This window comes from Streptomyces sp. NPDC101160 (assembly GCF_044768205.1).
GTDB lineage: Bacteria > Actinomycetota > Actinomycetes > Streptomycetales > Streptomycetaceae > Streptomyces.
In genome coordinates, this window is sequence record NZ_JBIWPJ010000003.1 from 200746 (window position 1) to 257670 (window position 56925).

The following is a 56925-nucleotide window of genomic DNA, read 5'->3' on the forward strand; positions in this document are numbered from 1 at the left end:
CGTTTTGTAGCGCTTTTTGGGGTTATAGGCCTTGTTGGGGGGGGGGGGGGGGGGGCCGGGGGGGGGGGGGGGGGGGGCCCCGGGGCCCCCCCCCCCCCCCGCCCCCCACGGCCGCGCATCGGTCAGAGACCCGCGACGCCGAGGCCGGCGTTCACGTGCACACCGGCGACGTTCTGGACCAGGCCCGGGACGCCGTTCACGAGCCCCTCGGCGGCGGCGACGGTCTGCAGGCCGCCGACGGTGCCGAGGACGGTGTTGACGTCGCCGGTCACGGCGCCGACGAGGCCGCCGTTGACGCTGATGAGACCGCCGGAGACGGCGTCGAGCTCGGCGTCGTCGATCACACGGGTCTCGATGTCGTTACGCATGGAAGCGCACCTTTCACTCAGTGGGGGGAATCCGAATTACCGCGGCGCCGCAGATCAAAGCATGCGAACGGGTGCCCGAGCCAATTCCGTTGACGCTTCTTCAGCGTTCTTCGTGCACCTCGCGGGACCTGCTGTGGGGCATGTTTCACGGAACGGCGACAGCTTCTCCGCAGGAAGGGGTAACAGAATTCGTCCGGCCCCCGCACCCGCCGGACGAACCAGGGCGAAAACCGACAACGGGCGCCCGGCCGTGTGTCGGATCGGGAGACGATGGCGGAGGCGCGGTTCAAGTCACGTACACAATGTGCAGGTTCCCGGCAGGCGGTGAGCCTTCGCTCACAACCAGCCGGCCCGCTGCGCCTGCAGCGCCAGCTGGAAGCGGTTGGCCGCGCCGAGCCGCGCCATCAGGATCTGCAGCCGGCGGAACAGCGTCCGCCTGCTGACGCCGAGTTCGCGTGCGATGACCTCGTCGCTCGCGCCGCCCGCGAGCAGCCGGAGCAGTCGCCGGTCGGTGGGCTCGAGGCCGCCCGGGCGCGCCGCGTGGCCGTGCAGCGGCAGGGCGGCGTTCCAGGACTGCTCGAAGAGCGCCACGAGCGCGGAGAGCAGCCCGCACGGCTGCACCACCAGCATCGTGTTGACGACGTCCGCCTCCCGGATCGACAGCGACACCAGAGCGAACGCCTCGTCGATGATCAGCAGCTTCACCGGCACCGACGGCAGCACCCGGGCCTGCTCGCCCGCCTCCAGGCACGGCTCGATGACGTCCTTCAGATGCCCGGGGTGTTCGAGGGCCTCCCGCGCGTACACGACCCGCTGCCGCACCCCGCGCGCCAGCGTGGCCAGCGCGTCCTCCGTGGCCCCGGGCACGGGGACGTACGGCGGCGACTCGAACTGCCGGATCTGCTCGCGCGCGCTCGCCCACGCGCGCCGCATCCGCGGCCCTATCGCCTCCCCGGTGACGACCTCCACCAGGTCGTCGTTGTACGCGGCGAGCCGGTGCCGGCGGAACGACTCGAAGGCACCGCCGACCGCGATCCGCGACTCCTCCAGCTCCGCCGCCCGGTGCCGGGCGAGCACCTCCAGGCCCGCCGCGGGCGGCACCGGCGCCACCAGCTCGCCGTCGCCGCCCGCGCTGCTGGCCAGGCCGGCGTCGACCAGCTCCCCGTACGCGGCGGCCAGCTCCGCCCCGGACAGACCGGCGGCCGAACCGATCGCGCCGAGCGGCGCGGGGGCCAGGTCGAGCAGCGTGAGATAGACCCGGCCCGCGGCCTCCCCGACACCCAGGAGCCGCAGCGCCTCCCGGAGCTTCGCATGCGTCATACCCGCATTATCCCGGCCCCCGGGCGGGCTCGGATGGCCGATCAGTGCCACTGGCACTCCTTGGCCCCGGGCGCCCCCGCCCGGTACTACCGTCCAGGCAGCCGCCGGGCCCCCGGCGGCACCCACACCCACCGGACGAATGGGGAACGACGTGGCCAAGGGCCGGAAGAACGGGCTGTACAGCGGGATCTCCGAGGAACTGTCCGCGCTGATGCGCACCGGCTGGGCGGACACCGAGCGGCACGACCTCACCGCCGACGAGCAGGCCCCCTACGCGGCCGCCCGCCGCGAGGCGCTCTCCGCCCGCTTCCCGGGCGAGCGCCTGGTGATCCCCTCGGGCAACCTCAAGACCCGCTCCAACGACGACCCCTACCCGTTCCGGCCGCACTCGGCCTATGTGCACATGACCGGCGACCTCGCCCGCGACGGCGCGCTCGTCCTGGAGCCCCGCGCCGACGGCGGCCACGACGCGTACTGCTACCAGCTGCCGCGCGACGGCCGCGACACCGACGAGTTCTGGCTCGGCTACACCGCCGAGCTGTGGATGGGCCGCCGCCGCTCCCTCGCCGAGTCCGAGAAGGTCCTCGGCCTGCCCTGCCGCGACGTCCGCACCGCCGCCGCCGACCTGGCCGCCGTCACCGGCGTCCCCACCCGCGTCGTCCGCGGCGTGGACCCGGTCCTGGAGGCCGCCCTCACCACCGACGAGGAGCGCGACGACGAGCTCGAGGAGGCCCTGAGCGAGCTCCGGCTCGTCAAGGACGCCTGGGAGATCGGCGAGATGCGCAAGGCCGTCGACGCCACCGTGCGCGGCTTCACCGACGCCGTCGCCGAGCTGTCGCGCGCCGTCGCCACCTCCGAGCGCTGGATCGAGGGCACCTTCTTCCGCCGCGCCCGGGTGGAGGGCAACCACGTCGGCTACGGCACGATCTGCGCGGCCGGCCCGCACGCCACGATCATGCACTGGACCGACAACGACGGCCCGGTCCGCCCCGGCGAGCTGCTCCTCTTCGACGCCGGCGTCGAGGGCCGCACCCTCTACACCGCCGACGTCACCCGCACCCTCCCCATCAGCGGCACCTTCACGCCCGTGCAGCGCCAGGTCTACGACGCGGTGTACGAGGCCCAGGAGGCCGGCATGGCCTGTGTGAAGCCGGGCGCCGCCTACCGCGACTTCCACGAGGCCGCCCAGCGCGTCCTCACCGAGAAGCTCGTCGAGTGGGGCTTCATCGAGGGCCCCGCCGAGCGCGCCTACGAGCTCGGCCTGCAGCGCCGCTTCACCATGGCCGGCACCGGCCACATGCTCGGCCTCGACGTCCACGACTGCGCCGAGGCCCGCAACGAGGAGTACGTCGACGGGCCGCTGGTGCCCGGCATGGTGCTCACCGTGGAGCCCGGCCTCTACTTCCAGGCCGACGACCTGACCGTGCCCGAGGAGTGGCGCGGCATCGGCGTCCGCATCGAGGACGACCTGCTCGTCACCGAGGACGGCCACGAGAACCTGTCGGCGGCCCTGCCCCGCACCTCCGACGAGGTCGAGGCGTGGATGGCCCGCGTCGCGGGCTGATCCCCGGCCTCCCGAGGCTTCGCGGCGCCGCGCTCCCGCCGGGCGCGGCGCCGCGAATGGAAGGCGCCACGGGTTGGGGCTAATGTCGATACAGAGGCCATGAGTGCGCCGACGCTCCCGCGGCCCGCGGTTTCCGCAGCCCCGCGGTGGAGGAATCGAGGGCGCGCGGAAGGAGCCTGCCATGACCCGTACATTGCGAGCGGCGATCGCCCTCGCGGGAACGGCCGCGCTGTCCCTCGGCGCGGTGTCCGGAATCGCCGCGGCCCAGCCGGCGACGAGTCCGGCCAAGGCCGACCAGGTGAAGATCGGCCTGCTGCTCCCGGAGAGCAAGACGACGCGGTACGAGAAGTTCGACAAGCCCTACATCGAGCAGAAGATCCAGCAGCTGGCGCCCGGCGCCACGGTCGACTACTACAACGCGGCCGAGAGCGCGACGACCCAGCAACAGCAGGTCAACACCGCGCTCGCCAAGGGCGACAAGGTGCTCATCCTGGACGCCGTGGACTCCAAGTCCATCCAGTCCTCCGTGGACAAGGCGCACGCCGCCGGCGTGAAGGTCGTCTCCTACGACCGTCTCGCCCAGGGACCGGTGGACTCCTACGTCTCCTACGACAACCACAAGGTCGGGGAGCTGCAGGGCAAGGCGCTGCTCGACGCGCTCGGCTCCAAGGCCAAGTCCGGCGTGATCGTGATGCACAACGGCTCGCCGACCGACCCGAACGCGGCCGAGTTCAAGGCCGGCGCGCACTCGGTCCTCGACGGCAAGGTGACGATCGGCAAGGAGTACGACACCCCCAACTGGGACCCGAACAACGCCAACCAGCAGATGTCCGGTGCCATCGCGGCTCTCGGCAAGGACAAGATCATCGGTGTCTACTCCGCCAACGACGGCCTGGCCGCCGGCATCTCCACCGCCCTCCAGGCGGCGGGACTGCACGTGCCGCTGACCGGACAGGACGCCCAGCTCGACGCCATCCAGCGGATCCTGATCGGCACTCAGACCATCACGGTGATGAAGCCGTACAAGCCCGAGGCCGACATCGCCGCCACGATGGCCGTCGACTTCGCCCAGGGCAAGCCGCTCCCGAAGGACCTCGCCCCCCTCACCGTCACCAACGGCAGCGGCGACAAGGTCCCGGCCAACCTGCTGACTCCGATCGTGGTCCACAAGAACAACATCGGGGACACCGTCGTCAAGGGCGGCCTTTACACCGTCGACGAGATCTGCACGCCCGCGTACGAGAAGGCGTGCAAGCAGGCCGGTCTGGAGTAACCGCCCGGGAACGGGCCTGGCAGGGTCGGAGGCGGTCGCTGTGCCGGAAGCACCTGTGCTGTCACTGCGGGGGATCTCCAAACGGTTCGGCGCCGTCCAGGCCCTGTCGGGCTTCGACCTGGACGTGCATGCCGGCGAGGTCGTCGCGCTCGTCGGTGACAACGGCGCCGGGAAGTCGACCGCCATCAAGGCGATCGCCGGGGTGAACCCGCCCGACGAGGGCGCCATCGAATGGCAGGGCCGGCGGGTCTCGATCAACCGGCCCCACGACGCCCAGCACCTCGGCATCGCGACCGTCTACCAGGACCTCGCGCTCTGCGACAACCTCGACGTCGTCGGCAACCTCTTCCTCGGGCGGGAACTGCGCCGCTTCGGAGTGCTCGACGAGGTCCGCATGGAGCAGCGCTCCCGAGAGCTGCTCCACACCCTGTCCATCCGTATCCCCAGCGTCCGCATCCCAGTGGCGTCGCTGTCCGGCGGCCAGCGGCAGACGGTGGCGATCGCCCGCTCGCTCATCGGCGATCCCAAGGTGGTCCTGCTCGACGAGCCCACCGCCGCCCTCGGCGTCGAACAGACCGCCGAGGTCCTCGACCTCGTCGAGCGACTCCGCGAGCAGGGCCTGGGGACCATCCTCATCAGCCACAACATGGTGGACGTGATGGCCGTCGCCGACCGGATCGCCGTCCTGCGGCTGGGCCGCAACAACGGCTTCTTCGACAAACGCTCCACCACCACCGAAGAGATCATCTCCGCCATCACCGGGGCCACCGAGAGCGCCGTGACCCGGCGTCAGGCCCGCATACGCGAGGAGCGGGAGGCGCGCGGGGAGGAGTTGCCATGAGCCGCGACCCGAACGCGGGCGGGAGCGACCGCCCCCGGGGCACCACGTCCCCCGCGCCCGACGCCGTACCCGCCGTCGACAGCCGGCTGATCGTCCGGGAGGAAGGCGTCCGCGGCTACGTCAACGAGTTCCGGCGCAAGATGCGCAGCGGCGAACTGGGCTCGCTGCCCGTCGTCGTCGCGCTGATCATCATCTGGACGGTGTTCGGCAGCCTCAACAGCACCTTCCTGTCCGCGCAGAACCTCTCCGACCTGAGCCAGCAGATCGTCGGCACCGGGATGATCGCCGTCGGCATCGTCTTCGTGCTGCTGCTCGGCGAGATCGACCTCTCGGTCGGCTCGGTGAGCGGACTGTGCGCCGCCGTCTTCGCCGTGCTCAACGTGCTCAACGGCATGAACCAGTGGCTGGCGCTGCTCGTCGCGATCGCGGGCGGCGCGGCCGTCGGCCTCATCCACGGCTTCTTCTTCGCCAAGGTCGGTGTGCCCGCCTTCGTCGTCACCCTGGCCGGCAACCTGTTCTGGAACGGCCTCATGCTCCAGGTGCTCGGAGCCAACGGCACCGTCAACATCCCCTCCGACAGCATCGTCGCCAAGCTCTACTCGACCATCTTCCACAGTGCTGCCACCGCCTACATCGTCGCGGGCGTCGGCGTCGGCCTCTTCCTGCTCGCCTCGCTCCTGGACGCCAAGCGCCGGCAGGCGGCCCGGGTGCCCTTCCGGCCGGTCGGCGAGATCGTGCTGCGCACGGTCGTCATCGCGGCCATCGCGTTCGTCACCGCGTACATCCTCAACCAGTACCAGGGGCTGCCGCTCGCCCTGCTGATCTTCCTGATCCTGCTCGTGGTCCTCGACTTCGTGCTGCGCCGCACCGGCTACGGCAGGCAGATCTTCGCGGTCGGCGGCAACATCGAGGGCGCCCGCCGGGCCGGCATCAGCGTGCCCTTCGTCCGGATGAGCGTCTTCACCATCGCCGGCACCATGGCCGCGATCGGCGGCATCTTCCTGGCCGGTCAGATCCAGTCCGCGAGCCAGACCTCCGGCGGCGGCAACCTGCTGATGAACGTCATCGCCGCGGCCGTCATCGGCGGCACGAGCCTCTTCGGCGGCCGCGGCTCGGTGTGGTCCGCGCTGCTCGGCGCGCTGGTGATCGGCTCCATCCAGTCCGGCATGAACATCATGGGCGTCAGCAACGCCGTCCAGTTCATGATCACCGGAGCGGTGCTGCTGGCCGCGGTGGTCGTCGACTCGCTGTCGCGGCGCAGCCAGAAGGCGGCCGGACGCGCCTGAGCAGACGCGCCCGACCGGAAGCGCCCGACCGGAAGCGCCCGACCGGACGCGCCCGAGCAGCACTCGGGCGCGTCCGGACTCGTGTCTTCCTACGGGTTGTTGAAGTGGACCTCGGGGTGGAGCGGGCTCGGCCCGGTCAGCAGCGGCTGCGGCCGGCCGCGCAGCCGCTCGTCGAAGAAGGCCGCGAGATAGGCGCGGGTCACCGCGAGCGCCCGGTCGGCCGGGATGGTGGCGCCCTCGTCCGGCACGTCGAGGCCGCGCAGCAGCACCGGGGCGTCGGTGAAGGTGAAGTGGTTGGCGCCGGACACCGTCAGCCAGCGCTTGTAGCCGTCGAGCGCCTTCCAGGTGGTGTCCCAGCTGGTGTCGACGCCGCCCGGCCGGTGCATCTCGTCGTCCGTGCCCAGGAACATGAACGCCCGCCCGCCGAGACCGCCGGCCGGAAGGGTGTCCCAGAAGGAGCCGTCCATGTTCACGCCGGCGTCGATCCGCCGGTCCGCGATCATGGCGGTGGCGGCGGCCGCGCCGCCGATCGAGTGCCCGGCCATGCCGATCCGGGTCGGGTCGATGCTCCGCGCGTACGGCCAGGTGGCGACGGCCCGCGGCCCGGTCAGCCGGTCCAGGAGGAAGCGCACGTCCGCCGCCCGCACGGCCGTGACGTCGGCGCCCTTGATCTTCCCTTCGTGCATCTGCGTACAGGCCACGCAGGTCAGGGCCGGCCCGCCCGGCACGGACATGCCCGAGTTCTCGTAGGCGTGGTCGACGGACGCGACGACGTAGCCGCGCGAGGCGAGGTCGGTGGCGAGGCCCGTGAGCAGGAACCGGGGCACCCCGAAGCCGGGCGAGAGCACCACGAGCGGATGCCGCCCGGGCGCGGGCCGCACGTCCTTCGCGCTGTACGTGTTCAGGCCGGCCAGCGCGCGGACGTCGGCCGGATCGGTCTTCTCCAGGCCCGCCAGGACCAGCCGGGCCTCCTCCTCCGTCGCGTACGGCACGGGCGCCCCGCCCTGCGCCGTGCGGGCCGCCGGATAGTGGACGGTCACCATGAGCTCCCGCGCGTCCGCCGTGGGCACGTACGGGTCGCGCCGGGAGCGGTCGACGAGATGGAGGACGGATGCGCCCACGCCGTACGTGCCGGTGGGAGCGGGCAGTTGGAGTGCGGCGGCCGGGCCGGCCTGACGGGAGAGGGCGACGGCCGGAGCGGGAGTGGCCGCGGCGGCGGGCAGGGCGGTCGCCGGTAACGCGACCGCGCAGGCGAGAAGGGCGGCCGCGGCCGCCCGGGTGAACTTGGACATGCCCAGGACGCTACGGCGCCCCGCCCGCGCCCCGCGTCCGACCACGGTCGGAGCCGAAGCCCGCTGCGTCGCCCCCCGGTCGGACGAGTTCCTCCCTCTCCCGGGCGGTGTCGCACCACCCTGCGGGTGAAGATCACCGCCGCGCCGTGTCGGACCGGCCGCCAGTCGGTTCACGTGGTGGATTTCGACAGATTTCCACGATTTCCCAGGATTTCGACAGAGTGAGGAGGTCCGATGGCGGGCCGAGCGTTGATCGTCGTCGATGTGCAGAAGGAGTTCTGCGAGGGCGGCGACCTGCCGGTGAAGGGCGCCACGGAACTGGCGCGGGCCCTCGCGGACTTGGTCCGGGAGCAGGCGGGCGGGACGTATCGGCGGGTGGTGGCCACCCGGGACCACCACATCGATCCCGGCGACCACTTCTCCGCCGAGCCCGACTTCGAGGACTCGTTCCCTCCGCACTGTCTGGCCGGCAGCGAGGGCGCCGAGTTCCACCCCGACTTCGAGGAGGTCGTCGCCTCGGGCGCGGTCGACGAGGTGTTCTTCAAGGGCGCCTACTCCGCGTCGAAGAGCGGCTTCGAGGGGGAGACCGGCGGCGGCGTCGGGCTCGCCGAGTGGCTGCGGGGGCGGGACGTCGACGCGGTGGACGTCGTCGGGATCGGCACCGACCACTGCGTGAAGGCGACGGCCCTGGGCGGCGTGCGGGCGGGCTTCGAGGTGCGGGTGCTGCTCGACCACACGGTGGGCGTCACCGCGGAGACCACGGAGCGGGCCATGGCGGAGCTGAAGGAGGAGGGCGTCGAACTGATCGGCACCCCCGTCGTCCTGGTCTGATCCGGAGCGGGGGCCTTCTCGGGCGCCTGCGGATGCGGCCCGTGGGCGGTTCCGGGATGCTGTACGGGACGAGGGGGGTCACCCGAGGAGGGCAGCGATGTCCGTGATGGACAAGCTCAAGCAGATGCTCAAGGGGCACGAGGACAAGGCGGGCCAGGGCATCGACAAGGCCGGCGACGCCTTCGACGCGAAGACGCAGAGCAAGTACAGCGGCCAGGTCGACACCGCACAGGACAAGCTCAAGGAGCAGCTGGGCGCCGACCAGAGGCCCCCGGAGGACCCGCCGCGCCAGTAGTCGCCCCGAGGCGTGCGCCCCTGCCCCTTTCGACGGGGCGGGGGCGCACGCTCTTCGTCCTTCGTCAGGCGAGGAACTCGCCGTCGCGGGCGACGACCACGCCGCCGTGCACGACCAGGTCGCGCTGCGGCATGTCCACCACGACCTGGGGCAGGTTCTCGCCCCGTACGAGGACGAAGTCGGCCGGCGCCCCGGGCGTCAGGTCCGCGTGCGGCAGGTGCATGACGTCGGCACCGCCGTGCGCGGCGACGCGATAGCAGTCGGTCAGCTCCTCGTCGAGACGGATGTCCGTCACCCAGCCCAGGATGTGGGCGCGGTGCAGCATGTCCCCGTTGCCGAACGGGCTCCACGAGTCGCGCACGCCGTCCGAGCCGAGCCCGACCCGCACGCCGTGCTCGCGCAGCCGGGCGATCGGCAGCACGAGGGAGTCGGACGGCGCCACGGTGGTGAGCGCGATGTCCTGGGCGGCGAGATCGGCCGCGATCGCGTCGAGGTCCCGGTCCGACAGGGCCGGCAGACAGAAGACATGGCTGACGGTCACCTTGCCGGCGAGGCCGAGCGCCCGGGTGCGGTCGATGATGCCGCGCATCGCCTGGACGCCCTTGTCGCCGCGGTCGTGGAGATGGATGTCCACGCCGACGCCCTGCCGGTCCGCGATCCCGAAGACGATGTCGAGCTGCTCGTCGAGCGCGTGGTCGAAGCCGATCGGGTCGATGCCGCCGATCATGTCGACGGCGCCGCTGCGCGCGCCCTCCTCGAGGAGCTTCGCCGTGCCGGGGGTGCGCACCACACCGTGCTGCGGGAACGCAACGATCTGCACGTCGAGCGCGTGCCGCAGCCGCTCCCGCGCCTCCGCCAGGCCCTCGACACCGGCGAGCCCGTAGGCCGGGGCCACATCCGCGTGGGCGCGCATGCCACGGGTGCCGCGGCTGACGGCGTGCGACATCAGGCCGTACGCGCGCTCCGCGACCGGCCGGGTCTGGGCGTGGAACAGCTCCACGTCCTGGGCCACGTAGTCGGCGATGGAGCTCGCCGGGCGCCGCGAGACCCAGGAGCCGCCCCAGGTGGTCTTGTCGGGGTGGATGTGCGCGTCCACCAGGGACGGCAGGGCGATCCGGCCGCCGCCGTCGACGACCTTCGCCCCGTGCGGAGCGGGCCCGTCCGTGATCCTCCCGTCGACGACGACCAGATCGACGGGCCTGGCGGCGCCGAACGGGCGGACGTCGCGGAAGACGACGGTACGGGTGTGCCGGTCGGCCTTGCCGGGCGCGGGGACGGGGGCGGGGGCGGCGGCGGCCGGCGCGGCCGCGGTCATCGCCGCCGCCGAACCGGCCAGCGCGGCGGCACCGGCCAGCATCGTGCGGCGGGAGAGCGCGCCTGAGGGGGCTGAGGACGACTGCATGGGGACTCCTACGCGGCGAAGGGAAAGGCGAGGGCGAGAGTGGGTGAACGTGGGGGAGAGGCAGAGAGTTCGAGCGCGGGGGAGCCGGGGTCAGAGCGCGATGCCGGCCCGCACCACGCGCACCGGGCGCGTCAGCACGGAGACGTCGGCCAGCGGGTCGCCGTCCAGGAGGACCGCGTCGCCCGCGAAGCCGCGCGCCAGCCGGCCGGCCGTGCGCTCCAGGCCGAGCAGCCGGGCGGCGCCGGTCGTCGCGGTACGGATCGCGTCCAGCGCCGGCAGGCCCGCGGAGCGCATCAGCTCCACCTCGCGGCCGATCGGGTCGACGATCCCTCCGGAGGAGTCGGTGCCGGCGGCGAGCGGGACGCCGAGCTCGTACGCGGCGCGCACCGCCCGCTTCAGGACGGGCAGGAAGGTGCGGCCGCGCTCGGCCAGGACCGGGTCCGGGGCCTCGGCGAGACCGGCGATCGCGGTGAGGGTCGGGGTGAAGTACGTGCCGCGGCGGCGCATCTCGTGCAGTGTGCGCTCGCCGACGAAGGCGCCGTGCTCCAGGGAGCGGATGCCCGCCGTGACGGCGTCGTGGCAGCCCTTCTCGCTGTAGCTGTGGCAGAGCACGCCCTTGCCGCGCCGGCGGGCCGCGGCGACGATCTCGGCGAGCTGCTCGTACGAGTACACCTGGACGAGCGGGTCCTGCTCCGGCAGCCCGGCGCGCTCGTTGACCCGGGTCTTGATGACGTCGGCGCCCCTGGCCAGGTTCACCTCGACGACCCGGCGCAGCGCCTCGGCCGAGCGCACGCCCTCGGCGAGCCGGGCGAGCGGGGTGAGGTCGGGGTCGGCGAGCACGGTGTCGCCGAGGTCCGGGGTGACGAAGACGCCCGCGGCGCGCAGCCGCGGTGCCAGTTCGGGGCTGTGCCGGGCCAGCTCGCGGACGGCGATGTCCTGGTAGAAGGAGGTCGAGCCGCTGCGCGCGCTGGTCGCGCCCTGGCGGACGGCGGTGCGGGCCTCGGCGGCCGTGGAGAGATGGATGTGCGCGTCCGTCAGACCCGGCAGGATCCAGCGGCCGTGGGCGTCGAGGACCTCGACGCCGTCCGGCACGGCGACGCTGCCGAGCCGGCCGGCGGCGCGCACGCTCCCGCCCTCGATGACGACGACCGCGTCCTCGGTCACCTCGCCGGTCGCCGGGTCGAGCAGGGTGCCGCCCCGGATGACGAGGTCGCCGCTCCGGGCCCGGCCCGGGGCGTGCGCGGCGGCCTCGCGCCGGTCCGGGGCCGCCGCGGCGGCCGTTCCGGTCACGGCCGCGGTCCCGGCGAGCGCGGCCGCGCCGGCGAGGACGCCGCGGCGGGTCAGGCTGGGGGAGGGCGGCGGGGTGGCGTCGACGCACATGGGAGCTCCTTGGGGAGAGGAACCGATGGTTCCCCGTTTTGTATACCAGGGGTGAGCGGCCGAACAAGGGTCATCGTCCGGGAACCGGAAATGTGCGGGAAATCGGGCGCCGCAGCTCAGGGCCCCTTCCGGGCTCGTCGCTCTTGGTATACAAATGCTCCGAGGGTTGGACGCGGCTCAGCTCTGGTCGTCGTCCGGGCCGAAGAGCGTGCGCAGCGCGACCGCCCTGCTGTCGCGCACGTGCAGCAGCGTGCCGGCCGCAGCCGCCTCCGCGTCGCCGGCCGCGATGTGCCGGTGCATCTCGGCGTGCTGAGCCCGCATGTGCTGGGGCTCCGCGCGGAGCCCGAACAGCAGCCGCAGCTGCCAGCTCAGCTGCTCCATCGTGCGCGCGAGAAGCGGGTTGCCCGCCATGGCGACGACCTGGTCGTGGAACGCCGTGTGCGCGGCCACCTCGCGCGATCCCTCGTCCGCCGCCGCGGCCGACTCCGCCTGCTTCAGCGCCGCCTCCAGCGCGGCCAGCCCGGCCGTGTCCCCGGCCGCGGCCGCCCGCGCCGCGAGCCGCGAGGCCTGGACCGCGAGCGGCTCCCACACCTCGTACAGATACTCCACGTCGGCACGCTCCAGGCGGCGCACCCGCACCCCGCTGTGCGGGAGCAGTTCGAGCAGTCCCTCCGCGACCAGCGCGCGCAGCGCCTCGCGCACCGGGACGCGGGACATGTTCAGCTCCTCGGCGACCTCGCGCTCGACGAGCCGGGCCCCCTGCGCGTACCGCCGGTCGACGATCCGCTGCAGCACCTCCTCGCGCGCCCGCGCGCTGAGCGAGGCCGGACCGGTGGCCGTCGCCGGAGCCGGTACCGGCGCCTGTGCCGAGGTCCGTGGCTGCGCCTCCTCGGCGGCCGCCGCGGCCGCGGCCGCCGGATCCGCACCGGCCCTCTTCTTCTGCGCCACTCGTCCGACCTCTTCCCGTCCCTCGCCGCCCGTGCCGGGCCCGAGAATACGTCGCCCTCGCGACGCCCGCGCACCGGCGGCCGAGAGCGTGCCCGCGGTTCGCCGTGCCGTCACTGCATGTCGGAGATCATCGGATTAGGGTGGTTTGATGCGACCTGTTCCTCGCTGGGCTCTGATCTCGTCAGGGGCCGCCCCCGTGATCACGGTCGGCGGCTGGACGGCGGCGGGTGCGTTGGAAGGGCCCGCCTACAACCCCGTCACCCAGACGATCAGCGTGCTCACGGCGTACGGTGCCCACGGTTTCTGGGTCATGACCAGCGCCCTCTTCGGCCTCGGACTCTGTCATGTGGTCACCGCCTGGGGGCTGCGCGCCGCGCGGCCCGCCGGCCGGCTCGCCCTCGCGGGCGGCGGCGCGGTCGCGCTGGTGATCGCGCTGCTCCCGCCCCCGCTCAGCGGAGGCTCCCTCCGGCACGGCTCCGCCGCCGCCGTCGGCTTCGCCCTCCTCGCGGTCTGGCCGATACTGGCCGCCGCCGGCAACAGCGCCGCGCCCTGGGGCCTGCGCCCCGTCCCGTCCGTCGCCGTCACCACGGTGATGACCATCGGCGCGGGCTGGTTCCTCCTGGAGACGGTCCGCCACGGCGCGGCCGGCGTCGCCGAACGCGCCGTGGTCTGCCTCCAGTCCGTGTGGCCGCTGGTCGTGGTCGCCTCCTGCCTGCTCTACCGGCAACGGGGCGAGGGGCAGCGGGACGAGCGGCAAGGGGGCGAGCGGCAAGGGGGCGAGGGACAGCCGGACGAGGGGCAGCGTGCCGACGGGCGGTGGGACGAGCGGCAACGGGACGACGGGCAGTGGGGCGAGGGGCAGCCGGACGAGGGGCGGTGGGGCGAGCGGCAACGGGACGACGGGCAGTGGGGCGAGGAGCAGCGGGCCGACGGGCGGTGGGACGAGCGGCAACGGGGCGACGGACAGTGGGGCGACGGACAGCCGGACGAGGGGCGGTGGGGCGAGGGACAGCGGCACGAGGGGCAGCGGGGCGCGGGGCAGCGGGACGAGCAGGACGGGCCTCCTACAGCGAGTCCGCCCGGACCCAGGTGACCGGCGCGGTGCTCGCCACCGCGGTCACGGCCCCGCGCCGCGGGTCCGTCCGCTCCAGGAGGCGGGTGCCGCCCTCGTGCCGTCCGGCCTTGAACAGGGCCTCGTGGCGCACCCACAGCCGGACCAGCGCGAGGCCGGGGCCCGGTGCGCCGGCGGCCGCGTTGACGGCTGGTTCGGGCAGCAGCCGCCGGAGCACCGGGAGCGGTCCGGGGCGGCGGGTGCGGGGCTCGGTGTCGATGCCGACGGCGCCGGGGCCCGCGGCAGCCGCGGCCAGACCGTCGGCATGGCTGAGGCTGACGCCGAGGTCCGGGCGCCCGGGGAGGTACGGGCGGCCGTGGCCGTCCCGGCCGCACGCGGCGCAGTGCTGGGCGAGCGCCACCGCTCCGGGCGCCCGCCCGGTGACGCGGGCGACGCACAGCCGGAGCAGCAGACGGGCCGCGAGGACGTCGGCGCGGCGCCCGGGCAGCCGGATCCGGGCCAGGCGCCCGCGCTCCCAGGGGGCGAGCAGGGCCTCGGTGAGCTCCGGCCTCGCCAGCACCTCGTCGGTGGTCGCCACCGCCGCCACTCCGGCCGCTCCGGCGGCGTCCGCTCCGGTCACCCGGCGGTGCTGAGGAAGCGTTCCTGTACGCGGCTGAGCGTGCGGAAGTCGTCGATCGTGACCTCCTCCAGGTCGATGGAGCTGCCGGAGAGCTCCTCAAGGAGGTCGATGAACTCCAGGAAGTCCATGGAGTCGATGAGCCGGGCCTCGATGAGGTCCTCGTCGGCGTCGATCGGCCCGTCGAGGCCGGGGTTCTTCTCGTGGAGCCAGGCGGCGACACGGTCCATGGGGCGGTTCCCCTCCTTGTGGTGCGTGGAACAGTTCGGTACGTGAGACGCGTCAGGTCGCGGGCGTCGTCGTGGTCATGGTCGTCGCGGTCGCGGTCGCGGTCGCGGCGCGCAGCTGGTCGAGCGCCTGCTCGGGGCCGCCGTGGGCGAGGACCATCGCGTGCACCCAGCGTTCGAGGCCGAAGGCGACGCAGGCGCTGTACGCGGGGCCGTGGGAGCCCGCGCGGATGTCGAGCCGCTCGCCGAAGAAGTTGCGGTGCCGGTTGACGGAGGCGATGGCCGTGCCGTCGGGCGCGCTGAACTCGTGCTTGACCGGGTCGAGCGCCATCAGCCGGGCCCGCGAGCCGCCCCGGTCGTAGAACGGGTCGTCGGCCGCCGCCCGGGTGAGCGCGAGACCGAGCCGCCCGGCCGCCTCCTCGATGAACTCGGCGCCGCGCGCGAGGTGTTCGAGCGCGCCCTGCTTCGTGCCGAGGTACAGGACCTCGCGCATGTGGAAACCCCACAACCGGCGCATCCCGTCGTAATGGGTCTCGTTGCGGAAGCAGCGGCCGCTCGCGGAGAGCCGCAGTCCGTCCTCGCCGACGTCCCGGCCCTCCAGGGAGAGCAGCAGTCCGTAGCAGGTGGCGGAGGGCAGCAGATGCCCGGTCGGCTCCAGCGGCAGGCCGGCGGGCGGCGCGCCGGCCGCGAGACCGTCGAGCGCCTCCGGGGTGAACCGGCCGGCCGACACGCCGAGATGCGGGAAGTTGCGGAAGTAGTCGAGGCGGGCCAGCCCGGCCACGGAGAGCAGCGGCGGGCCGATCACCTCGGGCGCGGCGAGCCGTGCCGCGAGGCCGGTGAGCAGCTCGTCGAGACCGCGCAGCAGCGCCGTACGGACCGGGTCGAGGGTGATCAGGCCCGCACCGGGGCTCTTCAGGCCGCCGTCGGGCAGGGCCGTGCTGCCGGATGTGCTCAAGGAATCCGTCCCCTCTCGGCATGCGCCGCGGTGGCGCGCCTCCCTGCGTTCGTGGGGACAGTAGGCCAGCTGCTCACGCATTGTCTAGACCAATCTGATGAACTCTGCCCGTCCCGTAACTGGCGCCGGGTGAAGGTGCCTTGGCGGCTCGACGTGGACGCGCCGCATATCGGGGGGTCACTTGACAGCATGTATGGTCTACACCAATTCTGGCGGTCACCAGTGCGTCACCCGCTTGGAGGGACCCGATGACGACGCCCGCAGCCGGCCCGCGCCCGCGCCCCCGCCCGTACCTCCACCGCGCCGCATCGGAACGCCCGTACTTCAGCGCGGACGGCGAGTCCTACCTGGCCCAGAGCACCCTGCGCGAGCTCACCAAGTCGCGGCCGCTGCGCGTGCTCTCGGAGGAGGACTTCGCCCACTGGCAGACGTACGGCTATGTCATCGTCCGCGAGGCGATCCCCGCCGCCGCGGCACGCGAACTCCTGGACTTCACCTGGGAGTTCCAGGGGCTCGACCCGGTCCGGCCGGAGGGCTGGTACGCGGACCGCCCGTTCCGCAACCAGCTCGACCGGCAGCTGCACGTCTACGGCTTCGTCGAGGCGTACCACCACCAGCTGCTCTGGGACAGCCGCCAGACGCAGCGCGTCTACGACGCGTTCGTCGACGTGTGGGACTGTGAGGAGCTGTGGGTGACCCTCGACCGGCTCAACCTCAACCCGCCCAACGTGCACAACCGCGACCGCGCCCTGATCGAACCCACCGAGCGCGGCTTCGACATCGAGCTGCACTGGGACATCGACACCACCCTCGGCGTGCCGCCGCAGCGCGTGCAGGGCATCATCGCACTCAACGACACCCGGCCGGAGACCGGCGGCTTCCAGTGCTGCCCCGAACTCTTCCGCACCTTCGACGAGTGGAAGACCGGCCAGCCGGGCGACCGCGACCCGCTCCGGCCCGACCTGGACCGGCGGGAGCTGCCTGTCGTCCGGCCCGAGCTGCACCCCGGCGACCTGCTCATCTGGAACGGCCTCCTCGCCCACGGCGTCGCCCGGAACGTCTCCGAGAGCGGCGTGCGGGCCGTGCAGTACCTGTCCATGATGCCCGCACTCGAAGAACACGAGCGGCTGCGCCGCTCCCGCGTCGAGTCCTGGCGCCATCTGCGCACCCCGCGCTGGAACCGCACCCTGGTCGGCGACCCGGTCCTGCACGAGTCCAAGCGGTACGCCACCGCCGAACTCGCCGACCTCGGCGCCCGGTTGCTCGGGCTCGCCTCCTGGACCGAGGAGCCCGGGTGCGCCGCGTCTGCCTGACCCTCCCCACCGACCGCGCCTGTACGGAGACGATCACCGCCGTCGCCGAGGAGGCGGCGTACGGCGCCCGGCACTTCGGCGTCGAGGTGCACCTGCTGATCCTGGACTCCTCCGACGCACCCGCGCGCACCCGGCACCGGGCGGCCGTGGCTGCCCTGCACCCGGCCCCCGGCGTGGTCGTCCACCATCTCGACGAGGCGGAACAGCGACGCTTCCTGCGCGAGGTCACCGACGGCGCCGGGGTCCACGAGCCGGAGCGGATCCTCGACCTCATGCTGCCGTCGGCGGTGTCCTACGGCGCCTGCACCAACCGCGCCTTCCTCCTCGCCGAGGCCCTCGGCTGCTCGTCCGTGCACCGCCGTGACTCCGACAGCCGCTACCAGCAGACGGACGGCCGGCCCGTCTTCCCGATCCACCACGAACTCACCGCCCTCGGCCGGCCCGCCGAGGACGTCGCCGGCCTCGTCACCCGCAGCCGGCTCGACCCCGCGTCCGCGCACCGCCCGGTGGCCCTGGTCGGCGGCTCCTTCGTCGGCGAGATGTCCGTGGACGTCGACGAGATCCGGCGCCTCGACCCCACGGTCTACCGCGAGGTCATCGGCCTGTCCGTACCCCACCGCTATCCGGAGATCTGGCGCCGCAACCTGATCGACGAGGCCTTCCGCGGCGCCGGCACCGCCCCGTTCACCGCCGACCGCACCACCCTCACCCACGTCAGCCCCACCCGCGTCGACATGTGCAACATCGCCCTCGACCGCGAGGTCTACGGACGCGTGCCGCTGCCGCCCGCCACCGACACCATCGGCAGCGACTACTTCCTCCTGCACCTCGTCCACGACGCCCGGCTGCCCGGTGTCCTGCACAACCGGCACATCGTCAACTACCACACCGAAGAACGCCGTTCGGACGAGGGATTCCTCGCCTACCAGTGGCGGTTCGCCAAGTACCTGCTGTCCACCGCCCCCTTCGACGACGTGTACGCACGCCTGACGGAGGCCGGCGACCGGCTCCTCGACGAGCGCGGCCACGTCCGGGCCGCCGACGTCGCCACGTACGTACGGGCCGCCGCCGACCTCGACCCGGCGGCGGGCGACGCCGGGCGGCTCGACGTCCTCGACCGCTGCTACCGGACACTCGGCGGCCGGTACGCCGACGCCGCCGACCTGTTCGCCGCGCAGCGCGCCCGGCTCCTCGCCGAAGCGCGCGCCGACATGACGGACTTCGCCCGGCTCGTCGACGCCTGGGCCGCCCTGACCGCGCACGCCCGCCGCACCCCGCCGAAGGCCCCCCGCCCGGAGACGGTCACGCTCGGCCACGGCGGAGGCGAGGAGCGGCGCGGCCACGACCAGGGCGGGGGCGAGGAGCGGCGCGGTCCGCTCACCATGGGCCAGGCCAACATGATCCGCTGCATGCTCCGCGACGAACCCAGCCAGATCAACATCCACGACGTATGGCCCGTCCCCGCCGGCACGAGCACCGAGGACGCGCTCGACGCCCTGCGCACCCTCGTCGACCGCCACGAGGCGCTGCGCACCACCTTCCCGCACGCCCCCGGCGCCGCCCCGCAGGAACAAGTCGTCGCGGCCGAAGGCACGTTCACGGTCACCGTCCTCGACCACGACGAGCTGCCCGCGGAGGCCGCCCGGTACGCCGAGGCGCTGGCCCGCGCCGCCCGCGACACCCGCTTCCGCCTGGACCGCGACTTCCCGCTCCGCGTCACCGTCGTCAGCCGGGCCGGCGCGCCCCGGCACCTCGCCCTCGCCGCCAGCCACGCGGCGACCGACGGCAGCGCCCTCGCCCTCCTCCGCGAGGAATGGCTCACCCTCCTCGGCGGCGAGAAACTCCCCGACCCGTCCGCCCTCACCCCGCTCGGCCTCGCCGCCGAGGAGACGAGCCCGGCCGGACTGCGCAAGTCCGAGGCGTCGCTGGCGCACTGGGAACGGATCCTGCGCACCGGACCCCAGGCGATGTTCGCCGAACCCGACGCACACGGCGCCGAGACCCAGGCGCCCTGCCTCACCCTCCGCTCCCAGCGCGGCGCCCGGGCCCTCGCCGGGGTCGCGGCACGCACCGGCGCCCTGCCGTCCACCGCGCTGCTCACCGCCTGGTGCGCGCTCGTCGCCCACCGGGCCGGCCAGCCCGTCTGCGTCGCCGCCGTGCCGACCGCCAACCGCTTCCAGTCCCGCCTCGCCCGCACCATCGCCCCGCTCTCCCAGGACGCGCTGCTCTCCCTCGACATCCAGGCGGCGCCGTCCTTCGACGCGCTCCTTCGCAAGGCGTGGGGCGCGGCCCTCAAGGCGTACCGGCACAGCCAGTTCGACGCGCTCCGCCTCTGGGACATGATCGGCCGGGTCACCCGGGAACGCGGCAGTCACTTCGCCCGGGACATCGTCTTCAACGACATCAGCGCCCTGCCCGCGACCCTCGCCGGCGCCGCGCCCCCGGACACCACCGCGCCCGACCTGGAACTGACCTGGGGCCCGGCCCAGACCCTGCCCAGTCGCGTGCTCACCTTCGTCCACGAGACGGACCCCGTGCTCCGCCTCGCCACCTGGACCGACCCCGCCCTCTTCACCCGCGAACAGGCGGAGGGCCTCGCCACCGGGCTCGTACGGCTCCTGGAGGCGGCCGCCGACGGCGACGTGCCGCTCGGCTCGCTCACCGAGGTCACCGGTGTCCGGCCGGCCGAGCGCGGCGCCGACTGGGAACGCGTGGACGGCTGTTGGGTCTCGCCGCCCGCCGTGGCCGACACCCTGAGCAGCGCCCTCGGCGGCCGGCCCGCGCACGCCCGCGTGGACGCGGACGGGACGCTGGTCGCGTACGTCGCCGCCGGCTCCGAGCCGGTCACCCCGGCCGGGGCCCACAGCGCGCTGATGGCCGCGCTGCCCGGCCGGCCCGGCGTGCTCGCCCCACGGCGGTACGTGATCGTCGCGGACCCGCCGGAGGACACGGCGACGGGGGCGGGGACGGCGACGGCCCGCACCGAGGCATGGCTCACCCAGCGGATTCTGACGGAAGGGACCGGCCGGGGAGCGGCCGATGCGACATGACGACCGACGACGACACGACGGGTACTACTTCGGGTACGACTTCGGGGACGGCGGACCGGCTCCCCAGCCCCTGGAGCTCCGGCCGCTTCCGGCTCTTCTTCACCGCCCGCAGCACCTCGCTCCTCGCCGACGGCATGCTGATGGTCTCCCTCACCACCGCCGTCCTCGGCGCCGGCTACGGAGCCGGGGGAGTCGGCTACGCGCTCGCCGCCTGGATGGCGCCGATCGTCCTGCTCGTCCTCTTCGGCGGCGTGCTCGCCGACCGCTTCACCCCGCAGGTGATGATGGTCGGCGCCGACGTGGTGCGGATGCTCGCCATGCTCGCGATGGCCGCGCTCCTGTACGACGCGGGCGCGGGGACCGGCTCCGCACGCGTGCAGTTGTGGCAGATCATGGCGCTGATGGCGGTCAGCGGCGCCGCGACCGCCATGTTCCAGCCCGGTCTGGCGAGCATCGTCCCCCAGGTCGCCGAGGACATCCAGCGCGCCAACGCCCTGCTGCGCGTCTCCGAGGCGATGAGCGCCCTCCTCGGCCCCGGCCTCGCCGGCTTCCTCGTCGCGTACTGGCAGGTGTCCGGCTCGTACGTGGTGATCGCGGCCGCCTACGCCCTCAGCGCGCTCGGCCTGGCGCCACTGCGCCGGCTCGCCACCGTACGCGACGAGAGCGACGACCCGATCTGGCGCCGGCTCGCCACCGGCTGGCACGAGTTCCGTGCCCGGAGCTGGCTGTGGAGCGTCATCGCCCTGTGGGCCGTCTACGGCCTGTTCGTGTTCGGCCCGGCCCTGCCGCTCGGCGCGGCCCTGCTCACCGAACAGCACGGCGCCTCCGGCTACGGCTGGATCGCCTCCGCCGACGGCGCCGGCACCATCATCGGCGGGCTCCTCGGCATGCGGGTGCGGCCGCGCCGCCCGCTCGTCGCGGGCGCCTGCGCCATGTTCTTCTTCGCGCTCAACCCGCTGGCGCCCGCGCTCGGCTGGAACTTCACCGCCACGGCCGTCACCGGCGTCCTGGCCGGCTGCGGCTTCGCCTTCTGGGGCGTGATGTGGGCGACCAGCGTCCAGTCCCACATCCCGCTGGCCGTCCTGAGCCGCGTCTCGGCCTACGACGTCGCCGGCTCCATCATGGTCATCCCCGTCGGCCGCGCCCTCGCCGGCCCGGCCGCCGCGGCCTTCGGTGCCGACCGGGTGCTGCTCTTCTCCTCGGCCGTGTCCGTCGTCCTGCTCGGCGCGATGCTGGGCGTGCCCGCCATCCGGTCCCTCGGCCGCGCGCCGAAGCCCACGACGGAGGAGGTGGCGGAGGGAGCGGTCGCCTGAGCGCGGGGGGCGCGCGCTGTACGCCGTTCCGGTGTTCGGCGCGAGGAGCGGGCCCGTACGCCGCGCGAACCGGGAGCGGGTCCCGCGGCGTACGGGGCCATCGCGTGGCGCCCGCGTCAAGGACCGGTGCCTGCGTGGGGTCCGGCGGGGCCGGGGCCACCGCTGGGCCCCCGTCAGGCTCCGGTGTCGGCGTCCGCGTCCGCCTCCGGTACGCGCTCCAGTCCCGTGCCCCCGCAGTCCGGGCAGTCCATCCCGAGTCCGCACTCCTCGCACCGGCGCCCGTCCACGAAGCCCAGCCCCTCGCACTCCCGGCACGAGCCCCAGCCCTCGCACATCACGCACAGCCGGTAGCCGGGCGGCAGCGTCCCGGCCGTGGCCACCCGGGGCGGACGCACCCAGCGCGCGTGGATCCACACCACCGGCGTCCCTCCCGAGATCCGCAGCGCGGTCCCCGCCGAGCCGACGCCCGCCGTGAACTCGCCGTACCGCGCCGTCAACAGCGGCCGCCCCCCGGCGCCTTCGCGCTCCTCGGTGCGCCAGGCCGCCGCCCGGAGCACCTCGCCGGCGGTCGTGGCCGCGGGCTCGTACGGCAGCCTGGGCAGCGTCAGCACCAGCGAGAACCGCTTTCCCAAGTGCCCGTAGACGGAACAGCGGTCGTCGGTCCGTTCCTCCACCAGCGGTACGACACCGGGCGCGACGGCCGCGGCGACGGCCCGCACCTGCCGCCGCGTCCACTCCACGCCGCGCGCGAACTCCTCGGCCGCGCCCTCGATTTCCTCGCTCATGGCTCCAGCATCCCGTCTCGGGGAGGGCGAAGGGTGATGTGGGGTTCGAAGGCGTCGAGCAGCAGCTCGCGCATGCGCGCCGCCGGCATCTCCGCCGTCCCGGCCAGGACCTGGATCGCCAGTCCGTCGACCAGCCCGGTGAACCGGCTGGTCAGCGCCTCCGCGTCGGCGTCCGCGCCCAGGCCCTGGGCCTGACAGGCCCGCACCAGGTCGAGCACGGTCTGCCGCCAGCGGGCGTAGACGACGCGCTGCCCTTCGCGGAGCGCGGGATCGAGGATCGCCTCGGTCCAGGACTGCACCCACACCGACCACTCGTCGTGGTCCTCGTCCGCGGTGATCAGCTGCACCTCGATCAGCCGCCGCAGCTTCTCCCGCGCGTCCCCGGCGCCCCGGAACTCCCCCTCAAGACGCCGGTGCAGCCGCTCGGCGCAGTGCAACAGGGCCGCGCGCAGGGCGTCGCCCTTGGCCGGGAAGTGGTAGTGGATCGTGCCGGTGCTCGTCCCGCAGGCCCGGGCGATGTCGGCGACCCGTACCCGATGGAACCCGCGCCGCGCGATCAGCCGTGCCGTCACCTCCAGGATCTGCGCCCGCCGCACCTCCGGATCCACCGCGTCGGCCCGCTGCCGCGCCTCCGCCCCGGTTCCGGGCGGGCGGCCCTGGCCGTTCCGCAGATACCGTACGGACACCTTGCCGACGCGCGCGATGGCGGCCAGCTCGTGCTCGGCGAGCCGCCGGCTCCCGTTCAGCGCCTTGGACAGGGCGGTGGCCGCCATCCCGACGCGCGCCGCGAACTCCCGCTGACTGACGGGCGCCGCCCGCACCACGAGCCGGGCGCGCTCGGCGACGGCGAGGCGGTCGGCGGAGGGCGGCCCGCCGCGGCCACGCGGCAGCGCGCCGGTCCGGGATCCCGCGACGCTGAGCGGCGTCGCCGGACCGGCCTCGCCGCCCGGGCCGTCAGACGGCACTCGCGCGGTCTCGCCTCGCGCTCGACGCCCCGTCACCCGACCCCGCCCCCTTGCGGCCTCAGCGCCGCGAGCACCTCGTCCGCGGCGCGGTAGCCCGACGACACGGCGCCGTCGATGTAGCCGTTCCACGCGGACGCGGTCTCCGTGCCCGCCCAGTGGAGTGGGCCCGTCGGCTCGCGCCAGCCGTGTCGGGCGTGAGCCTGCCAGGCGCCGGGGGTGGCGTACGCCTCGTAGCCGCCGCGGGCGAAGGGGTCCCGGGTCCAGATCTTCTCGGTGTAGTCGCGGGGGTGCGCGGCCCGCGGGCCGGCCACGGAGACGAAGCCGGCCAGGACGGCGTCGCGCCGGGCGGAGGCGTCGAGGCTCGCGAAACGGTCGAGGCGGTCGCCGTACACGAAGCCGACCAGGACGCCGCGGGACGCGCCGTCGGGGGAGTTGTCGAAGACGACGCCGACGGGACCGTCGCCGTACAGCGTGGCCACGCCCGACAGGCCCTCGGCCCGCCAGAACGGTGTGTCGTAGACGGCGTGGACCTTGGCGACGCGGCCCATCGGGTTGTGGGCGAGCCAGCCGGCGCGGGCGGGTGGCAGCGGGGGAGTGAGGTCGAGGGCGCGGACGGCGTGCGGGGGCAGGGCCACGACGGCGCGGCGGGCGCGGAGTTCGGCGGTGGCGGTGCGGACGAGGACGCCCTCGGGGCCGTACGCGATCGAGCGCACCGGATCGCCGAGGCGGATCCGCTCCCCGAGCAGGGCGGCGACGGCTCGGGCGGGGACGGCCGCGCCGCCGGTGAAGCGGCTGTCCTGGGCGCAGTCGCGGGTCTCCATGAGCTGCTCGAAGCCGCCGGCGGCGGCGATGTAGAACAGCACGTGGAAGAGGGAGATCTCGTCGGGCTCGGTGCACCACAGGCCCTGCACGGCGAGGGCGAGGCGGCGCAGCGCGTCGGGATCGTCCGTCCGGGTGCGGAAGTACGCCCCGGCGGACTGCGCGTCCCATTCCGCGAAGCGGGCGGTGCGCCACGGGCGGTCGGTGTCCACGGTGCGGGCGAGCGTGTCGAGGAGCGCGGTGACGCGCTCGTACGCGGCGATGCCGGGCCCGTCGTCGGGTGCGGCGCCGGTGTACGGGACCCGGGTGCCGTCGTGCCGGACCTCGATATGGCTGCCCTTCTCCCAGGTGCGGAAGGTGGGGCAGGCGAAGCGGGCGGCGAGTGCGGTGAACCGGGTCTGGGTGGGGCCGACCCACTGGCCGCCGTGGTCGATGACCGTGCCGTCCGGCCGGGTCTCGGTGAGGACCCGTCCGCCGACCCGGTCGGCGGCCTCGACGAGGGTGAAGTCGACGGCGTGGTCGTGCAGTCGGAGGGCGGCGGCGAGCCCGGCATATCCGCCGCCGATGACGACGACATCGACGGCGACGACGTCAATGACGGCCTTGGACTCGACGACGGCCTCGGATTCGCCGGAGGATGCGGATGCGGATTCGATCAGATGCGAGGTGCTCTGTCTCTCCATGGGCCGAGAGGATGCGGCAACACTGACGTACGCGTCAATGGTTGCGGCAGCCGGTTCAGCGGGCGGACGTCAACGCCTCGCGGTCGATGCCGAGTTCCCGTACGAGCGCGTCGTCCACCCACTCCAGCATCCGGGCGCGCCCGAGCGGACCCTTGTACGAGGTGGTCTGCACGGCCAGGCCGTCGAGCAGCGCGGTGATCCGCCAGGCCGCGTCCTCGGGGCTGTCGCAGACGAACTCGCCGGCCGCCACACCCTCCGCGATGACCTCGGCGAGCGCGGCCTTCCACTCCTGGTCGAGGCCGTGCGTGACCTTGCGCAGCTCGGGCTCGCGCAGGGCGGCCGCCCAGCCCTCGATCCACAGGCGCCAGCCCTTGGCCTGCCCCGTCGGCGCGTACCAGCGCACCGCGGACCGCAGCCGGCGCGCGGCCCCGAGGCGCGGTCGGCCGAGGATCTTCCGCAGGTGGGCGAGGTCGGCCTCGGCGGCGTGCGCGAAGGCGGCGGAGACGAGGAGTTCCTTGGTGGAGAAGTGGTAGAGCACCAGGGAGCTGCTCACGCCGAGGACCGAGGCGACGTCCGCGATGCGCACGTTGCCGATGCCCCGCGCCTCGATCTGCTCGACCGCGACGCGCAGGATCTCCTCGCGCCGCTCCTCCACGCTCAACCGCACTCTTGCCACGGCTTCACCCTACACAGCTCTTGACAGTGCCGTGTGGCCGGGCTCACAGTGCTGACCACCGATCCGCTACTGACTGGCTGTTCAGTCAGTTCCATCAGTTCATGAGTTCCGCCGGCTCCGCCGGTCCCGTCGGCTCAGTCAGCTCCGTCGCGTGTCGGTTCGTCCCCGTGCAGCGTCCGTACGACCCCCTCCCCGTGCCGCCGTACCGCCGTAGGAGTCCGCCCGTGACCCAAGCACCCGTATCCGCCGGCAGAGCAGACGAGCCCAGGCCCGCTGCCGGAGCCTCCGACGGTTCCCCCGACCTCTCCGAGGGCTGGGACGAACAGCGCGGCAGGCTCCACAAGGAGCTGCGCCGCTTCGACGTCCTGCTGTTCCTCATCTGCACGCTCGTCGGACTCGACACGATCGGCTCGGTCGCCGCGCAGGGCCCGCAGGGCCTCACCTGGATGGCGATCCTCGCCGTGCTCTTCTTCCTCCCGTACGGACTCCTCGTCGCCGAGCTCGGCTCCGCCTTCCCCGTCCAGGGCGGCCCGTACGTGTGGACCCGGCTCGCCTTCGGCCGGCTCACCGCAGGGCTCAACCAGATCCTCTACTGGGTCTCCAACCCGGTCTGGGTGGGCGGCAGTCTCTGCATCATCGCCCTCACCACCTGGGAGGAGTTCTTCACCCCGCTGCCCGGCCTGTGGAAGTACGCGGCCGGGCTCGTCTTCATCTGGGGCGGCGCGCTCGCCGTCGTGCAGTCCGTCCGAGTCGGCAAGTGGGTGCCCATCGCGGGCGCCGTCGCCCGGATCGTGCTCCTCGGCTTCTTCCTCGTCTCGGTCGTCGTCTACGCCGTCCGCAACGGCGTGCACGCGCTGCCCGCCGCCGAGTTCACGCCCACGTACGCCGGGTTCGTCGCCCTCGTCCCCGTCCTCATCTTCAACTACGTCGGCTTCGAACTGCCCAGCTCCGCCGCCGAGGAGATGCGCAACCCGCGCCGCGACATCCCGCTCGCGATCCTCCGCTCCGGCCTCGCCTCGCTGCTGCTCTACGGCGGGCCGATCCTCGGCATCATGTTCGTCCTGCCCGCGGAGCGGATCGGCAGCCTCGGCGGCTTCATCGACGCGTGCAAGGCCGTCTTCACCGTCTACGGAGGTTCCATCGCCGCCGACGGCACGGTGACCCTCACCGGCGCGGGCGCCGTCTTCGGCGGCATCGCCGCCGCCGGTCTGATCATCGGCCTGCTCACCTCCGGCGTCACCTGGGCCATGGGCGCCCATCGCGCGCAGGCCGTGGCCTGCGCCGACGGCGCCGGACCCGCCTGGCTCGGCCAGATCTCCGAGAAGCACGGCACCCCGGTACGGGTCAACCTGCTGTCGGCCGTCCTCGCCTCGGTCCTTCTCGTGGTCGCGCTCAACCTGACCGAGGGCGACGGCGAGAAGTACTTCGCGGCGGGCCTCGGACTGACCATCAGCACCACCTTCATCTCCTACGTCATCACCTTCCCCAGCCTGGTCGCGCTGCGCCGCAAGTACCCCGACACCCCGCGCCCGTACGCCGTCCCGGGCGGCCGGCCCGGCCTCTGGGCGGTCACCGCGCTCGCCACCGGCCTCGTCGCCTTCACCGTCGTCGTCCTCGTCTGGCCCGGCTTCGGCGTCGGCTGGTTCGGCACCGACGGCTCCCCGGCCGACTCCCTCCCGGCGGCCTTCGCGGGCGAGCGAGCCGCCTACACCCTGAGCCAGGTCGTGCCGCTCCTGGTCATCGCGGCGATCGGCCTCGCGTTCTACGCGCTGGGCGCGAAGACCCGGCGTACGAAGGCCTGACGCCGAGCGTCGCCGCGCGCGGGCCGGCCGGGGAGTACCGGGATCACCCCGGAGCCCCCGGCCGGTCCGCGCGCGCTCGTGGAGCGGGCGGTGCCGGCTAGCGCACGGGGCCGCGCTCGTCGACGAGCAGGGTCGGCTCGGAGAGGAAGACGTCCGGTGCGACGGGGCCGTACGCGATGTTGAAGGTGTCCAGCCAGTACGACCAGCCGCCCATGCCCGAGGCCTTGCTGAACCGGTAGTTCAGCTGCCAGCGGACCCACTGGCCGGGTTCCAGACGGACGGCGGGCTTCCGGCGGGGCCGGGGCGGGAGGCCGAAGAGCGGCTCCACGCGGGCGTGGACGCGCAGGCGGGTGCCGTCGGCGCGCAGGCTGACGCCGACCCGGTCGAGGTCCCGCCGCCCCTCGCGCGGCGCGAAGCCGTCGTCCTCGGACATGTGGACGAAGTGGGCGACGTCGGCGGGCAGGGACGGCGGCGCGAAACCGACCGGGGCCGCGTTCCGGCGCGCGGCGGCCGGGCCGCCGCGGGACTCCTTCGTCCAGGACGTCTTGACCCATTGCACCGTGATGTTCTCCACCGGACCTCCCCTTGCGACCCGGGCAGAGCTTAAAGGGGCGGCCCTGTCCGGGACCGCCCCTTTTCCGTCGCCGGGTGGCTCAGCCGGCCGCCCCGCGTCCGTACACCCGCTTGCCCAGCCACTGTCCGCCGTCCACCGTCAGGCACTCGCCCGTCAGGTACGAGACCCGGTCGCCGAGGAGGAACAGGGACGCGTCCGCGATGTCCGCCGGGTCGGCGAAGCGGCCCGCCGGAACCGTGGCGACGACCTCCGCGCGGGCCTCGGGGATGGCCCAGAGGGCGGCGCCGCGCCGTCGCGCTCCCATGTCGGAACTGGTCATGACAGCACTCCATGGGCGTCGAGGGCGACCGCGCCGCCCGGGTGGACCAGCAGGGGATTGACTTCGAGCTCGGAGAGCTCGGGATGCTCGACCGCGGCCCGCGCCAGCGCGCACAGGGCGTCCGCCGCGGCGTCGAGGTCGACGGCGGGCGCCCCGCGCCAGCCGGTGAGCAGCGGCGCGTGGCGCAGCGAGAGGAGCAGTGCGCGGGCGCGGGCCGGGGTGAGCGGGGCGAGGGCGAGCGCGGTGTCGGCGAGCAGTTCGGCGGTCACCCCGCCGATGCCGACCATGGCGACGGGACCGAACGCCGGGTCGCGGCGCACGCCGGCGATCAGTTCGACCGCGTGCGGCTGGACGGCCATCGCCTCCACCGCGTACCCGGTCGCGCCGGTGGCGGCCCGCATCCGCGCGAACGCGGCTCGCAGCCCGGCCTCGTCGGCGATGCCCAGGGCGACCCCGCCCGCCTCGGTCTTGTGGGCGAGGCCCATCGCCTTGAGGACCAGCGGGTAGCCAGTCCGGTTCCGGGCGGCCTCGGCCGCCTCGTCGTCGGCGGAGACGAACTCGGCGGCGGGGAAGGCGAGTCCGTACGAGGAGAGCAGAGCACGCATCGACGCGTAGCCGCCGTCCGCGACGGGCGTGAGAGGCAGGACGGGTGCGGCAGGCGCGGCGGGTGTCGGGGCCGTCGACAGGCTCTGCGGCGCCAGCGGGGTGGTGGTCCGTCCGAGTCGCGCCACATGGGCGAGCGCCGTCGCCGCCTGCTCGATCCGCTCGTAGACGGCGACGCCCTCCTCGCGGAGCACCCGGAGCGCCGGGGTGTCCCGCGCCATCGTGTGGACGACGAGCAGGCGCCCCGACGTGCGCCCCGCGTCCGCCAGCTCCCGGGCGACCGCGCACTCCTGCTCGGCCTGGTCGGGGTTGGCGGTGGCGTAGTCGCCGAAGTAGCCGGTGAGCAGCGTGACATCGGTGTCCCCGCCGTCGAGCAGCGCGCGTGAGATCCGGGCGTAGTTGTGGAGATCCGCCTCGCCGGCACCGGCGAGGTCGACGGGATTGCCGCAGCCGGCCCGCTCCGGCAGCCGCTCCTCGACGGCGGCCCGCGTCGCCTCGTCGAGCACCGGCACCTCCAGGCCCCGCGCGACGAGCGCGTCGGCCGCGAGGGCGCCCTGCCCGCCGCTGTCACCGACGACCGCGACCCGCAGGGGGCCCGCGGCCTGGGGACGCGAGCCCCTGGACGTCAACAGCAGTGCTGTGTCCACGAGTTCGCCCGCCGACTCGACGAGCAGCGCCCCCGCGTCCCGGCACACCGCCTCCACCACCGCCCGCGCGCTCACCAGCGCGCCGGTGTGCGAGGCGGCGGCCCGGCCGGAGGCTTCGCTGCGGCCCAGGGTGAGGAGCAGGACGGGTTTGCCGGCCGCGCGGGCGGCGGCCAGCGTACGGGCCAGCCGGCGCCCGTCGCGGAAGTCCTCCACGTACGCGGCGAGCACCCGGGTCGCGTCGTGCGCGACGAGCGAGGCGAGGGCGTCGGCCGCGTCGATGTCGCGCTGGTTGCCGAGCGACACGAAGCGCGAGAAGCCCTGCCCGGCGCGGCCGAGGAGCCGGCCGATCTCCAGGGCGAGATTGCCGCTCTGCGACACCAGGCCCACCGAACCGGCCGGGAAGTCGCCCCAGCTGAGCCGGAGTTCGGTCGTCGTGTCGACGACCCCCATGCAGTTGGGGCCGAGCAGCCGCCCGCCCCGCGCCGTGACGAGCGCCGCGAGCTCCCGCTCCTCCGCCGTGCCGCTGCCGCCGGAGGTGATCACGGTGAAGCAGCGGGCCCCGGCCGCGAGCCCGTCGACGACCACGGACCGCACCTGCCGCGGCGGCACCGCGACCACGATGTGCTCGGGCGCCGTCGGCAGCGCCCCGATGTCCGGCAGGAACGGCACGCCGTCCAGACCGCCGCCCCGGTGGTTGACCAGATGGACCGAGCGCCGGGCCCGCCCGGCGAGCGCGCCGGACGCCAGCCAGTACCCCCACTTGGCCGGGTTCGCGGAGGCCCCGACGACCGCGACCGAGCGCGGGTCGAACAGCGCGGCCAGGGGATCAGGGGCGCCCGGGGAATCCGGCGCTGCCGGGGTGTCCGCGGCGCCCTGGGCATCCGGGGCGCCTGAGGAATCGGCGGCGCCCAGGGAATTCGCAGCGCCCGGGGAATCCGCGGTGCCCAGTGCATCTGCGGTGCCCAGGGGATCCGCGGTGCCCAGTGCATCCGCGGTGCCCAGGGGAGCCGGGGCGCCCGGGCCGGCCGCCGCCGCTCTCACGCGTACCAGCCGAAGCGCTCGGCGATCACCGGCAGCCGGTCCGCGACGACACCGTGCGCGGCGGCCCGCGGCGTGGTCCCCTCGCGTTCGGCCCGCTCCAGGACCTGCTCGACGAGCGCGCGCATCGAGCGCCGGATGTGCGCGAACGCCTGCTCGGCGTCGGCCTCGATGTCACCGAAGAGGGTCCACCACCACCAGGCGTTGGTGGCCGAGTTCACGACGACGTCCGGGAGCACGCCGATGCCGCGCGCGGCCAGCAGCTCCTCCGCTTCCGGCAGGACCGGCATGTTGGCCGCCTCGACGATCCAACGGGCCCTGATCAGCGCCTGGTTGGCGGCGTCGATCGCATACGAGACGGCCGCCGGGACGAGCACCTCGGCGTCCGCCGACAGCCAGGCGTCGCCCGGCAGCTCGCGGTCGCCCGCCCGCAGGGCCGTACGGTCCACCGTCCCGTACGCGTCCCGCGCGGCCAGCAGCGCCTCCACGTCCAGGCCGTCCGGATGCGCGATCGTCCCCTTCACGTCGGCGACCGCCACGACCCTGAGCCCGGCCCGTGCCAGGAAGCGGGCGGTCGCCCCGCCCATCGTCCCGAAGCCCTGCACCGCCACCCGCGTCCCCGCGTGCGGCACCCCGGCCCGGTCGAGCGCGGCAAGCACCGACTCGGCGACCCCGCAGCCGCCCGCCAGCTCGTCGAGACCGATGCCGTCGACGTCCACCGCGAACGCGTCGGCGAGCCGGCGCCGGGCCGCGACCTCGTCGTCGAGCAGCGGATAGACCGCCTGGATCGAGGAGACCAGACCCGCCTCGGCGGCGGCCCGGTCGACCAGGTCCTGGGTGAGGCCGAGGTCCTCACCGGTGGTCCAGAAACGCTCGATGTGCGGGCGCATCGCGCGCAGGTAGCGGACCAGCACGCCGTACGCCCCGGGGTCGCGCGGATCGCAGTCGATGCCGCCCTTGGCGCCGCCCAGCGGGATGTAGCGGCCCGCCGGGTCGTAGTGCAAAGCCTCCTTCATCGTCATGCCGCGGGCCAGCCCGGCGACCTCGTCGAGCGTGCAGCCCGCGCGCATCCGCAGCCCGCCGCTGGACACCCCGCGCACCAGCCGGTCGACGACGAGAAAGCCCTGGCGGCCGGTGACGTGGTCCGTCCACGTGAGGGAGATGAGAGGGGAGTTGGGGGTGACGGTCGTCATCGGGGGGACTCCTCGGGGACGGTGATGAGGGTGGGGCCGGGGGTGGCGAGCGCGAGGGTGAGGGCTTCGGCGAGCTCGTCCGGCGAGCGGACCGCGGTGCCCTGACCGCCGTACGCGCGGGCGAGTGCCGGCAGGTCCACGGCCGGCAGGTCGACGGCTGTGGGCCGGTCGCCGCGCGCCGTCATCTCCTCGCGGATCTCGCCGTAACCGCCGTTGTCGAAGACCACGACCGGCAGCGGCACGCCCAACTGCGCGGCGGTCGCGAGCTCCTGCACGGAGAACTGCAGACCGCCGTCACCGCTGAGCGCGACGACCTGCCGCCCCGGGTACGCGGTCTTCGCGCCGATCGCGGCGGGCAGCGCGTAGCCGAGCGTGCCGAACCCGGTCGGGTGGAGGTAGCGGCCCCCGGGGCCGAGCGGCAGATGGGGGAGCGCCCCGTAGTAGCAGCACTGCGCGCTGTCGGAGGTGACGACCGCGTCCTCGGCGAGGACACGGCGCATCGCCCCCAGATACGGCACCCAGCGCGCGTCCCGGCCCCGGGTCTCGTCGTCGCGGACACCCCGGAGCCGCGCGACCTCGCCGGCCATGTCCGGGGCCGGCGCGACGGGGGCCGCTGCGCCTGAGGTCGGTGCGCCTGAGGCCAGTGCGTCCGGGGCCGGCGCGGCCGGTGTCGCCGCGTGCGAGGCCGGCGTGGCACTGGCCGCCGCGTGCGAGGCCGGCGCGGCCCAGGCCGCCGCGTCCGAGGCCGCCGCGTCCGAGGCCGCCGCGGCCCAGGCCGCCGCGTCCGTCGCCCGGTCCGCGACCCCGCTCGCCTCGCCTGCCTCACACGCCCCTCCGGGCCGCAGCGCGGCGAGCAGCGCGCGGAGCACCGCCCGCGCGTCGCCCACCAGGGCCACGTCCGCCGGCAGTCCCGCGTACATCTGCGCCGGGTCGATGTCGACCCGCAGCAGCGCGCCCGCCAGGGGCGGTAGCGGGCTCCAGACGTCGGACTCGGCCAGTTCCGTGCCGACGGCGAGTACGGCGTCCCGGTCCGCGAGCCACTTCTGCACGGCCGGACTGTGCAGGGAGACGCCGAGCGACAGCGGGTGCCGTTCGTCGACGGTGCCCTTGCCGTTGGCCGTCGTGACCACGGGCGCACCGAGGGCCTCGGCGAGCGCCAGGCACTCCGCGCCCGCCGCCCGCGCCCCGCCGCCGAGGACCAGCGCGGGGCGCCGGGCGGTGCGCAGGGCGACGGCCGCCGCCTCCATCGCGGCCGGGTCCGGGAGTGACGGACCGGCGGGCGGTGCGAGCCGTACCGGGCCGGCGGGCTCCACGGCCTCCAGGAGATCCAGCGGCACCTCGATGTGCGCGGGCCGCGGCCGCCCCGTACGGAACAGGGCGAAGGCGCGTGCGACCGCCGCGCCGATCTCGTCGACCGACGACACCCGGTGGCTGAAGGCGGCGACACCGCGCAGCGCCTCGGTCTGGCTGCGCATCTCGTGGAGCAGCCCGGTGGACTGGCGGGGGTGGCGCAGCGGCATGCCGGGGGAGACGACGAGCAGCGGCACGCTGTCGGAGTAGGCCTGGCCCACGGCGGCCGCGATGTTGAGGAGCGCGGGCCCGGTGGTGGTGATCGCGACACCGGGCCGCCCGGACGCGCGGGCGTAGCCGTCGGCCGCGTACCCGGCGCCCTGCTCGTGACGAGGCGTCACATGGCGTATGCCGTACGCCTGGAGGTGGCGGTAGATCTCCAGGTTGTGGGTGCCGGGGATACCGAAGGCGTCGGTCACGCCGTGCGCGGCGAGCGCGCGGACAAGTGCCTCGCCGCCGGTAAGGCTCGTGCCGCCGGTAAGGCTCGTGCCGCCGGTAAGGCTCGTGCCGCCGGTGGGGCTGACGCCGTCCGTAAGGCTCGTACCGTTGGTGGTGCTGAAGCCGCCGGTGGGGCTGACGCCGCCGGTGGGGCTCGTGCCGTCGGGGGCGGCCATCACAGACCCCGGGAGATGACGAGCCGCATGATGTCCGAGGTGCCCTCCTCGATCTCCTCCAGCTTGGCGTCCCGCATCCACTGCTCGACCGGGTACTCGCGCGAGTAGCCCCAGCCGCCGAGCGTCTGGACCGCGGCCCAGGTGCAGTACGCGGCGGTCTCCGAGGCGGTCAGCTTGGCCATGGCGGCCTCGGTCGTGGCGGTCAGGCCCGCGTCGAGGCGCTTGGCGGCGCGCCAGGTCATCAGCCGGGCCTGCTCGACACGGGTGCGCATGTCGGCGAGCCGGAAGGCGACCGCCTGGTGCTCGATGATCGGCTTGCCGAACTGCTGCCGGGTGCGGGCGTAGTCGCGGGCGTACTCGTACGCGGCCCGGGCCACGCCGGTCGCGGCGGCGCCGAGGACGGTGCGCGAGATGTCGAAGGTCCGCATCAGGCCGGCGAAGCCCTGGCCCTCGGCGCCGAGCCGGTTCTCCTCGGGCGCGAAGGCGTCGGCGAAGAAGATCTCCCGGCAGACGATGGCGCGCTGTCCCATCTTCCGCATCGGCTCGCCGAAGCCGACGCCGGGCGTGTCCTTGCGCAGCAGGAACGCGGTCACGCCCCGGGAGCGCTGCGCGGGGTCCGTCTTGGCGAAGACGACGTACTGCTCGGCCTCGCCGGCGTTGGAGATCCACGCCTTCTGGCCGTTGAGGAGGTAGCCGCCGTCGGTGCGGGTCGCGGTGGTGACCATGGACGCGGCGTCCGAGCCGGCCCCGGGCTCGGTCGTCGCGAGCGCGGTCATCGGGGTGTCGGCCCCGGTGAGCGGGGTGAGCCAGACGCGCTTCTGCTCCTCGGTGCCGAGTTCGAGGAGCGGGTCGGCGAAGAAGCCGTTGGAGCAGAGCAGGTTCCCGATGCCGAGGTCGCCCACGCACAGCTCCTCCTGCACCAGGCACTGCGTGAACACGTCGGTGAACCCGCCGCCCCCGTACTCCTCCGGCAGCATGAAGCCGGTGATCCCGACCTTGGCCGCCTTCTGCCACAGGTCCCACGGCGTCTCGACGTCGGCCTCGTCCACGGCGCGCGCCCGCGGGCGGATCTCCTCGCGCGCGAAGGTCCGGGTGAGCTCGACGATGCCCCGCTGCTCGGGGGTGAGGGGAACGAGCTCGGTGGGGAGGTCGGACATGGTGCCTCCATGCGGGGATGAGCGCCTCTACTGACTGAACCATCAGTCAGTATCGGGAGGCCGGCGCGGCGCTGTCAACGAGCGGGACGGGGGCATGCGACGGGGCCGGTGCCGGGAGGGATCCCCCGGCACCGGCCCCGGTGCTCCTCGCGCCTACGGCAGTCGGCTCAGCACGTGGTTCAGCAGGCGCCGAGGTCCTGCCAGACGCCCCACTCGCCGGTCGTGCCGGGCTCCTCGCCCAGCGTCCACCACTTGGCCTTCCAGGTGTGGCCCTTGTGGGAGACCTGCTGGCCGCCCGTGTAGACCGTGGTCTTGGACCACGGGGCGGCGGTGCACTGGTGGCCGCTGCCGCCGGTGACCGTCAGCGTGTACGTGGCGGTGTGCGCGGCCGAGGGGCCGGAGCCCGTGACCGTGATCTGGTACGTCCCCGAGACCGCCGCCGTGGTGGTGGCGAGCGAGAGCGTCGAGGAGCCGCCCGCCGTGACCGAGGCCGGGCTGAAGGAGGCGGTGACGCCCGCGGGCAGGCCGCTCGCCGAGAGGCTCACCGACTGGGCCGCGCCCGAGGTGACCGCCGTGCCGATGGTGGTGGTGGCCGTGGCGCCCGCCGTCACCGTGCCGGAGGCGGGGCCGGCCGTCAGCGAGAAGTCGTCGGCCGGCGCGGTCGTGCCGCTCGTGAAGGGGGCGAAGACGTGGCTGAAGTCCCAGGTGTTCTGCGCGATGCCGGAGCAGTTGTCGGCGGCCGCGCCGCCCGCGCAGCCGCCGTTGTCGCGCTGCAGTGCCCAGAAGGACAGCGTGTTGATGCCCTTGGACACGGCCCAGTCGTAGACCGTGCGCGCGTTGGCCAGGGTGAAGGTCTCGGCCGGGCCGAAGTCGTCGACGCCGATCATCTCGGTGACGCCGACCATGCCCCACAGCTGGGCGGAGGTCTTCGCCGGGTACACCTTGGCCAGCTGGTTGTAGAGCCCGGTGGCCGCCGTCTGGGTGTCCTTGGCCATGTCGTGCGCGGCGTTGTCGTAGTAGTCGAACGTCATGAGGTTCACGACGTCGACCCGCGCGCCGTTGCTCACGGCGTTCTTCACGACGCCCAGCCCGCTCGCGGCGAGACCCGTGGTCGTGGTCGGCAGGGTGTAGGAGATCTCCAGCTTGCGTCCGGCGGCGGCCGCCCGGTCCTGGAGGATCTTGATGGCCTTGTTGCGGCGGTCGATGCCGGCGCTGTTGTCCAGCGAGTCGACCTCGATGTCCATGTCGAGCCGGGTCACGTCGTAGGTCGTGAGCACCTTCTCGTAGGCGTCCGCGATCTGGTTGACGTCCGTGCAGCTGTCCGCGATCTCGGTGCCCGTGGTGTCCGCGGTGTAGCCGCCGAACGAGGGGATCACGTCACCGCCGCGGCCCTGGATCGTCTTGATGTCGTTGCCGAAGACGGCCGACGAGATCGGCATGCCGGTGTCGCCGTTCCAGTACGGCGTGCACGAACCCTTCGTGGCGGTCTGCAGGAACGCCATCGTGAGGTGCTTGGTGCCGGACGCGGCGGCGAGGGCGGCGGGGTTCTCGCCGGTCCACGCCTCGAAGTACGGGGCGAACACCCGTGCCGGCAGCGGGGTCGCCGCCTGGGCGGTGCCGCCGCCGAGGGCGGTCAGGCCGGCCGCGGCGACGGCGGTGGTGACGGCCGCGATGACCGCGCGCAGGGAGCGCGTGCGTCTCATGTCAGTCCCAGGGGTGTGAGGGGTCGGGTGGTGGGGTCGGTAAGGAGATAGCGGCGCGTCGCAGGGCGGGTCAATGGTCTGGACCAAACGAGGGGTGGACCGGACGGTGCTCGCCGTCACCGTTTCCCCTGCCCATGGCGACGATGATTGGCGTAGACCAATTCCCGGGATTTTTACCGTTCTTGACCCGGCGTCGGGCGGTGCCGGCCCGCTCGGAGCGGGCTCGAAAAGTTCTTCGGCGATTTCCGTTATCGGGTGACCGTCCGGCGGTCTCCCAGTCGTAGGGCATCGGCAACAGGCAGGACGAACAGGATGAAGCAGGGCATGACGGCGGCGACGGGGACGGTGACCATGGTCGGTACGGAGCTGGTGAGGGCCGCGCAGAACGGCGACCCGGCGGCGCGGGACCGGCTCGTCGCCGCCCATCTGCCGCTCGTCTACAACATCGTGGGCCGGGCGATGAACGGACACCACGACGTCGACGACGTCGTGCAGGAGACCATGCTGCGTGCCCTCGGCGGCCTCGGCACCCTGCGCGCCCCGGACAGCTTCCGTTCCTGGCTCGTCGCCATCGCCATGAACACCCTCCGGGCCCACTGGCAGCGCAGCGGCACCGGTCACCCCACCGGCGCCCTCGACGACGCCCGCGACCTCGCCCACCCGGGCGCCGACTTCGTCGAGCTCACCGTGGCCCGGCTCCAGCTGTCCGGCCAGCGCCGTGAGACCGCCGAGGCCACCCGCTGGATGGAACCCGAGGACAGTGCCCTGCTCTCCCTGTGGTGGCTGGAATGCGCCGGTGAACTCAGCCGCCACGAGGTCGCCGCCGCCCTGGAACTGACCCCGGAGCACACCGCCGTCCGCGTGCAGCGGATGAAGGAGCGCCTGGAGACCGCCCGGATCGTCGTGCGCGCCCTGTCCGCCGATCCGCTGTGCCCCACGCTGCGCTCCGGGCTCGGCGCCTGGGACGGCCACCCCTCGGCGCTGTGGCGCAAGCGCATAGCCCGCCACGCCCGCACCTGCCCGCACTGCGCCGGACTCTGGCACGGACTCGTCCCCGCCGAGGGGCTGCTCGCCGGACTGCTGCTCGTGCCCCCGGCGGCGCTGCTGCTCGCCGGCGTCCGCGAGAGCGCCGGCCTCGGCCTCGCCGCCGCCTCCGCCCCGGCATCGGCATCCGTGCCCGCCTCCGCCTCCGCCTCCGCGTCCCGTACGAGCGCGGCCCGGCACGCCGCCGGACCGGGACCGCGCGGCGCCCGCCGCAAGGCGGAACAGCGCCGGCGCGGCCGCCGGCGTGCCGTCGCCGCCGCGGGCCTCGCGGTGGTGGCCGTCACCGGCGGCGCCTTCCACCTGTTCAGCGGCCCCGGCGACGGCGCCGCGGACCCCGACGAGGTGACCCAGGCGTCGGCCCCGGACACCGCCACGCTCCCGGTGACGCCCACGCCCTCCGTCGAACCGACCGAGAGCACGACCCCGTCCCCGGCCCCCAGCCCCACGGCGAGCCACCGGCCCAAGCCCGCCCCGACCCGGACGGCCGCCAGGCCCGCCCCGACCCGGTCGCGGCCGCCGCGCCCCACGAGCGCGGCGCCCACCACGCCGGCCCCCACCTCCCCGACCGAGTCGGGCCAGGTGATCGACCTGGTCAACGCCGAGCGGGCGAAGGCGGGTTGCGGGCCGGTCACCGAGAACGCCCTGCTGACCAGGGCCGCGCAGGGCCACTCCGACGACATGGCCGCGCGGGACTTCTTCGACCACACCAACCCGGACGGCGACGGCCCCGGCGAACGCGTCACCGCGGCCGGCTACCGCTGGTCGACGTACGGCGAGAACATCGCCAAGGGCCAGCGCACCCCGGCCGAGGTGATGGACTCCTGGATGAACAGCCCCGGCCACCGCGCCAACATCCTCAACTGCTCGTTCCGCGAGATCGGCATCGGCATCCACTCCGCCGGCGGCCCCTACTGGACCCAGGTCTTCGGCGCGCAGTGACGCCGGACCTGCGGCGTGCACGGCGGCCGGTGCCCGGCCGTCCCCCATGGGGCCGGGCACCGGCCGCCGTCACCGGAGTCCTACGACACCCGGTGCAGCCAGCCGTAGGTGTCCTCGCTCCTGCCGTACTGGATGCCGAGGACCCGCTCGCGCAGCGCCGCCGTCCGCTCGCCCGGCTTGCCGTCGCCGATCGTGAGCGAGTGGCCCTCGCCCTTGATGCCGGTGATCGGGGTGATCACGGCGGCGGTGCCCGCGGCGAACATCTCCGTCACGGTGCCGTCGGTGATGCCCGCGCTCAACTCCTTGAAGTTCACCGGCCGTTCGACCGGCGTCAGGCCGAACTCATGGGCGAGCGCCAGGACGGAGTCGCGGGTCACGCCCTCCAGGATGGTGCCGAGCGCCGGGGTGATCAGCTCGCCGTCGGAGGTGACCACGAACAGGTTCATCGTCCCGGACTCCTCGATGCAGCCGTCGTCGCCCGTGCTGTCCAGGTAGAGCACCTGGTCGCAGCCGTGCCGCTGCGCCTCGGTCTGGGCGGCGAGGCTCGACGCGTAGTTGCCGCCGCACTTCGCCGCGCCCGTGCCGCCCTTGGCCGCGCGCGTGTAGGTGGTGCTGACCCAGAGGGTGATGCCGGCCGCACCCGAGGCGAAGTACGCCTGTGCCGGGCAGGCGATGACCGAGTAGACGACGCGCTCGGCCGGCCGGACGCCGAGGAACGCCTCCGCGGCGAACATGAACGGACGGAGGTAGAGGCTCTCCTCGCCCTCCGACACCGGCACCCACGCCTCGTCCGCGCGCACCAGCGCCTCGATGCTCGCCAGGAAGTCCTCGGCGGGCAGCTCGGGCAGCCCCATGCGCTCCGCGGACCGCGCGAAGCGGCGCGCGTTGAGCTCGGGCCGGAACAGCCAGACGCTGCCGTCGGCGTGCCGGTACGCCTTCAGGCCCTCGAATATCTCCTGCGCGTAGTGCAGCACGGCCGCGCTCGGATGGAGCGAGAACGGCTTCAGCGCGCCGACCCCGCGCTCGTGCCACCCCGCCTCCGGCGTCCAGACCGCCGAGGCCATGTGGTCGGTGAAGTGCCGGCCGAAACCGGGCGCGGCCAGCACGGCCTCGCGCTCGGCGTCGGGGACCGGACGGTCGGTGCGCACCAGCGGGTATGCGGGATTCAACGTCGGACTCTCCTTGTTCACAAACGGTCGGCCGGCTGCGTCCGGGCCGCCGGCCGCGGTCCGTGACGCACCGGAGGAATCCTGCCTCAATGCCGCCCGCGGGAGCACGGGAGTTGTCCTCGCTCAGTCGGTGCGGGCGAGGGCGTCGCGGGCCGCCTGCTCGGCCTTCGCCCGGTCCTCGGGCACGAGCCCGATGCGGGTGCGGCGGTCGAGGAGGTCGGCGGTGTCGAGGGCACCCTCGTGGCGGACGGCCCACAGCAGTTCGGCGCCGGTCACCGGGTGCCCGGGCACGACCGGCTCGGCGAGCGCGGGGTCGGCGACGCCGAGGGCGTGCACGGCCGGCGCCTCGGAGCCGTAACGGCGCACGAGCCGCGCCGGGGCGTCGAGCCGGGCCAGCGTCTGCGGCCGGGCGGCGCCGACGAGGGGCAGCGACGCGGTGCGGCACGGGCCCGCGCTCAGTCCGCTCGCGGCCACGGCCGCGTCGACGGCGTCCTGCGCCATTCGCCGGTACGTGGTCAGCTTGCCGCCGACGACCGTGACGACGCCGTCGGGCGAGGTGAGCACGGCGTGCTTGCGCGAGATGTCGGCGGTGCTGCCGCCCTGGCCGCTCGTGTCGAGCAGCGGGCGCAGACCGGCGAACGCCCCCACCACGTCGCCGCGTTGGACGGTGACGTCGAGCGCGGAGCCCAGGACGTCCAGGAGGAAGCCGATGTCGGTCTCCGGGACCTCCGGCACGTCCGGGATGTCGCCGTCGACGGGCTCGTCGGTGAGGCCCACGTACACCCGTCCGTCGCCCTGCGGCAGGACCAGCACGAAGCGGTTGGTCTCGCCGGGGATCGGGATGTGCAGACCGGCGGAGAGCCGGCCGAGGTCCTCGGAGCGCAGCACGAGATGGGTGCCGCGGGAGGGCCGCAGCCGGATGTCGTCGACGAGGCCGCCCGCCCACACCCCGGCCGCGTTGACGACGGCGCGGGCGCGGAGGGTCAGCTCCTGGCCGGTGGTCTCGTCCCGGACCAGCGCACCGTCGCGGTGGAGCTCCAGGGCGCGGGTGCGGGTGAGGACGCTCGCGCCGTGGGCGGCCGCGGTGCGGGCGATCGCGGTCACCAGGCGCGCGTCGTCGGAGAGCTGGCCGTCCCAGGAGAGCAGTCCGCCGCGCAGCCCGGTGGCGCGCAGGGCCGGCGCGAGGTGCCGGGTCTCGACGGCGGAGAGCGTACGCGGCTGCGGCAGCGTGCGGCGCGAGGTGCGGGCGGCGACCCGCAGCATGTCGCCCGCGAGGAAACCGGCCCGGACGAGAGCGGCCTGGGCGCGGCTGACCAGCGGCGTCAGCGGCAGCACGAAGGGCTGGGCGCGGACCAGATGGGGGGCCGTGCGCTCCATGAGGATGCCGCGCTCGACCGCGCTCTCGTGGGCGACGTCGAGCTGCCCGGAGGCGAGGTAGCGCAGTCCCCCGTGGATCAGCTTGGAGCTCCAGCGGGAGGTGCCGAAGGCGAGGTCGTGGGCGTCGATCGCGGCCACGGAGAGCCCGCGGGTCGCCGCGTCGAGGGCGGCTCCGGCTCCGGTGGCGCCGAGGCCGACGACCAGCACGTCGACTTCCGCACCGTCCGCCAGCCGGTCCAGCTCCCGGCGGCGCCGCCCGGCGTCGAGCGAGGAGCCGGGCAGGGCGGGGGAGGGGGCGGGGCTGCTCGTGGGGTTCATGGGGTGAGGGTCCTCTCCAGCAGGGTGCGCAGCTCGTCCAGGAAGGCGGCTTCGCTCAGTTCGGGATCGGTCTCGTCGGTCATGGTGCGCAGCGAGAGCGTGAAGGACTGGACGACGAGCAGCAGCGACCGGGCCTGCAGGTCCGTGCGGCAGGGCCGGACGGAGCCGTCCTCGTGGCCCTGGTCGAGCGCCGCGGCGATGAGTTCCAGGAGTGCCTCCTGGCTGGCTCCGCGCCGGTCGAGGATGTACGGAAGCAGCAGCTCGGGGTCGACGTCGAGGATCTTGTGGAACAGCGGGTGGGCGCGGAACGCGGCGGCCCCCGCGACCAGTCCGGCGACGATCCGGGCGCGTACGGGCCGCGGGTCGTCGGCCGGCGGCATGGCGCCGGCCGCCACCGCGATCCACTCCCGGGTCATCAGGTCGCCGACCAGGCTGTTCACGTCGGGCCAGCGGCGGTAGATCGTCATCCGGGACACGCCCGCGCGCCGGGCGACGTCGGTGAGCGTGGTGCGGCGTACGCCGACGGCGAGGACGCAGTCGCGGGCGGCGTCGAGTACGGAATCTGCGTCCGAGGCGTTGTGACGAATGGGCGTCATCTGTCACAGTGTAATGGCAGGACGGGCCGAACGGCAGCGCCGACCCCGAACCGGACCCTGAGACAGACCCCCGAAACAGACCCTGAACAGCACCGACCGTGCACAGCACCGTGAGGAACTTCGAAGTGGACATGTTGTGGAGCGGCTGGGGCGACCCGGCCAAGGCGGCCCCGCTGCCCGACGCGGTGACCGGCCTGCTGCGGGACCTGCTCGGCGTCACCCCGCGCGAGAGCGGCCCGGCCGGCCTCGCCGACATCGAACCGCCCGCCCCGGCCCTCACCGACGCCGCCCGCACCGCCCTGTCGGCGGCCCTCGCCGCCCCGGACGCCCTGCGCGAGGACGCCGAGAGCCGCATCCGGCACACCCGCGGCAAGTCCACCCCCGACCTGCTGCGCATCCGCGCCGGCGAGGTCACCGACACCCCCGCCGCCGTCGTGCTCCCCGGCAGCCACGACGAGGTCCTGGCCGTGCTGCGCGCCTGCGCCGACCACGGCCTCGCCGCCGTCCCGTTCGGCGGCGGCACCTCCGTCGTCGGCGGCCTCGCGCCCACCACCAAGCGGCCCTTCGTCGCCCTCGACCTGCGCCGTCTCGACCAGCTCCTCGCCCTCGACGAGGAGTCCCGCACCGCGACCCTGCAGCCCGGACTGCGCGGCCCGCAGTGCGAGGCGCTGCTCAACGAGCGGGGCTGGACCCTCGGCCACTTCCCGCAGTCCTTCGAGTGGGCGTCCGTCGGCGGCTTCGCCGCGGCCCGCTCCAGCGGCCAGGCGTCCGCCGGCTACGGCCGCTTTGACGAGATGGTCCTCGCCCTCACCGTCGCCACCCCCGAAGGCACCCTGGAGACCGGACGCGCCCCGCGCTCCGCGGCCGGCCCCGACCTGCGCCAGCTGATCCTCGGCTCCGAGGGCGCCCTCGGCGTGATCACCGCCGTGACCGTCCGCATCCGCCCGCTGCCCGCCAAGCGCGTCTACGAGGGCTGGCGCTTCGCCGACTTCGCCGCCGGCACCGCCGCCCTGCGCCGCCTCGCCCAGGACGGTCCGCGGCCCACCGTGCTGCGCCTGTCCGACGAGTCGGAGACCTTCATCGGCCTGGCCCAGCCGGACGCCATCGGCAGCACCGAACTCCCGCAGAACCCGGGCTGCATGGCGATCGTCGGCTACGAGGGCACCGAGGCCGAGACCGCGGCCCGCCGCGCCGCCGCCCGCGAGGTGCTGCTCGCCTCCGGCGGCGAGTACCTCGGCGAGGAGCCCGGCGACAAGTGGGAGCACGGCCGCTACAACGCGCCCTACCTGCGCGACGCCCTCCTCGACGCCGGCGCCTTCGCCGAGACGCTGGAGACGGCCGCCTTCTGGTCCGCGATCCCCGGCCTCTACACGGCCGTGCGCTCCGCGCTGACCGGCACGCTCACCGCGGCCGGCACCCCGCCGCTCGTCATGTGCCACATCTCGCACACCTACGAGAACGGCGCCTCGCTCTACTTCACCGTCGTCTCCGCGCAGGGCGAGGACGCGGTCGCGCACTGGGCCCCGGTCAAGCAGGCCGCCAACGACGCGATCCTGGCCGCCGGCGGCACCATCAGCCACCACCACGGCGTCGGCACCGACCACCGGGACTGGTACGCCCGGGAGATCGGCCCGCTCGGCATCCGTATGCTCCAGGCCGTGAAGGCCGAGGTCGACCCGTCCGGCGTGCTCAGCCCCGGAGTCCTCATCCCCGTCCGCTGAACGCCGGGCGAACCGGGGGATCGGGTTCCGGCGGAACCGATCCCCCGGAACCCCTACCGCCGGCACCCGAACCGCCCGCCGAATTCCGCTCCTGCCGTCCCTTTCCCGCCGTCCGGAGGCATGCTCCATGCGACAGTTCACCGCCGTCGTCAACCCCACCGCAGGGGGTTCCAGCGGCACGGCGGGCCTGCTCCCGCTGGCCCGGCTGCTGCGGGAGGCGGGCGCACGGCTCGACACCGTCTACAGCCGCAGCCTGGAGCACGCCCAGGAGCTCGCGCATGACGCCGGCGCGCGCGGCCATGTCGTCCTCGCCGTCGGCGGCGACGGCATGGCCGGCCGCATCGGCGGCTCGCTCAGCGGCACGGACACCGTCTTCGGCCTGGTCCCGGCCGGCCGCGGCAACGACTTCGCCCGCGCCCTCGGGCTGCCCACCGACGCCGCCGGGCTCGCCGAGGTCCTGCTCCACGGCGAGCCGCGGGCCGTCGACACCATCGAGGTCGAGTCCGCGGCGCACCCGCGGATCCGCGTCCTCGGCAGCGTGTACGCGGGCGTCGACGCGGTCGCCAACCGCCACGCCAACAACTCCCGGCTGCTGCGCGGCGCCGCGTCGTACTACGCCGGCGGTCTGCGCGCCGTCCTCGGCTGGCGGCCCGCCGCGTACCGCATCACCGTCGACGGCACCCGCCACGAGCGCACCGGCTACACCGTGATCGCCGCCAACTCCGGCTTCTACGGCTTCGGCCGGAAGATCGCCCCCGGAGCCCGCGTCGACGACGGCCTGCTCGACGTCGTCGTCATCAACGAGGCGCCCAAGCACCTCTTCTTCGCGATGATGAACGAGCTCAAGACGGGCGCCCACGTCGCCCGTCCCCAGGTCGAGATCCTGCGCGGCAAGGAGATCCGCATCGAGGCCGACCGCCCCCTCCCGTACGGCGCCGACGGCGAGGTCGACGCGACCCTCCCGGTGACCCTGCGGGTACGGCCCGCGGCCCTCAACGTACTGGCGTAACAAGGGAGTCGGCCGACCTGCCGCCGCGCCGTCCGCCCCGACCGCCCCGCCACCGTCCCACCGGTGGTGGGGCGGCGTGTTGTGCACCCGTCTCACCAGGTGGGACCCACTGACCTCATGCGCACACCCGCGTTGCCAAAGAGTGCGAATCGGCCAGGTTGGCGGGTTTGGCAGGACTCATCAGGGGAATGGTCCGGCCTCAGTGGCATAGGCAACCGGCAGTGGTCGTGGGACTGTAGCTCGGATCGCCGGCTTGATCGTCGGCCCGATCGTCGGGGAGAAGGAGGTTGATCCGTCATGACCGTGAGTGCCGTCGAGCTCCCGGAGCTGTGGATGCCCTATCCGGTTCGGGGCAATCCGTATCTGCCGGGGCTGCGTGCGGAGAGCGAGACCTGGGCGCGTGAGATGGGCATGCTGGACGGTGACGAAGGGCCGTCGGCCGGCCGGGCGATCTGGACCCGGTCGCAGTTCCACGCCATGACCGTGGACCAGCTCACCGCCTGGACCCTCCCCGACGCCGCACCGGCCGACCTCAGCCTCAACCACCGCTTCAACATCTGGGCGTTGGCCTGGGACGACTACTTCGCCGCCACCTTCAAGCGGACGGGCGACCTCCCCGCCGCGCTGGAATTCACCGCCCGGCTCCACTCCTTCCTGCAGCCGGAGCCCGGCGCGCCTTTACCGGAGCCCGTGAACGCCGTCGAGCGCGGAATCGCGGATCTGCAGCGGAATCTCTTCCCGCCCAGACTGGCGCACTGGCGGCGCGAGTTCAACAGTGCCCTGGCTAAATACATCGACGCCGGAGTACTGGAACTCGCCAACAGCCTCAGTGGCCGCGTTCCCGATCTGATCGAGTACGCGCCATTCCGGCGAGAAAGCTTCGCCGCCTATACCGCCCCCTATTCCGTCGAACTCTCCACCGGCGCGCGAATACCCGAGAAGATCCGGCACACCCGTGTCGTCCGCGGCCTGCTCGACGCCTTCATGGACGTCATGGGCCTGGCCAACGACATCGCCTCCTACGACCGGGAGGTCCACGAGGAGCACGACGTCAACAACCTCGTCGTCGTCATCGGAACGTCCCTGGGCATCCCCCTCCACGAGGCCGTGCCCGCCGCCGTCCACCTGGTGAACGCCCGGCTGCGCGACTTCGAGCGCCTCGGACACGGCGAACTCCCCTTGCTGGTCCGGCGGTCCGGGCTGGACGGGGACGAGCGGGACGAGCTGGAGGCATGGCTCCGGGGAGCCTGCGGCTTCCTGTCCGGACTCCACGCCTGGTACACCGGGGCGCCCCGCTACGTACCCGCCGACGCCTCGGTCCCGGAGCAGCACCGCGGGGATGCCGGCGAAGGCTCGCCGGCATCCCCGTCCGCCGTGGCGCGCCTATCGCCGTAGCAGCAGTCGTCCGAGACGCGCCCACCACGGGGCCCGGGACGCCGGTCGCCGCGCGGGCGCGGGGCCGGTCTCCGGCCACGGCTCCGCCGACGGCAGGCCGGGGCTCTGCGCGGGCGGGGCCGGCAGCGGCGCCGGGACGTCCGGGGCCCTGGGGGGACGGGCGGCGAAGGTCACCGGCAGCGCCGTCAGGTGCCGGGCCCAGGTGGTGGAGCGCCAGCTGAGGTCCTCCTCCGGGACGGCCAGGACGATGTCGGGCAGCCGGGTGAGGAGGATGTCGATGCCGGTGTCGGCGATGATGCGGCCGATGTCCTGCCCGGGGCACTCGTGGTTGCCGGCACTGAAGGACAGATGCGCCCGGTTGTGGTGCACCGGCGCCGCGGCGTCGGGGCGGATCGTCTCGTCGACGTTCCCGGCGGCCAGGCCGAGCAGCAGCATGTCCCCGGCCTTGATCCGCTGCCCGCCGAGGGTGGTGTCGCTGTTGGCCCAGCGGCCCGGGCACACCATCAGCGGCGGCTCGTCCCACAGGACCTGTTCCACCGCTTCGGGCAGCGTCATCTGGCCGCCGGCGAGCGAGCCGCGGAAGCGCGGGTCGGTGACCACCATGCGCAGCACGTTGGACATGAGGTTGGCGGTCGTCTCGTAGCCGGCGAGCAGGATGAGCCGCAGGTGGTGCTTGACCTCCTCGTCGGTGAGGCCGGCCGGATGGGCGAGCAGCGCGGACGCGATGTCCTGCCCCGGGCGGACCCGCTTCTCGACGACGAGCTTCTCCAGGCACTCGAGCACGTAGGCGTTGCTGGCGAGCGACGTCTCGGTGGCCTTGAAGAGGTCCCGGGCGGCGTGCACGAGCGCGGGTCCTGACTCGTCCGACATGCCGAGCAGTCGGGTGAGGGTGAGCATCGGCAGGTGCTCGGTGAACTGGCCCACCAGCTCCACCTCGCCGTCCTCGCAGAACCCGTCGATCAGCTGGTGGGCGAAGCGCGTGATGTGACGGCGGACGCCGCGGTGGTCGAACTGGTCGAGGCCGGCCGTGACCGCGCCGCGCAGCCGCTGGTGCTCCTCGCCGTCCGCGCACACACAGTCCGGACGCCACCCGATCATCGGCACGAGCGGCGAGGTGGCGGGGTCGATCTCCCCGCTCGTCCAGCCGTGCCAGACCCGGGGATCGCGGGAGAACTGGGTGGAGCGGGTGGCCACGTCACGGTTCTCGAGGTAGCCGAGGACGAGCCAGGCGCGGACGTCGCCGTCGAGCAGCACGGGCGCCACGGGACCGTGCTTGGCGCGCAGCTCCTCGTACAGACCCATGGGGTCCGTCGCCGCGACGTCGCCGTAGAGCCGCGTGGCTCCGTCGGGTCCCGTGGCCGTGTGGGCCGGGCAGCCCGGTGGCGGGGAGGACTCGGCGGCGAGGGCGGTGTGTTCGGAGGGTGGGACGGTCATGCGGTCTCCTGGGCGGCGAGGGTGCACAGGTAGACCATCAGCGAGAGCAGGGCGTCACGGCAGGACGCCCGGTCACGTGCGTCACAGGTGACGATGGGGACGGATTCGCTGAGGGCCAGTGCGGTGCGCAGTTCTGGTACGGGGTACTGGGGAGCGTCGGGGAAGGCGTTGACGGCGACGACGAACGGGACCCGGCGGTCCTCGAGCCGGGTGATGACCTCGAAGCAGACCTCGATCTGGCGGGTGTCGACGAGGACGACGGCGCCGAGCGCGCCCTCGAAGATCCCGTTCCACAGGAACCAGAAGCGTTCCTGTCCCGGGGTCCCGAACAGGTAGAGGATCAGCTCCCGGTTGATGCTGATCCGGCCGAAGTCCATCGCGACCGTGGTGGTGTTCTTGCCGGCGACGCCGGGATTGTCGTCGATCCCGACGCCCGCCTGGGTCATGCGTTCCTCGGTGGTCAGGGGCGGGATCTCGCTCACCGAACCGACCATGGTCGTCTTGCCGACGCCGAAGCCGCCGACGATCACGACCTTGACGCCTCGGGAGCCGTGCGGCAGCAGCAGGTCGGTGCCGCCCGCGCCCGGCGCGGGCGCGTCAGAGCTTACGTAGTCCATGGATCACCGCCTCCAGTAGGCCGCGGTCGGGGTACGCCGCGACGGGCACGGGTGCAATGGCCTCGACACGTTCGTCCGCGACGAGTTGGGACAGCAACACGGTGACGACGCTGAACGGCAGGCTGAGGTGCGCGGACACCTCGGCCACCGACAGCGGGTACTCGCACATCGAGAGGATCGCCGCCTGCTCGGGCTGCGTCGCGGGGTCGGGCTGCGCCCTGGACGCGATCAGCGTGACGAGGTCGAACGCCTTGGCCAGGGACTCCGGGCCACCGGTAATGACGTAGAGCGGAACGGGAGTGCCTTCGTCCCAGCGGGACTGGTTCTCCGATGTCACATCGCCTGCCGGACGTCATCACGGGGCGGGCTGGTCATGTGCTGGCCGATCCGCACGACCAGGGTCCGCATGCGGTCGCCGAGCAGCCCGGCGTCCACCTCGGCGTCGGCGAGCACCGCGAGGTACGCCCCGGGACCGGCCGCCATCATGGAGAAGTACCCGCCGTCGGCCTCGATCCCGACCATCCGCGTCGAGCCGTCCCCGTGCGGGAACATCTGCGCGATGGCCTTGGCCAGGCTCTGGATGCCGGAGCAGGCGGCCGCGATGGCGTCCGCGGTGTCGGCAGCCGTGTTCGCCTGCCCGATGCACAGGCCGTCGGACGACAGGACGACGACGTGCCGTACGTGCGGAACGCTGCCCACGAGCTCGGTGAGCATCCAGTCGATGTTGGGCAGTGGCTGCATGTTAATCGACCTCATCTGACGGCTCGCTGTCGGACGGCTGGCTGGGTGGGGTGGTGGGTTCGGCGGCCGTTCGCCGCTCGCCGTTGAACGCCTCCCACATCAGACCCGGTTGGGGGGTCGGCGTTCCGGAGGTGCGCCGGGGGACGGGCGGAGCCGTGCCGGGCGCGGGGGGCGTGCGGACGAGCGGCGTCGGTACGGGTGACTCCCGGCGGCGCCGGGGGAGGCCGTTGACGGTCGTGCCGGCCTCGCCGGCGTCCGGTGCGGCATCGGCCGGGACGGCGGGCGCGGGTACCGGTGCGGGTGCCGGTGCGGGTGCCGGCACCGGTATGGGCGCCGTCAGGGGCCGCGTACGGATCGGGCCGCCGGGGTGCTTGCGGACGGGCTGCCGGGTCCGCAGGAGAGGCTGGGGAACCGTGGTGATCAGGCGCCGGGGGACGAGCACGACGGCCCGTACGCCGCCGTAGGCGGAGGTGCGCAGATCGACCACGCAGCCGTGCTCGCGGGCCAGCCGGCTCACGACCGGCAGGCCGAGCTGGGTCACCTCGCCCAGGCCCGACATGAGGTTGCCCCGTGCCGCCTGGGCCATGACGCGCTCGATGCGCTGCCGGACCTCCTCGGTGAGTCCGACGCCGCGGTCCTCGATCTCGATCGCGACGCCGGTGGGCACCTCGCTCGCGGTCACCTCGACCGGGGTGTGCGGCGGCGAGAACGTGGTGGCGTTGTCGAGCAGTTCGGCGAGCAGGTGGATCAGTGGCTCGGCGCCGGGGCCGACCACGGCCACCTCCGTCACCGACTGCAGCTTCACGCGGGGGAAGTCGACGATGCGGGACATGGCGCCGCGCAGCACGTCGTAGAGCGGGATCGCCCTCGACCACTGGCGGCCGGGCCGGGCGTCGCCGAGGACCGCGATGCTGGCGGCGAGACGGCCGATCAGGGCGTTGCGGTGGTCGATGCCCTGCAGGCCGCGGGAGACCACGAGGTCCGTGCCGTGCTGGATCTGCATGGCGTGCAGGTCCTTGGCGAGCTGGTGCACGATCGCCTGCATCCGGCGGGCGACCGCCACCAGGGCCCGCTGGGAGGAGTCCCGGGTGCTCTCCTCGGTCTCCACGGCTTCGAGGAGCACCCGCAGGGCCTCCCGGAGCGCCTCGGCGAAGTCGGGGTCGAGGTGTTCCCCGAAGGCGGCCGAGTGCAGGATCTCCGAGGCGGCTTCGCCCTTCTTCAGGCGGGCGACGGCCGCCGGGAGGAGCGACTCGGCCATCCACACGGTGGTGGACCGCTGATCGGCCAGGCGCCCGAGCAGCGCGGCCTCGCGCCCCGCGTAGTACTCCTGTGTGTCGGCGGACGCCCGTGCGTACCGGACCGCCTCCGCCGACCGCAGCCGGCGCACGGTCACGGCCGAGGTGACGACCGTCAGGGCGACCGCGGCGACTCCGTACCAGGCGAGCGGTGACCGTATCTGCGCAGGGGAGAAGAGCAGCCCTATGGCGAGGGCGACGGCCAGGGTTCCGGGAGGGATGAGCCAAACCGGAGCCACTGCACGCGGCAGGGCTCTGGAAGTCGAACCTGCACGAACCATCAAGGGGGTCCCTAAACAGTCTGGAAATGAGCGGACTGAGGCGCCTGATTCAGCGTTCATGACTCGCTGTGAGCGCATCGCAACACATGTGGGGAGCATAGTCAGTTCGGGTTTGACATGTGACCTCGATGGAGGGGAAGCCTCCATCAATCAATTCAGAATCATGAAGAGATGAATTGTGATCTGAAATTGAAAGAAACTGATCAGATTGCGACGCCTGACGAGTGATGATCGCGCGGCTCGGCGAGTGGCTGGGCCGCCGCGCGAAGGGGCCCGGCCGATACTCCGGCCATGACACCAGCCCGTACCACCTCGCGGTCGCGCCTCGCCCTCGTCGGCGCACTCGCCGCGCTCGTCGCCCTCACCGCCCCGGTCACGAGCGCCGGCGGCGCGACGGGCGAGGACGGTCACCACCACCGGCCCTGCACCGGTTCGCGACCGCCCCACCACGGCCGGGCCGCCGAGATCCTGCGGATCGCCGAGAAGGCCAGGAAGGACATGGACCTCAAGTCCGTCATCCTGCGGGTCTCCGTCAACGGCCGCGAGGTGATCACCACCGCGCTCGGCGAGTCGATGACCGGGGTCCCGGCCGACCCCGCCATGCACTTCCGCAACGGCAACATCGCGATCAGCTACCTCGGCACGGCCCTCCTGCGCCTGGTCGACCAGGGCCGGGTCGGTCTCGACGACACGGTCGAGCGCTGGCTGCCCGGCCTCCCGCACGCCGGGCAGATCACCCTGCGCATGCTGGGCGCGTCCACCACCGGCCTCGTCGACTACGTCCGCCTCCCCGCGTTCCAGAAGGCCGTCGGCGCGAACCCGTTCCGCCAGTGGACGGCCGACGAGGTGGTGGACCTCGCGACCCATGAGGACCGGTGGTACGCCCCCGGGACCAACTGGAGCTACTCCCACGCCAACTTCGTTCTCCTCGGCGCCGCGCTCGAGAAGATCACCGGGACCCGCCTGGACCGCCTGATCCGGCAGGAGGTGACGGGTCCGCTCGGGCTGCGCGAGACCCGCAACTCCTTCACGCCCGACATCCCGGAACCGGTCCTGCACGCCTTCGACTCCGACCGCGGGCTCTACGAGGAGTCCACCTTCTGGAACCCGTCCTGGACCACCGCCCCCGGCGCGGTCGAGACCACCGACATCTGCGACCTCGAACGCTCGGCCGGCGGCCTCGGCTCCGGCGAGCTGCTCTCCCCGTCCTCGTACCGGGAACTGCTGAACCCCGGGACGGTGGGCCTCGGCCACGCCACCAAGAAGTGCCCCGAGGACGTGTGCCTGAAGCAGACCGAAGCCACCCACGACGGCCTGGGCATCCTCGTCCTCGGCGACTGGATCTCCCAGCACCCGCTGTTCTTCGGCTACTCCGCGTCCATGGCCTACCTGCCGTCCGAGCGCCTGTCCATCGCCGTCTCGACCACGCAGGGCCCCAGGAGCCGGGACGGCCACACCGCGCATCTGATCACCCAGCGCATCGCGGCCGCCCTGACCCCCGGGCACCCGATCCCCGACTTCGGGTAGGGCGGTTCCGGGCGCCTTCGCGGCTGCGGCGCCCCTGCGGCTGCGGCGCGCTACGGCGGCGGCGCGAGGCGCTGGACGGCGACGAGCGCCGCGTCGTCGCCGAGGTGGCCGCCCGCGTACGCCTGGAGGTCGGCCCGCAGGCGGCTCAGCAGCGTCGGCGGGTCGTCCCCCGCCCAGGCCGTGAGCCGCTCCGCCAGCGGGTAGAAGGCGCGCGAGTGGTCACGGGCCTCGACTACGCCGTCCGTGTAGAGCAGCAGCACGTCGCCGACGCCGAAGGGGAAGGTCTCCACCCTCACGTCGGGGGAGAGGACGTCGGAGAGCCCCAGCGGGGGGCTCGTGTCGGCCGAGTCGAGCGGGACCACCCGTCCGTCGCGCAGGAGCAGCGGCGGCGGGTGGCCGCAGTTCACCAGCCGCACCACCGGCTCCCGGTCCGGGATGTCGAGCACCAGCGCGGTGACGAACGCCTCGTACGTACCGGCCGCCGTTCCGTCGGCCGCGGATCCCGTGCCCGCCGCCCCGTCGGCCGCGGCTCCCGCCCCCGGCGCCCCGGCGTCCTCCTCCGCCGAGCCGACGCCCTCCTCCAGGTGCCCGATCAGGTCCGGCAGCTCGTGCTCGCGGCGGGCGGTGACCCGGAAGGCGCCCAGGACGAGTGACGCCTCGCTGATCGCGTCCATCCCCTTGCCCCTGGCGTCCCCGATCAGCAGCCGGGTCCCGTGCGCCGTACGGGCCGCCGCGTACAGGTCGCCGCCCATCTGCGCCTCCTCCTCGGCCGCCAGGTAGACCGAGGCGATGCGCAGCGGACCGGACCGCTGGGGGAGCGGACGCAGGACGACGCTCTGAGCGGCGTGGGCGATGGACCGCAGCCGGGTCACCCGGCTCTCCTCCCGCTCCCGCAGATGGGCGAAGAAGGTCGCGAGGACCGAGATCAGCACCAGCGCGATGATCTGGTACGTGTGGTTCAGGTCCGAGACGGTCGTCCGCGCGACCGCCACCACCGTCTGGGCGGCGACCGCGACCGCACCGACGAAGGCCGTCATCCGCGGGCCCGCGAAGGACGCCGTCACCGCGGGCGCGGCGATCAGGAAGGGCCCCAGGTGCACGTCCGGAGGGGCCAGGACGTCCACCACGGTGACCACCGCGATGAGCGCGAAGGCCGCGCCGAGCAGCAGCCCCCGGCCGCGCCGGGTGGAGCGGCCGGGGGCGGAGCTGCGCCGGCGGGGGTCCATGTGAAAGGCATACCTCAGGCGACGGGGCATGTCCTGTCGCCGGGCCCCGGCGCGGCGCGGAGCACCGGGGACCCGGCGCCGAGACCGACGGGCGGGCCGGTGCCGCGAGGAAGCTTTCCGTGTTCGGTTGACCACGCAACCGCCGGACGGCAAGCTGAGCGCGAGTCAATTCGTGTGACGTGGGGGAGAATTGAGCGGCACAGCACATCACATCGGGCCGGACTCCGCGCCCGATCGCTACCGCCTGCTGCGTTCCATCGGCCGGGGCGGCGAGGCCGTGCTCTATCTCGCGGAGATCGAGCTGGCGGGCGGGACGGAGCCGGTCGTCGTCAAGGTGCTCGACTCGAAGACGACGATCACGCCCGAGCTCTTCGAGCGGGCGAGCCAGAAGTGGCACGAGCAGGCCGAGCTGCTGCGCTTCGTCCACCGGCCCGGCGTCGTCGGCGTACGGGAGCACTTCCAGGGGCCGCCCATCCACCGGCCCGGCGAGGCGGCCACCCTCAGCGGGCGGGCGCTCGTGCTGGTCATGAACCACGTCGACGGCCTCGACCTGCGCGACTGGCGGGACGAGCGCACCCTCGCCACCCCCGCCGAGCGGCGCGAGGTGATGCGTACGCTCGAACAGCTCGCCGACGTCCTCGACTGGCTGCACTCGGGCAAGGCCACCCCCTCCGGCCGTACCGTCGTCCACGGCGACCTCTCGCCCGGCAACGTGATGGTCGACCGGCACGGCCAGGCCACGCTCGTCGACTTCGGCCTGAGCAAGCTGACCGCCGACCACCAGACCGCCGAGGTCTGGTTCACCCCCGGGTACGCGGCGCCCGAGGTCTTCGAGGGCAAGCGGACGCCCGGCTCCGACCGGTACGCGTTCGGTGCCATCACCTACTACCTGCTCAGCGGGCAGGCCCCGCCGCCCGCGCCCGAACAGCTGGCGCAGGCGTTCCTGGCCCTCCCGCAGATCGCCGCCCTGCCGGCCGAGCAGCAGGGCCGGATCGCCGCCATCACCGCCGCCGATCCCGACCGGCGCCCGCTGAGCCTCTCGGCCTGGGTGAAGGACGTACGGCACGGGGTGGCGTCCACGACCACCGCGTCCCGCGCCGCGGGCGTCCAGGACGCGGTCCCGCCGGCCCCCGCGGCCGTACCGCCGCCGCCCCCGGCCGGCCCGCCCCCGGTCGTCGCCGCGCCCCCGGCCGGCTTCGGACCGGCGTACGCGCCTCCGGAGCCGCCGGGCACCGGGGCTCCGGCCGCCGGGATGCCGACCGCGGGGCTGCCGCAGTACGGCGCGACCGCGGCCACGCCGGCGCTCACGCCCGAGCCGCCGCGCCGCAAGCGCCGCGGGCTGCTCGTCGGAGCCGTCGCCGGGGTCGTGCTGATCGCCGTCGTCGCCGTGGCCGGCGTCCGGCTGCTCGGCGACCGGAAGAAGGACGACTCCGCCAATCCCGCGGACGCACCGTCCAGCTCCGCCCCGGCCACCACCGAGCCCACCCCGGATCCGACCACCGAGAGCCCCACGTCCGAGCCCAGCGACACGCCCGACGACACGGCGAGCGCCGACCCGGACGCGTCCGGCAGCCCGTCGTACGACCCCGGCTCGCTGCCGGACGTGCCCGTGGCGGACCTGACCACGCTGTCGTCGGTCAGCGAGCCCGACTCCTTCACGGTCGCCCCCGCCAAGATCAATACCAAGGAGTTCGGAACGGCGCTGCTCGGCGACTGCTACAACGGCGCGTACGTCGAGTACGACCTCAACCGCGAGTGGCAGACCTTCGAGTTCACCGCGGGCATCGACGACAGATCGAAGATCGAGACGGCCCGCATCGTGGTCTCCGTGGACGACCAGCCGGCCCTCTTCAACGAGACCGTGCAGCTCGGCAAGCCGATCTCCCGCACCCTGAAGATCACCGGGGCGCTCCGGCTGCGCCTGAAGGTCGAGTCCTCGTCCTGCTCCGACGAGGGCAACGGCGTCATCGCCGCGCCGACGTTGCGCCGCTAGGGCCTGTCCGAGGATCAGGGCCGGACAGGCCCCAGGGGGCCCTAGGGGGTGTCTCGTCGATCATGACGGGCTCGCGACGCCTGGCACCGCGCCTCGCCGCGTTGTCGTCGGTCGCCGATGCTCCGCATGGACTCCCTCCTCCGCCTTGCGATGCGTCCCCTAGGCCCTGCGGGCCTGGGGAGACCCCATGCACCAGACGCCGCTCCCTGATCCGGCCTGATCGACAAGACACCCCCTAGAGGCAGCCGTCACGGTGCGTCTCCGGGCCCTGCCCGGACCGGCGCGACCGCCGTCTCATATTTCGGCGCCGAAGGCTTGACCGATCGGCCTGCGGCGACGTACTTTCGGCGCACCGACTCGTGAGCTGTGGAAAGGGGGCGAAGTCGGATGTCGATCTTCTCCGACCTGCACCGCCTCGCTCTGCGGACCGCCTGGGTTCCGGGTCGTGTCGCGCACGGCTGCTGAGCAGCCCTTTTCCGGTGTGCCCTCTTGTGGCCCCGGCATTTTCTGATTTCTGTCATCTGATTTCTGGCATCTGACTTCTGTCACCGTTTGCGCACATCCATTCGCCTCCCCGCGTAGTGATGTGCGATCCGGGTTCTTGAGCTGCGCCAGCGAAATAGAAGGCTCCTTAAATGGCGACTAGGCTAATCCGATCGACCGTGCACCGAAATGGGGACATGTCATGGTAGAGGCACGGATCACGGTCAATGGGAAAGAAGCACCGATCTCACCGGCTTCGCCCCACGCGACGGTCCTCGACTTCCTGCGCGACCGAGGACTCACCGGCACCAAAGAAGGCTGTGCCGAGGGCGAGTGCGGCGCCTGTTCGGTCCTGGTCGCCCGTCCGGGAGTGAACAAGCCCACCGACTGGGTGGCGGTCAACGCCTGTCTGGTGCCGGTCGCGGCGCTCGACGGCCAGGAGATCGTCACCGCCGAGGGCCTCGCCACGCCCGGCGAGGACGGCACGCCGCCCACGCTGCACCCGGTGCAGGAGGAGATGGCGGTCCGCGGCGGCTCCCAGTGCGGCTACTGCACGCCGGGCTTCATCTGCAGCATGGCGTCGGAGTACTACCGGCCCGACCGCTGCGCGCACGGCGAGTCGGACGCGGACGCCGCCGACGGCGTCGACGCCGAGCACGGTCCGAACGGTTTCGACCTGCACGCGCTGAGCGGAAACCTCTGTCGCTGTACCGGCTACCGGCCGATCCGCGACGCCGCCTTCGCCGTCGGCGAGCCCGCCGAGGACGACCCCTTCGCGCAGCGTCGCGACCAGGAGCCACCCGCCCCGGTCGCCACCGACTACACCCAGGACGGCAGCACGTTCCTGCGGCCCGCCACCCTCGGCGAGGCGCTGCGGGTGCTGCGCGAGCGGCCCGACGCGGTGCTCGTCTCCGGCAGCACCGACTTCGGCGTCGAGGTCAACATCCGTTCCCGTCGCGCGGGTTGTGTGGTCGCCATCGACCGGCTGCCCGAACTGCGCGAGCTGCGCGTCGAGTCCGACCACATCGAGATCGGTGCGGCGGTGACGCTCACCGAGATCGAGCGCCGTCTGGACGGCGAAGTCCCGCTGCTCGCCGAGCTGTTCCCGCAGTTCGCCTCCCGGCTCATCCGCAACAGCGCCACCCTCGGCGGCAACCTCGGTACCGGCTCCCCGATCGGTGACAGCCCGCCGGTGCTGCTCGCGCTGGAGGCGTCGCTGGTGCTCGCCGACGCCGACGGCGAGCGCGTGGTCCCGCTGGCGGAGTACTTCACCGGCTACCGGCAGAGCGTGCGCCGCCCCGACGAGCTGATCCGCGCCGTACGCATCCCGCTGCCGCTGTCGCCCGTCACGGCCTTCCACAAGATCGCCAAGCGGCGCTTCGACGACATCTCCAGCGTCGCGGTCGCCTTCGCGCTCGACATCGAGGACGGCATCGTCCGCAAGGCGCGCATCGGCCTGGGCGGCGTGGCCGCCACCCCGATCCGC

The 56925-nt window shown here is 73.6% G+C and carries 46 protein-coding genes and 2 pseudogenes (1 of these 48 only partly in view); 19 read left to right on the forward strand and 29 right to left on the reverse strand.

Features of this window, described 5'->3' with window-relative positions; all coding sequences use genetic code 11:
- Positions 1 to 122: 122 nt before the first annotated feature.
- Together ACIRSU_RS10385 and ACIRSU_RS10390 are read right to left on the reverse strand one after the other, a co-directional pair.
- Positions 123 to 368 (reverse strand): hypothetical protein, encoded by a 246-nt coding sequence (locus ACIRSU_RS10385; RefSeq protein WP_403790567.1) that lies wholly within the window; start codon positions 366 to 368, stop codon positions 123 to 125.
- 336 nt (positions 369 to 704) lie between these two features.
- Positions 705 to 1688, reverse strand: coding sequence for a LuxR family transcriptional regulator (locus ACIRSU_RS10390; RefSeq protein ID WP_403790569.1), 984 nt, complete (start codon positions 1686 to 1688; stop codon positions 705 to 707).
- Positions 1689 to 1827: 139 nt separating this feature from the next.
- Between ACIRSU_RS10390 and ACIRSU_RS10395 the strand changes: the two genes are divergently transcribed.
- The 4 genes from ACIRSU_RS10395 (at position 1828) to ACIRSU_RS10410 (ending at position 6652) form a co-directional block, all read left to right on the forward strand.
- Positions 1828 to 3252: an aminopeptidase P family protein gene (locus ACIRSU_RS10395; protein ID WP_403790571.1), complete on the forward strand. Its 1425-nt coding sequence runs from the start codon at positions 1828 to 1830 to the stop codon at positions 3250 to 3252.
- Between the two features lie 181 nt (positions 3253 to 3433).
- A complete protein-coding gene (locus ACIRSU_RS10400; RefSeq protein WP_403790572.1) occupies positions 3434 to 4525 on the forward strand; it encodes a substrate-binding domain-containing protein in 1092 nt (363 codons plus the stop codon).
- Between the two features lie 40 nt (positions 4526 to 4565).
- On the forward strand, positions 4566 to 5366 hold the full coding sequence (locus ACIRSU_RS10405) for an ATP-binding cassette domain-containing protein (RefSeq protein WP_403790574.1): 801 nt from the start codon (positions 4566 to 4568) through the stop codon (positions 5364 to 5366).
- Positions 5363 to 6652 carry a sugar ABC transporter permease gene (locus ACIRSU_RS10410; protein ID WP_403790577.1) on the forward strand — a complete coding sequence of 430 codons (1290 nt, stop codon included), beginning with the start codon at positions 5363 to 5365 and terminating at the stop codon, positions 6650 to 6652. The genes ACIRSU_RS10405 and ACIRSU_RS10410 overlap by 4 nt, the downstream gene beginning before the upstream one ends.
- A gap of 89 nt (positions 6653 to 6741) precedes the next feature.
- On the opposite strand, the gene ACIRSU_RS10415 is transcribed toward ACIRSU_RS10410, so the two are convergent.
- Positions 6742 to 7944, reverse strand: a complete 1203-nt coding sequence (locus ACIRSU_RS10415) for an alpha/beta hydrolase family protein (protein WP_403790579.1) — start codon at positions 7942 to 7944, stop codon at positions 6742 to 6744.
- A 234-nt stretch (positions 7945 to 8178) separates the two neighbouring features.
- Between ACIRSU_RS10415 and ACIRSU_RS10420 the strand changes: the two genes are divergently transcribed.
- Positions 8179 to 8775 (forward strand): isochorismatase family protein, encoded by a 597-nt coding sequence (locus ACIRSU_RS10420; protein WP_403790581.1) that lies wholly within the window; start codon positions 8179 to 8181, stop codon positions 8773 to 8775.
- Between the two features lie 97 nt (positions 8776 to 8872).
- Positions 8873 to 9070, forward strand: a complete 198-nt coding sequence (locus ACIRSU_RS10425; RefSeq protein WP_403790582.1) for an antitoxin — start codon at positions 8873 to 8875, stop codon at positions 9068 to 9070.
- A gap of 64 nt (positions 9071 to 9134) precedes the next feature.
- Here ACIRSU_RS10425 and ACIRSU_RS10430 read toward each other — a convergent pair whose 3' ends face one another.
- From ACIRSU_RS10430 to ACIRSU_RS10440, 3 genes are all read right to left on the reverse strand, one after another.
- Complete coding sequence (locus ACIRSU_RS10430; RefSeq protein WP_403790584.1) at positions 9135 to 10472, reverse strand: amidohydrolase; 1338 nt, start codon at positions 10470 to 10472, stop codon at positions 9135 to 9137.
- A 90-nt stretch (positions 10473 to 10562) separates the two neighbouring features.
- Positions 10563 to 11852, reverse strand: a complete 1290-nt coding sequence (locus ACIRSU_RS10435) for an amidohydrolase family protein (protein ID WP_403790586.1) — start codon at positions 11850 to 11852, stop codon at positions 10563 to 10565.
- Between the two features lie 177 nt (positions 11853 to 12029).
- Complete coding sequence (locus tag ACIRSU_RS10440) at positions 12030 to 12647, reverse strand: GntR family transcriptional regulator (protein WP_403791469.1); 618 nt, start codon at positions 12645 to 12647, stop codon at positions 12030 to 12032.
- Positions 12648 to 12948: 301 nt separating this feature from the next.
- Here ACIRSU_RS10440 and ACIRSU_RS10445 point away from each other — a divergent pair.
- A pseudogene (locus tag ACIRSU_RS10445) lies at positions 12949 to 13530 on the forward strand (DUF998 domain-containing protein); the annotation flags it as partial.
- A 334-nt stretch (positions 13531 to 13864) separates the two neighbouring features.
- On the opposite strand, the gene ACIRSU_RS10450 reads toward ACIRSU_RS10445, so the two are convergent.
- The 3 genes from ACIRSU_RS10450 to ACIRSU_RS10460 are packed head-to-tail and all read right to left on the reverse strand — an operon-like array spanning position 13865 to position 15670.
- Entirely contained in the window at positions 13865 to 14491 is a 627-nt protein-coding gene (locus tag ACIRSU_RS10450; RefSeq protein ID WP_403790588.1) for a 4-phosphopantetheinyl transferase, read from the reverse strand.
- Positions 14488 to 14718: an acyl carrier protein gene (locus ACIRSU_RS10455; RefSeq protein ID WP_403790590.1), complete on the reverse strand. Its 231-nt coding sequence runs from the start codon at positions 14716 to 14718 to the stop codon at positions 14488 to 14490. Before ACIRSU_RS10455 ends, ACIRSU_RS10450 begins: the two co-directional genes overlap by 4 nt.
- 52 nt (positions 14719 to 14770) lie before the next feature.
- A complete protein-coding gene (locus ACIRSU_RS10460) occupies positions 14771 to 15670 on the reverse strand; it encodes a hypothetical protein (RefSeq protein WP_403790592.1) in 900 nt (299 codons plus the stop codon).
- Positions 15671 to 15918: 248 nt separating this feature from the next.
- Here ACIRSU_RS10460 and ACIRSU_RS10465 point away from each other — a divergent pair, with 248 nt between their 5' ends.
- From ACIRSU_RS10465 to ACIRSU_RS10480, 4 genes and pseudogenes are all read left to right on the forward strand, one after another.
- A complete protein-coding gene (locus ACIRSU_RS10465) occupies positions 15919 to 16983 on the forward strand; it encodes a phytanoyl-CoA dioxygenase family protein (RefSeq protein ID WP_403790594.1) in 1065 nt (354 codons plus the stop codon).
- Positions 16965 to 18248 (forward strand): annotated as a pseudogene (locus ACIRSU_RS10470) (DUF6271 family protein); the annotation flags it as partial. The gene ACIRSU_RS10465 and the pseudogene ACIRSU_RS10470, both read left to right, overlap by 19 nt.
- Entirely contained in the window at positions 18234 to 20033 is a 1800-nt protein-coding gene (locus ACIRSU_RS10475; protein ID WP_403791471.1) for a condensation domain-containing protein, read from the forward strand. The pseudogene ACIRSU_RS10470 and the gene ACIRSU_RS10475, both read left to right, overlap by 15 nt.
- Positions 20030 to 21346, forward strand: a complete 1317-nt coding sequence (locus tag ACIRSU_RS10480) for an MFS transporter (protein ID WP_403790596.1) — start codon at positions 20030 to 20032, stop codon at positions 21344 to 21346. The genes ACIRSU_RS10475 and ACIRSU_RS10480 overlap by 4 nt, the downstream gene beginning before the upstream one ends.
- Before the next feature lie 173 nt (positions 21347 to 21519).
- On the opposite strand, the gene ACIRSU_RS10485 is transcribed toward ACIRSU_RS10480, so the two are convergent.
- From ACIRSU_RS10485 to ACIRSU_RS10500, 4 genes are read right to left on the reverse strand one after another with little or no spacing between them, the layout of a single operon-like run.
- A complete protein-coding gene (locus tag ACIRSU_RS10485) occupies positions 21520 to 22131 on the reverse strand; it encodes a hypothetical protein (protein ID WP_403790598.1) in 612 nt (203 codons plus the stop codon).
- Positions 22128 to 23096, reverse strand: a complete 969-nt coding sequence (locus tag ACIRSU_RS10490) for a TetR family transcriptional regulator C-terminal domain-containing protein (protein WP_403790600.1) — start codon at positions 23094 to 23096, stop codon at positions 22128 to 22130. Before ACIRSU_RS10490 ends, ACIRSU_RS10485 begins: the two co-directional genes overlap by 4 nt.
- Before the next feature lie 32 nt (positions 23097 to 23128).
- On the reverse strand, positions 23129 to 24598 hold the full coding sequence (locus tag ACIRSU_RS10495; RefSeq protein ID WP_403790602.1) for a flavin monoamine oxidase family protein: 1470 nt from the start codon (positions 24596 to 24598) through the stop codon (positions 23129 to 23131).
- 55 nt (positions 24599 to 24653) lie between these two features.
- The gene (locus ACIRSU_RS10500; RefSeq protein WP_403790604.1) at positions 24654 to 25274 is read right to left on the reverse strand and encodes a TetR/AcrR family transcriptional regulator; all 621 of its coding nucleotides are present in this window, start codon (positions 25272 to 25274) and stop codon (positions 24654 to 24656) included.
- Positions 25275 to 25498: 224 nt separating this feature from the next.
- On the opposite strand from ACIRSU_RS10500, the gene ACIRSU_RS10505 reads away from it, so the two are divergent.
- A complete protein-coding gene (locus tag ACIRSU_RS10505; RefSeq protein ID WP_403790606.1) occupies positions 25499 to 27076 on the forward strand; it encodes an APC family permease in 1578 nt (525 codons plus the stop codon).
- Positions 27077 to 27173: 97 nt separating this feature from the next.
- Here the strand turns inward: ACIRSU_RS10505 and ACIRSU_RS10510 are convergent, their stop codons facing one another.
- From ACIRSU_RS10510 to ACIRSU_RS10540, 7 genes are all read right to left on the reverse strand, one after another.
- Complete coding sequence (locus ACIRSU_RS10510; RefSeq protein ID WP_403790608.1) at positions 27174 to 27650, reverse strand: hypothetical protein; 477 nt, start codon at positions 27648 to 27650, stop codon at positions 27174 to 27176.
- Positions 27651 to 27729: 79 nt separating this feature from the next.
- Positions 27730 to 27969 (reverse strand): SDR family oxidoreductase, encoded by a 240-nt coding sequence (locus tag ACIRSU_RS10515; RefSeq protein WP_403790609.1) that lies wholly within the window; start codon positions 27967 to 27969, stop codon positions 27730 to 27732.
- On the reverse strand, positions 27966 to 30260 hold the full coding sequence (locus ACIRSU_RS10520) for an acetate--CoA ligase family protein (RefSeq protein ID WP_403790611.1): 2295 nt from the start codon (positions 30258 to 30260) through the stop codon (positions 27966 to 27968). The genes ACIRSU_RS10515 and ACIRSU_RS10520 overlap by 4 nt, the downstream gene beginning before the upstream one ends.
- Positions 30257 to 31450, reverse strand: coding sequence for a Glu/Leu/Phe/Val dehydrogenase dimerization domain-containing protein (locus ACIRSU_RS10525; protein ID WP_403790613.1), 1194 nt, complete (start codon positions 31448 to 31450; stop codon positions 30257 to 30259). Before ACIRSU_RS10525 ends, ACIRSU_RS10520 begins: the two co-directional genes overlap by 4 nt.
- Entirely contained in the window at positions 31447 to 33414 is a 1968-nt protein-coding gene (locus tag ACIRSU_RS10530) for a thiamine pyrophosphate-dependent enzyme (protein WP_403790614.1), read from the reverse strand. Before ACIRSU_RS10530 ends, ACIRSU_RS10525 begins: the two co-directional genes overlap by 4 nt.
- Positions 33414 to 34571 (reverse strand): acyl-CoA dehydrogenase family protein, encoded by a 1158-nt coding sequence (locus tag ACIRSU_RS10535; RefSeq protein ID WP_403790616.1) that lies wholly within the window; start codon positions 34569 to 34571, stop codon positions 33414 to 33416. Before ACIRSU_RS10535 ends, ACIRSU_RS10530 begins: the two co-directional genes overlap by 1 nt.
- Before the next feature lie 179 nt (positions 34572 to 34750).
- Positions 34751 to 36274 carry a glycosyl hydrolase family 18 protein gene (locus ACIRSU_RS10540; RefSeq protein ID WP_403790618.1) on the reverse strand — a complete coding sequence of 508 codons (1524 nt, stop codon included), beginning with the start codon at positions 36272 to 36274 and terminating at the stop codon, positions 34751 to 34753.
- Between the two features lie 312 nt (positions 36275 to 36586).
- On the opposite strand from ACIRSU_RS10540, the gene ACIRSU_RS10545 reads away from it, so the two are divergent.
- A complete protein-coding gene (locus ACIRSU_RS10545; protein ID WP_403790620.1) occupies positions 36587 to 38257 on the forward strand; it encodes a sigma-70 family RNA polymerase sigma factor in 1671 nt (556 codons plus the stop codon).
- 80 nt (positions 38258 to 38337) lie between these two features.
- Here ACIRSU_RS10545 and ACIRSU_RS10550 read toward each other — a convergent pair whose 3' ends face one another.
- From ACIRSU_RS10550 to ACIRSU_RS10560, 3 genes are all read right to left on the reverse strand, one after another.
- Positions 38338 to 39426: a branched-chain amino acid aminotransferase gene (locus tag ACIRSU_RS10550; protein WP_403790622.1), complete on the reverse strand. Its 1089-nt coding sequence runs from the start codon at positions 39424 to 39426 to the stop codon at positions 38338 to 38340.
- 123 nt (positions 39427 to 39549) lie between these two features.
- Complete coding sequence (locus ACIRSU_RS10555) at positions 39550 to 41121, reverse strand: glycerol-3-phosphate dehydrogenase/oxidase (protein WP_403790624.1); 1572 nt, start codon at positions 41119 to 41121, stop codon at positions 39550 to 39552.
- Positions 41118 to 41717: a TetR/AcrR family transcriptional regulator gene (locus ACIRSU_RS10560; protein ID WP_403790626.1), complete on the reverse strand. Its 600-nt coding sequence runs from the start codon at positions 41715 to 41717 to the stop codon at positions 41118 to 41120. The genes ACIRSU_RS10555 and ACIRSU_RS10560 overlap by 4 nt, the downstream gene beginning before the upstream one ends.
- 125 nt (positions 41718 to 41842) lie before the next feature.
- Here ACIRSU_RS10560 and ACIRSU_RS10565 point away from each other — a divergent pair, with 125 nt between their 5' ends.
- The 3 genes from ACIRSU_RS10565 (at position 41843) to ACIRSU_RS10575 (ending at position 45842) form a co-directional block, all read left to right on the forward strand.
- The gene (locus ACIRSU_RS10565) at positions 41843 to 43438 is read left to right on the forward strand and encodes an FAD-binding oxidoreductase (RefSeq protein WP_403790628.1); all 1596 of its coding nucleotides are present in this window, start codon (positions 41843 to 41845) and stop codon (positions 43436 to 43438) included.
- Positions 43439 to 43565: 127 nt separating this feature from the next.
- On the forward strand, positions 43566 to 44447 hold the full coding sequence (locus tag ACIRSU_RS10570) for a diacylglycerol/lipid kinase family protein (RefSeq protein WP_403790630.1): 882 nt from the start codon (positions 43566 to 43568) through the stop codon (positions 44445 to 44447).
- A 297-nt stretch (positions 44448 to 44744) separates the two neighbouring features.
- On the forward strand, positions 44745 to 45842 hold the full coding sequence (locus ACIRSU_RS10575; RefSeq protein WP_403790632.1) for a hypothetical protein: 1098 nt from the start codon (positions 44745 to 44747) through the stop codon (positions 45840 to 45842).
- On the opposite strand, the gene ACIRSU_RS10580 is transcribed toward ACIRSU_RS10575, so the two are convergent.
- Genes ACIRSU_RS10580 through ACIRSU_RS10600 form a run of 5 tightly spaced genes read right to left on the reverse strand, consistent with a single transcriptional unit; the run spans position 45831 to position 50168 of the window.
- A complete protein-coding gene (locus tag ACIRSU_RS10580) occupies positions 45831 to 47276 on the reverse strand; it encodes a cytochrome P450 (protein ID WP_403790634.1) in 1446 nt (481 codons plus the stop codon). The genes ACIRSU_RS10575 and ACIRSU_RS10580 overlap by 12 nt on opposite strands.
- Positions 47273 to 47893 carry a GTP-binding protein gene (locus ACIRSU_RS10585; protein ID WP_403790636.1) on the reverse strand — a complete coding sequence of 207 codons (621 nt, stop codon included), beginning with the start codon at positions 47891 to 47893 and terminating at the stop codon, positions 47273 to 47275. Before ACIRSU_RS10585 ends, ACIRSU_RS10580 begins: the two co-directional genes overlap by 4 nt.
- Complete coding sequence (locus ACIRSU_RS10590) at positions 47874 to 48230, reverse strand: DUF742 domain-containing protein (protein ID WP_403790638.1); 357 nt, start codon at positions 48228 to 48230, stop codon at positions 47874 to 47876. Before ACIRSU_RS10590 ends, ACIRSU_RS10585 begins: the two co-directional genes overlap by 20 nt.
- Positions 48227 to 48634: a roadblock/LC7 domain-containing protein gene (locus ACIRSU_RS10595; RefSeq protein ID WP_403790640.1), complete on the reverse strand. Its 408-nt coding sequence runs from the start codon at positions 48632 to 48634 to the stop codon at positions 48227 to 48229. Before ACIRSU_RS10595 ends, ACIRSU_RS10590 begins: the two co-directional genes overlap by 4 nt.
- Before the next feature lies 1 nt (position 48635).
- Positions 48636 to 50168: a sensor histidine kinase gene (locus ACIRSU_RS10600; protein ID WP_403790642.1), complete on the reverse strand. Its 1533-nt coding sequence runs from the start codon at positions 50166 to 50168 to the stop codon at positions 48636 to 48638.
- A gap of 333 nt (positions 50169 to 50501) precedes the next feature.
- On the opposite strand from ACIRSU_RS10600, the gene ACIRSU_RS10605 reads away from it, so the two are divergent.
- Positions 50502 to 51737 (forward strand): serine hydrolase domain-containing protein, encoded by a 1236-nt coding sequence (locus tag ACIRSU_RS10605; protein WP_403790644.1) that lies wholly within the window; start codon positions 50502 to 50504, stop codon positions 51735 to 51737.
- Positions 51738 to 51787: 50 nt separating this feature from the next.
- On the opposite strand, the gene ACIRSU_RS10610 is transcribed toward ACIRSU_RS10605, so the two are convergent.
- A complete protein-coding gene (locus tag ACIRSU_RS10610; protein ID WP_403790645.1) occupies positions 51788 to 52963 on the reverse strand; it encodes a PP2C family protein-serine/threonine phosphatase in 1176 nt (391 codons plus the stop codon).
- A 190-nt stretch (positions 52964 to 53153) separates the two neighbouring features.
- Between ACIRSU_RS10610 and ACIRSU_RS10615 the strand changes: the two genes are divergently transcribed.
- On the forward strand, positions 53154 to 54956 hold the full coding sequence (locus tag ACIRSU_RS10615; RefSeq protein WP_403790647.1) for a protein kinase: 1803 nt from the start codon (positions 53154 to 53156) through the stop codon (positions 54954 to 54956).
- A 685-nt stretch (positions 54957 to 55641) separates the two neighbouring features.
- A protein-coding gene (locus ACIRSU_RS10620) for a xanthine dehydrogenase small subunit (RefSeq protein ID WP_403790649.1) crosses the window boundary here: on the forward strand, positions 55642 to 56925 show its 5' portion. 192 nt of this gene lie beyond the right edge of the window; only the first 1284 of its 1476 coding nucleotides appear in the window; the start codon lies at positions 55642 to 55644; the stop codon falls past the right edge of the window.

Excerpts from the sequence above, each read along its gene's own strand:
- ACIRSU_RS10485 (WP_403790598.1), bottom strand. The coding sequence starts at position 22,131 with ATGAGCGAGGAAATCGAGGGCGCGGCCGAGGAGTTCGCGCGCGGCGTG.
- ACIRSU_RS10495 (WP_403790602.1), bottom strand. The coding sequence starts at position 24,598 with ATGGAGAGACAGAGCACCTCGCATCTGATCGAATCCGCATCCGCATCC.
- ACIRSU_RS10515 (WP_403790609.1), bottom strand. The coding sequence starts at position 27,969 with ATGACCAGTTCCGACATGGGAGCGCGACGGCGCGGCGCCGCCCTCTGG.
- ACIRSU_RS10580 (WP_403790634.1), bottom strand. The coding sequence starts at position 47,276 with ATGACCGTCCCACCCTCCGAACACACCGCCCTCGCCGCCGAGTCCTCC.
- ACIRSU_RS10555 (WP_403790624.1), bottom strand. The coding sequence starts at position 41,121 with ATGAACCCCACGAGCAGCCCCGCCCCCTCCCCCGCCCTGCCCGGCTCC.
- ACIRSU_RS10540 (WP_403790618.1), bottom strand. The coding sequence starts at position 36,274 with ATGAGACGCACGCGCTCCCTGCGCGCGGTCATCGCGGCCGTCACCACC.
- ACIRSU_RS10525 (WP_403790613.1), bottom strand. The coding sequence starts at position 31,450 with ATGACGACCGTCACCCCCAACTCCCCTCTCATCTCCCTCACGTGGACG.
- ACIRSU_RS10585 (WP_403790636.1), bottom strand. The coding sequence starts at position 47,893 with ATGGACTACGTAAGCTCTGACGCGCCCGCGCCGGGCGCGGGCGGCACC.
- ACIRSU_RS10575 (WP_403790632.1), top strand. The coding sequence starts at position 44,745 with ATGACCGTGAGTGCCGTCGAGCTCCCGGAGCTGTGGATGCCCTATCCG.
- ACIRSU_RS10425 (WP_403790582.1), top strand. The coding sequence starts at position 8,873 with ATGTCCGTGATGGACAAGCTCAAGCAGATGCTCAAGGGGCACGAGGAC.
- ACIRSU_RS10390 (WP_403790569.1), bottom strand. The coding sequence starts at position 1,688 with ATGACGCATGCGAAGCTCCGGGAGGCGCTGCGGCTCCTGGGTGTCGGG.
- ACIRSU_RS10560 (WP_403790626.1), bottom strand. The coding sequence starts at position 41,717 with ATGACGCCCATTCGTCACAACGCCTCGGACGCAGATTCCGTACTCGAC.
- ACIRSU_RS10610 (WP_403790645.1), bottom strand. The coding sequence starts at position 52,963 with ATGGACCCCCGCCGGCGCAGCTCCGCCCCCGGCCGCTCCACCCGGCGC.
- ACIRSU_RS10570 (WP_403790630.1), top strand. The coding sequence starts at position 43,566 with ATGCGACAGTTCACCGCCGTCGTCAACCCCACCGCAGGGGGTTCCAGC.
- ACIRSU_RS10400 (WP_403790572.1), top strand. The coding sequence starts at position 3,434 with ATGACCCGTACATTGCGAGCGGCGATCGCCCTCGCGGGAACGGCCGCG.
- ACIRSU_RS10395 (WP_403790571.1), top strand. The coding sequence starts at position 1,828 with ATGGGGAACGACGTGGCCAAGGGCCGGAAGAACGGGCTGTACAGCGGG.
- ACIRSU_RS10535 (WP_403790616.1), bottom strand. The coding sequence starts at position 34,571 with ATGTCCGACCTCCCCACCGAGCTCGTTCCCCTCACCCCCGAGCAGCGG.
- ACIRSU_RS10595 (WP_403790640.1), bottom strand. The coding sequence starts at position 48,634 with ATGCAGCCACTGCCCAACATCGACTGGATGCTCACCGAGCTCGTGGGC.
- ACIRSU_RS10480 (WP_403790596.1), top strand. The coding sequence starts at position 20,030 with ATGACGACCGACGACGACACGACGGGTACTACTTCGGGTACGACTTCG.
- ACIRSU_RS10530 (WP_403790614.1), bottom strand. The coding sequence starts at position 33,414 with ATGGCCGCCCCCGACGGCACGAGCCCCACCGGCGGCGTCAGCCCCACC.
- ACIRSU_RS10435 (WP_403790586.1), bottom strand. The coding sequence starts at position 11,852 with ATGTGCGTCGACGCCACCCCGCCGCCCTCCCCCAGCCTGACCCGCCGC.
- ACIRSU_RS10385 (WP_403790567.1), bottom strand. The coding sequence starts at position 368 with ATGCGTAACGACATCGAGACCCGTGTGATCGACGACGCCGAGCTCGAC.
- ACIRSU_RS10545 (WP_403790620.1), top strand. The coding sequence starts at position 36,587 with ATGAAGCAGGGCATGACGGCGGCGACGGGGACGGTGACCATGGTCGGT.
- ACIRSU_RS10430 (WP_403790584.1), bottom strand. The coding sequence starts at position 10,472 with ATGCAGTCGTCCTCAGCCCCCTCAGGCGCGCTCTCCCGCCGCACGATG.
- ACIRSU_RS10465 (WP_403790594.1), top strand. The coding sequence starts at position 15,919 with ATGACGACGCCCGCAGCCGGCCCGCGCCCGCGCCCCCGCCCGTACCTC.
- ACIRSU_RS10415 (WP_403790579.1), bottom strand. The coding sequence starts at position 7,944 with ATGTCCAAGTTCACCCGGGCGGCCGCGGCCGCCCTTCTCGCCTGCGCG.
- ACIRSU_RS10410 (WP_403790577.1), top strand. The coding sequence starts at position 5,363 with ATGAGCCGCGACCCGAACGCGGGCGGGAGCGACCGCCCCCGGGGCACC.
- ACIRSU_RS10455 (WP_403790590.1), bottom strand. The coding sequence starts at position 14,718 with ATGGACCGTGTCGCCGCCTGGCTCCACGAGAAGAACCCCGGCCTCGAC.
- ACIRSU_RS10420 (WP_403790581.1), top strand. The coding sequence starts at position 8,179 with ATGGCGGGCCGAGCGTTGATCGTCGTCGATGTGCAGAAGGAGTTCTGC.
- ACIRSU_RS10605 (WP_403790644.1), top strand. The coding sequence starts at position 50,502 with ATGACACCAGCCCGTACCACCTCGCGGTCGCGCCTCGCCCTCGTCGGC.